A 56,487-nucleotide genomic window follows, 5' to 3' on the forward strand; every position below is an offset into this window, starting at 1 on the left:
CGGTGCGATCGGCGCCTATGTCGGTGCCGCTCTCCACCGTGCGGGCGCCGACGTCCATCTCGTCGCCCGTGGACCGCATCTGGCGGCCATGAGGCAGTACGGCGTCCAGGTCCTCAGCCCGCGCGGCGACTTCACCGCGCGCGCCCACGCCACCGACGACCCCACCGAGATCGGCCCGGTCGACTACGTCTTCCTGGGCCTCAAGGCCAACTCGTACGCGGCGTGCGGGCCGCTGATCGAGCCGCTGCTGCACGAACGGACGGCCGTGGTGGCGGCCCAGAACGGCATCCCGTGGTGGTACTTCCACCGGCACGGCGGACCCTACGACGGCCACCGTGTCGAGAGCGTGGACCCGGACGGCGCGGTCAGCGAGGTACTGGCGCCCGAACGGGCCATCGGCTGCGTGGTCTACGCGGCCACCGAGCTCGAAGGGCCGGGCGTCGTACGGCACTTGGAGGGCACCCGGTTCTCGATCGGCGAGCCGGACCGCAGTGTCTCCCCCCGCTGCACGGACTTCAGCGAGGCCATGCGGTCGGGCGGGCTGAAGTGCCCGGTCGAGCCCGACCTGCGCAACGACATCTGGCTGAAGCTGCTCGGCAACATCTCCTTCAACCCGATCAGCGCGCTGGCCCGGGCCACCATGCGGCAGATGTGTCTGCACGGCGGAACCCGCCAGGTCATCGAGATCATGATGCGCGAGACGCTCACGGTCGCGGAGGCCCTCGGCTGCGAGGTCGGCGTCTCCATAGAACGCCGCCTGGCGGGCGCGGAGAAGGTCGGCGACCACCGCACGTCCACGCTCCAGGACCTGGAGCGCGGCAAGCCGCTCGAACTCGACGTGCTCCTCGCCGCCGTCGTCGAACTGGCCGGGATCACCGGCGTGGAGGTGCCCACCCTGCGCACCGTGCACGCCATCTCGGACCTGCTCGCGCTGCGGAGCGCCGCGTGAGCCGACCGGCCACGAGTACTTCCACCCGCCCCACCCGTCCGCTGGTCCGGGACGCGCGCGACGCGCCGTTCCGGCCGGCGGCGCGGGTCGCGGCCCTGGACCCGGTGGCCACGGGATTCGCGCGCTCGCACGGGGCGTACGGCATGCGCGCCCGCCCCCGCGCCACCGACGGAACGACCTGTCTCGGGGCGCGGCTCCGGCACCCGGACCGCGGCGGCGTACGACGCCCCGCTGCCGGGATCCGCCTGCGTGTTCTGCGGGAACTGCGGCGAGGCGTGCCCGACGGGCGCGCTGTCGTTCCGGTCGGAGTTCACCCTGCGTGCGGCGGGTACGTGGCACGAGACGCGGCAGACCGCGGCGACGACGGTGCGCGGGCAGTGGACGGTGGGCTGCGGCGTCACGCTCCACGTGCAGGACAATGAGACCGTGAAGGTCACCTCCCCGCTCGACGATCCGGTGACCCACGGCAATCTCCGCATCAAGGGCCGATTCGGCCACCAGCACCAACAGAACCGGGGCTGATCAGGAATGGGACGAGTCACGGAACGACGCAAGGTGATCCGCATCCGGGACGGGGCGCTGAGCACCCGACCGGACACGCTGGTGGCCGAGGAACCCCTGGAGATCAGGCTCAACGGCAACCCCCTGGCCATCACGATGCGCACGCCGGGCGACGACTTCGCCCTGGCCGCCGGCTTCCTGGTGAGCGAGGGTGTGCTCGCCGAGTCCGGGGACCTGCAGAACATCGTCTACTGCGCGGGCGCCACCGTGGACGGCTCGAACACGTACAACGTGGTGGACGTGCGGACGGCACCGGGGGTGGTGATCCCCGACATCACGCTCGAGCGGAACGTGTACACGACATCGTCCTGCGGGCTGTGCGGCAAGGCGAGCCTGGACGCGGTCCGTACGACCGCCCGCTGGCCGATCGCCGACACTCCCCCGGTCCGGGTGGACACCAAGCTCCTCGCCGGCCTGCCCGACCGGCTGCGGGCGGCGCAGCGGGTGTTCGACCGGACCGGCGGTCTGCACGCGGCGGCCCTGTTCTCCGAGCACGGGGAGCTGCTGGACGTACGGGAGGACGTGGGCCGGCACAACGCGGTGGACAAGCTGGTCGGCCGTGCCCTGCAGAGCGGTGACCTGCCGCTGTCCCGCACGATCCTGCTGGTCTCGGGGCGGGCCTCCTTCGAGCTGGCGCAGAAGGCCGTGATGGCGGGCATCCCGGTGCTCGCGGCGGTCTCGGCGCCGTCGTCGCTGGCGGTGGACCTGGCCGCCGAGACCGGGCTGACGCTGGTGGGCTTCCTGCGGGGCAGCTCGATGAACGTGTACGCGGGCGAGGACCGCATCGCGCTGCACACGGCCGCCGCGCACGGCTGACGGGCGGCCCCTCAGCCCTGGTCCTGTGCGATCTTCGCGAACGCGGTGATCAGGGGTGAGCGGCGGCCCTCCTCCCAGGCGAGGAACACCTGGTCGGGCTCCGCGTCGGACACGGGCACGTAGGCGATGTCGGGGCGGGAGTACTGCTCGGCGATCGACGTCGGCACGAGCGTGATGCCCGTCCCCGCTGCCACGTGCTCGAACTTCTCCTCGATGGTGCGGATCGGCACGTCGTCGGGCCCCGGATCGGAGTAGCGCAGCCAGGCCTCGCCGTCGAGGTCCGACACGGCCAGCTCCTGCTTGCCCGCGAGCCGGTGGTCGGCAGGGAGCATCGCCACGCGGGCCTCGCTGAACAGCGGCAGCAGCCTGAGCCCGCGCTCGTCGATCGGCCGGCGCAGGTACGCGAGGTCTACGGTCCCGTCGAGGATCAGCCGCTCCTGGTCGTCCCACTCCACACGCCGGGCCTGGACGTCGACACCGGGGTGGGCGGCCTTGAAGGCGCGCAGGGTGTGCGTGACGACGCCTGCCCGGAAGCCCACGACGAACCGGCGCGGGCCGCGCGCGGCCCGGTGCACCCGGCGCCGGGTGGCGTCCGCGGAGGCGAGCAACTGACGGGCGTCGTCGAAAAGTTGACGCCCCGCGGACGTCAAGGTGACACCATGACTGTCGCGTTCGAAGAGCGTGGTGTCCAGGTCCTTCTCCAGCGCCCGGATCTGACGGCTCAGCACCGGCTGCGTGATGTGCAGACGCTCGGCGGCGCGGCCGAAGTGCAGCAGTTCGGCGACCGCCACGAAGTAGCGGACCTTCCGCAGGTCGAGGTCCATCCGAGCCCCTTCCGCCGACCGGTGGCGATGCCTTCAGGGTATCGCCACGGCCACAAGAGGTGTTGGACGGCGAGGTGCCCGCGGGCGCAGCCTGGACGACGCCGGACAGGGGGTCCGGCAACGATCGGAAGGCATGGACATGGGCCTGCGAGGACAGCGGATCGTGGTCGTCGGCGGTACGTCGGGCATCGGCCTGGCCGTCGCCGGGGCGGCCGCCCGGGAGGGCGCGGACGTCGTGGTCGCCTCCCGCCGCCGGGAGAGCGTGGACGCCGCGCTGAAACAGCTGCCGGAGGGCGCCGAGGGACTCACGCTCGACGCGACGGACGAGGACGAGGTGCGCGCCTTCTTCGAGCGGGTCGGCGCCTTCGACCATCTGGTGTACACGGCGGGCGAGTCGCTGCTGATGGAGAGCCTGGCGGAGTCGGACCTGGCCCGCTCGAAGCGGTTCCTGGACACCCGGCTGTGGGGCGCCTACTCGGCCGTCAAGCACGGCGCCCCCTTCATCCGCGAGGGCGGTTCCGTGGTGCTGACCACCGGCAGTGCGGGCCGGCGCCCACGGCCGGGCACGACCGTCGCGGCAAGCCTGTGCGGGGCGATGGAGTCGCTGACCAGGGCGCTCGCCCTGGAGCTGGCGCCGATCAGGGTCAACGTGGTCTCCCCCGGTGTGGTACGCACCGATCTGTGGCGGGCGCTGTCCGAGAAGGACCGCGGCGGCCTGTTCGAATCCACCGCCGCCGCACTGCCCGTGGGCCGGGTGGGCGCGCCGGAGGACGTGGCGGAGGCGTACCTGTACCTGATGCGTGGCGGCTACAGCACCGGTTCGGTGGTGGACGTGGACGGCGGCGGGCTGCTGGTCTGAACGGTCGGGGGCTCGCGAAGCACGCCCCGGCCGCGCTCACGCCGTTGATCCGTCAGGGCTTCGCGAACACCGCCTCCGCCGCACTCACGACCGTGCCCAGCCTGGGAAAGTCGAGCCGCACCGACGCGTCGTGCTCGGCGGCGGTGAGCGCGGCCATCGCGTCCTCGACGAAGACGAGGTCGTAGCCGAGGTCGCCGGCGGCGCGGGCGGTGGACTCCACGCGAGGTTGGTGGCGATGCCGCCGAACACCAGCCGGGTCACCCCGCGTTCGCGCAGCCGGGCGTCGAGGTCCGTGCCCTGGAAGGCGCCGATGGTCCGCTTGACGACCTCCACGTCCCCGTCCTTCAGCAGCCCCGCGACCAGCCCGCTGCCGGGCGGCTGTTCGGCGGCCCCGGGGCGCTCCCCGCGGACGAGCACGACGGGCGCGCCGGCGGAGCGGAACGCGACCGCCAACTCCTCGGCGGTGGTGAGGACTTCGGTGCCCTTTCGGGGCTCCAGGGGCAGCGCGACGATGCGGTCCATCAGGTCGACGAGAACGAGGGCGGTGTGCGCCGGATCGAGCGGGAGAGGTGCGGTCATGACGGAACGTTAGCCGCCGTCAATCGTCCGTACCGGAAATCCGGATCAACAGGCCCATGAACTGGTCGCGTTCGGCGGCCGACAGCGGGGCGAGCAGTTCGTCGTTGGCAGCGCGGGCCACCTTCTCGCAGCGCCTGAGCAGCCGCCCGCCCTCCGCGGTGAGCGAGACCGCGTTCTTGCGGCGGTCCCCGGGGTCCGGTGCGCGGACGACGAGGCCGGAGGCCTGGAGGTCGTTGAGGACGCCGACCAGGTCCTTGGGGTCGAGTCCGATGCCACGGCCGAGGTCGGCCTGGGCGACGGGCGCGAGATCGCGGACGGCGGAGAGCACCACGTGGTGCCACGTCTTCAGCCCCTCCGCGGCGAGTGCCCGTCCCACCAGACCCCGGCCGCGTGCGGCCGCCCTGCTCAGCAGCCAGCTGGGCAGTGAGCGGATCGCCAGGAGGGGTGCTTCGGCCATGGACACACCCTAACGAAGGAGTCGTTGGACTTCCCCACGACCTCCGATACCGTTGGAGCTCCCAATGATTTCTGGAGGTGCGATGCGCCGCGTCCGGTACGAGTCCGTCGACGGCCCCCTGTTCCTGGGGGAGTCCCCCCTCCCCGAACCGTCGCGGCGCCGGCACCGGGCGGGCGGCTGGTGGCGTACAGCTCGGGCGGCGGGACCGTCTCGGCGTACGACCTGCTCGTGGGCGCCAAGTCGGTGATCGGGTTCGGAATGGCCCGGATAGCGCACGGAAAGCCGGAGTCGTACGAGCGGCAGCGGCAGGAACTGTGGCGGCTGTTCGCCGACGGGGCCCCGCGACCCGCCGTGCACGACGAGTTCGCGCCGACGGATACGGCGAAGGCGCACGAGGTGATCGGATCGCCGCGCGACCTCGGCAGAGTGGCGCTTCGCCCCTGAAGTCCCCGCACGCTTCTTGTGGGGTGACTGTGACCCAACTAACGTCTGTGAAGCGCACGTTGGACATGGGATGTCCAGATGTCCTGACGCATGAAGGGCAGGTCGCACCATGCCGTCAAGTCTCAGCGCACGCCTGAGAACCACCTTGGCCGCCGTCCTCGTCACGGCGGCCGCACTGTTCGCACTGCCGCATCCGGCGCACGCCGCCGAGCCGGCCGCCGACAACCCCGACTTCTCCCAGCAGATCATCTTCAAGGCGTCCCAGGACCCCGGTTACGCCTGCTTCCGCATCCCGGCGATCGTCCGGACCACCGACGGCACGCTCCTGGCCTTCGCCGAGGGCCGGGTCCTCAACTGCGGCGACGCCGCCGACATAGACATCGTGCTCAAGCGCTCCACCGACGGTGGCCGCACCTGGGGCCCGCTCCAGGTGGTCAACAAGGGCGCGGGCGACACCCACGGCAACCCGGCGCCGATCGTGGACCGTGACACCGGCCGCATCGTGCTGGCGGAGACCTACAACACGGGCCGTACGGACAGCGCCAGTTGCCAGGTCCCCTGCGACCGCACCCCGCATCTGCAGTACAGCGACGACGACGGCCTGACCTGGTCCGCGCCGCGCGACCTGAGCCCCGAGATCCTGCCGCCGAACTGGAACTCCTGGTACGCGACCGGCCCGGTGCACGGGATCCAGCTCACCCGCGGCAGGTACGCCGGCCGACTGGTCTTCGGCGTCAACACCGAGACGTGGGACGGCACTCGGGTCAGCGCCAACCACGCGGCGCTGATCGTCAGCGACGACGGCGGCCACCACTGGCGGATCGGGGCCACGGACAGCTGGCCGATCGCCGCCGACGGCACCTTCCGGCAGAAGCCGTCCGAGCTGACGCTCACCGAGCGGGTCGACGGCTCGGTCCTGGTCAGCGGCCGCGAGCAGGACGGCACGGACCTCGGCCACCGAACCCAGGCCGTCAGCCGTGACGGCGGCACGAGCTTCACCGCGCCCTTCCGCGACCAGCCGGACCTCTACACGCCCCAGGTCCAGGGCTCGATGCTGCGGCTCGGCGGCCGCATCCTGCTGGCCTGCCCGGCGGACCCCGACCGCCGCCGCACCATGATGATCCGCTCCAGCTACGACGGCGGGCGCACCTGGGACAGCGTGGACCGCGGCACCGTCGTCACGACGGACTGGTCCGGCTATTCCGACATGGTGCGCACCGGGCCCGAGTCGGTGGGGCTGATCTACGAGGGCGGCGCGGTCGACGCACGTGACGAGATCCGCTTCGCCCGCTTCACCGAGGACTGGCTCCAGCCGCGCCGCGGCCCCGACCCCACCACCGCCGACCTGGCCCCGCACGCCCGTCGCGCGTCCGTCCTCGGCGGGGCCACCGAGACGCGGGGCGTGTCCGGCGGCGCCCTGCAGTTCGACGGTACCGACGACGCCGTACGCCTGCCGTACGACGACCGGCTGCCGCTCGGCACCAAGGACTTCACCGCGTCGCTGTGGTTCCGCTACTCGGCCACGACCGGCGAGCAGCCGCTGCTGTGGATGGGCGGCATCGGCACCACCCAGCCGCAGGTCTGGCTGCGCGGCGAGCCCGACAGCGACCGGGTGCGCGGACTGATCACCGTGCGGGACGGAAAGACCGACGTGCGGACGGTGGCCGTGAGCACCACGGGTGCCTACAACGACGGACAGTGGCACCACCTGGTGCTGCGCCGGGGCGGGGGGCAGTTGACGCTGTTCATCGACGGCACCGCCTCGTCCGTCGCCGACGTCACCGGCTCGGTCAGCCGCAACTCGCCGTTCGGCGTGCACATCGGCCAGCGCATGGACAGCCGCGCCTTCTTCACCGGCGCGATCGACGAAGTCCACGTCTGGGACCGGGCGTTGACCGACGCGGAGCTGTCCGATCCGCAGGCGCTGCGCGCCACGAGGAACAGCGTGCTGTGGCTGCCTCTGGACCGGGTGAGCGGCGGCCACTGACCCCGGCCCGCATGCACGACCGACCCCGGCCCTCGCCGCCGCACCGTTCACCGCCGTACGACTCACCGCCCTCCCGGCCGACCACGAGCGTGAGGGCGGTGAGCGCCCCGGTGCGATACGACTCGCACCGGGGCGCGCGGCATCAGGCATCCCCCGTCAGTACGCCCGCGCTGCCGAACCAGACACGGTCCACCCTGCCGGACGTACCCCGTCACCTCGGGCCAGGACACGTCCGCAAGGGCGGGATCCCCGCCCAGGTGCGGTCCGAGGCCGAGTTCGAGGCCCTCTTCGGCGGCCTCGAGCTGGTGGAACCGGGGATCACGCCCACGTACCGCCGGCACCCCGACGGCCCGCTCGAGGAGGACGAGACCGACGGGACGACGTCGATGTACGCGGGGGTCGCGGTCGAGAAGTGACGGTCGTCAAGAAGTGACGGCCCTCAGGACGTCACCTGTGCAGCGGCGTGACCTCGACCGGTCGGCACCCAGACCCGTCCGCGTCAGCGCGAGCGGTTCCCCGTGCCGACCGCCGTCCGTGAGCGGGCGACCGGCGCCGCCGGTGACGCCGTCGCCTCCGGGTCGTGGGAGCGGCGCTTGGCGATGACCGCGCAGACCATGAGCTGCATCTGGTGGAAGAGCATCAGCGGCAGCACGGCGAGGGAGGCGTGGGCGCCGAACAGGACGCTCGCCATGGGCAGTCCGGAGGCGAGGGACTTCTTCGAGCCGGCGAACTGGATGGCGATCCGGTCCGCCCGGCCGAAGCCCAGCACCTTGCCGCCGTACCAGGTCAGGGCGAGCATCAGGGCGAGCAGGGCGGCCTCGACGACGAGCAGTCCGCCCAGCCGTGCGGGGCTCACCTGGTGCCAGATGCCCTGGACCACGCCCTCGCTGAACGCGGTGTAGACGACGAGCAGGATCGAGCCGCGGTCGACCAGACCGAGCACCTTCCGGTGCCGGGCGACGAACGGGCCGACCCAGCGCCGCAGCAGCTGTCCGGCGACGAACGGCACCAGGAGCTGGAGCACGATCCTGATCAGCGAGTCGGCCGAGAAGCCGCCGCCGCTGTTGCCGAGCAGGGCGGCCGCGAGCAGCGGTGTGAGCACGATGCCGACCAGCGAGGAGAAGGAGCCTGCGCAGATCGCGGCGGGTACGTTGCCACGGGCGATCGAGGTGAACGCGATCGACGACTGGATCGTGGACGGCACGAGGGTGAGGAACAGCAGCCCCTGGTAGAGGGGGTGGGTCAGGAACACCGGGACGAGTCCGCGGGCGGCCAGACCGAGCAGCGGGAACACCACGAAGGTGGCGGCTAGGACGGTGACGTGCAGGCGCCAGTGCTTGAGACCTTCCAGCGCCTCTCGGGTGGACAGACGGACACCGTAGAGGAAGAACAGGAGGGCGATGGCGGCGGTGGACGCGCCGGAGGCGACATCCGCGGCGGTGCCCCGGGCGGGCAGGAGCGCGGCCAGACCCACCGTCCCGAGCAGCAGCAGGATGTACGGGTCGACCGGCATCCAACGCGGCCAGTGCAGGCGTTTCACGGTGCTCCACTTGCTGTTCGTCACGAGTGTCGTATCCAGGTCGTTCCGGGGCCCGGACGGCCCCTCCCCATCGTCCTCCTCGGACGCGCGATCGGGAATCCGTCATACCACTCTGACTGTTATCGCGTTCTGCGATAACCTATGGCCGTGTACGACCCCACGCACCTGCGGACGTTCCTCTCGGTCGCCCAGACGCTCAGCTTCACGCAGGCCGCCAAGCGGCTCGGGCTGCGCCAGTCCACCGTCAGCCAGCACGTACGGCGGCTGGAGGACACCGCCGGGCGGCAGCTGTTCTCGCGCGACACCCACTCCGTGGAGCTGACCGAGGACGGGGAGGCCATGCTCGGCTTCGCCCGCCGGATCCTGGAGGTCCACGAGCAGGCGACGGCGTTCTTCACCGGCACCCGGGTGCGCGGCCGGCTGCGGTTCGGCGCCTCGGAGGACTTCGTGCTGACCCGGCTGCCGGAGATCCTGGAGGGCTTCCGGTACGACCATCCCGAGGTCGACCTGGAGCTGACGGTCGAGCTGTCCGGCACCCTGCACGAGCAACTGGCCGCCGGGAAGCTGGACCTGGTCCTGGCCAAGCGCCGCCCGGAGGATCCGCGCGGTGAGCTGGTCTGGCACGACCGGCTGGTGTGGATCGGCGCGGAGCGACTGCGCGTGGACCCCGACCGCCCGGTGCCGCTCATCGTGTTCCCGCCGCCGGGCATCACCCGCGCGCTGGCCCTGGAGGCGCTGGAGCGGCAGGGCCGGGAGTGGCGCATCGTGTGCACGAGCGGCAGCCTCAACGGGCTGATCGCGGCGGCCCGGGCGGGCCTCGGCGTGATGGCGCACTCGCGCGGCCTGGTGCCGCCCGGCCTCGCCCCGGTGCCCGAGCGGACGGGGCTGCCGGAACTGGGCGCGGTGGACTTCGTCCTGGTGCACGGGCACCGCCGCACGTCCGCGCAGGAGGCGGCGGGCGCCCTGGCGGCGGCGATCCTCGCGGGCGGCAACCGGCTGAAGACCATCGGCCGGTCCCCCGGCATCCGCTGAAGCGCGCCGTCCGCCCCCGTCAGCGCGGCCGCTGGTACGTCAGCTGCTTGACCCGGCGCAGGAACGGCATCGACTCCACGTGCTGGACGCCCTCCAGCCGGCCCAGCGGCCCGCTCAGGTAGGCGTACAGGCCCGCCGTGTCCGGGAACACGGCGGTGACGACGATGTGCGACGGCCCGGCCGTGGCGGCGGCGAAGGCGACCTCCTGGTGCGTGGCCAGCGCCTCGCCGACGGAGTGCACCGCCGCGGGCGAGGTGGTGATCCACAGCAGGGCGGCGACGGGGTGGCCGAGGACCTCGGAGTGGTACTCGACGTCGATGTAGACCGCGCCGGAGGCCAGCAGGGCCGCGAGGCGGCGCTTGACGGCCGACTCGGACCGGCCGGTGGCGCGCTGGAGTTCGGGGTAGCTCGCGCGGCCGTCGCGCTCCAGAGCGGCGAGCAGCGGCTCGTCCTCCGGTTCGAGGCGGGCCGGACCGGCCGGCGGCCAGGTGCCGGGGCGCAGGGCCGCCTCCTGCTCCGCGGTCAGCGCCCCGAACTTGCGGGACCAGCCGGTCGGACCGCCGTAGAAGCGGTGCAGGAGCTGCTGGGCGCGGATCTCCACGACGCTCGGGGTGCGCGGCAGCTTCCCGAGCAGGAGGTCGTCGTGCTCTCCGGGGCTGCGCGGCCGGGTCATGCAGGCGATCTCGGTGCCGCCCGAGGCGAGCCCTATCCACTGGGTGTCGGGGCGCTTGGCGAGGGCGTCGGCGATGACGGTGGCGCTGTCGGGTGTGCAGCGCAGCCTGAGCATCCACTGGTCCCGGCCGAGCGCCGCCGCGTCGCGCACCGCGACGACCCGCAGCCCGGCCTCGGCGCTCAGCCGGCGGAAGCGCCGGGCCACCGTCTGGTCGGAGACACCGAGCACCTGCCCGATGCGGCTGAAGGAGGCCCGGCCGTCGATCTCGAGCGCGCACAGCACCTGCAGATCCAGTTCGTCCAGCGTGTCGGATTTCAGCACCGGCATGGTTCCTCCCGTCGGATTCCGGCGCACGGGGGGGTCCGTACCACCCCGATCCGCCGTGCCGTACGCATCGTACGGAGCGATACGCATCCGTCGTACAGGGAGTTGAGGACATGCGTACATGGGGGCCGCTCACGGCGGTGTGTCTGGGCACGTTCATGTTGTTGCTGGACGTGACGATCGTGGTGGTGGCGCTGCCGGACATCGCGGCGGCGCTGCACGCGTCGATGAGCGATCTGCAATGGGTGGTGGACGGGTACGCGCTCGCGCTGGCCGCGCTGCTGCTGGGGGCCGGGGCCGCGGCCGACGTCCTGGGGCGGCGCACGGTGCACGTCGTGGGGATCGTGTTGTTCGCGGTGGCGAGTCTGCTGTGCGGCGTCGCGTCCGGGCCCGGCATGCTGGTGGCCGCCCGGGCGCTGCAGGGGATCGGCGCGGCCGGGATGTTCGCGACGACACTGCCGCTGCTGGCCTCGGCCTACCAGGGGCGGCAGCGGTCGGCGGCGCTCGGTGTGTGGGGCGCGGTGGGCGGCGCTGCGGCGGCGGTCGGCCCGGTCGTCGGCGGGCTGCTGACGGGAGGGCCGGGCTGGCGGTGGATCTTCTTCGTGAACCTGCCGGTGAGCGTGGCCGCGGTGTGGCTGACGCTGCGGGCGGTGCCGGAGACGCGGGGGCCGGCCGGGATGCACGTCGATTGGGCGGGCACGGTGACGTTCGCCGCCTTCGCGGGCGGGGCGACGTACGCGGTGGTGCGGGCCGGTGAGGAGGGCTGGGGCGAGACCTGGACGCTGGGCTCGTTCGCCCTCGCCGCGCTGGCCCTGGTGTGCTTCGTGCTGGTGGAGCGGCGGACGGCGCATCCGCTGTTCGACCTGGCGCTGCTGCGGTCGCGCGCGTTCGTCGGCGTGATGGTGGGCTCGCTGGCGTTCAGCGGGGTGGCGTTCGGCGTACTGACGTACGAGTCGATCTGGATGCAGACGCTGCTGGAGATGAGCCCGGTGCGCGCGGGCCTGACGCTGCTGCCGCTGACGGGTGCCTCGATGGTGGTCTCGGTCCTGGTCGGGCGGCTGCTGCACGGCGTGCCGGCGCGGCTGACCGTGGGCGGCGGGCTGCTGCTGGTCGGCTCGGGCAACCTCTGCCAGTCCGTGCTCGACGCGGGCTCCGGCTGGACGGCGCTCACGCCGGGACTGGTCCTGGTGGGCATCGGCACCGGTTTCGTGGCGCCGACGGTCGCCGGTGCGGCGCTGGCGGCGGTGGCGCCGGAGCGGTCCGGGATGGCGGGCGGCGCGGTCAACACCCTGCGGCAGCTGGGGTACGCGCTCGGGGTCGCCGTATTCGGCACCGTCCTCACGTCCCGCATGGCCGAGACGCTCCCGCACGACGCGGCGCACACGCTCGCGGGCGGCGGCGCGGGAGCGCTGCGCAGGGCGTTCCCCGGGCACGCCCTGCGCGAGGCCTTCGCCTCGGGCCTCGACTCGGCCCTGGTGGTCGCCGGTCTGACGGGCCTCGTCGCGGGCGGCGCGGTGCTCGTCCTGGTCCGCAGCCCGAAGGCCGGCACGGAGGCCGAGCCGGAAGTGGTCGGGAAGACGGTGGCGTCGCGCGGTTGACCGGCGACGATGCGGGGAAGAGTCGGCTCCGGGGCGTCCTGCGCGCTCCGGAGCCGCGCACTTTCCGCCGTAAATACGCTGCGCGACGTATTGGCGGCGGGTCCGGCCTCGCGCAAAATGAGCGGTCCGAATACCGATGGCACGGACGGTCGAGGCCGTAATCGCCGCGTACAGATTCGGTGGAGATTGCGGCGCAGAAACCTACGGAACCGTAAGGATTCTGACCGACCCTTCCCCATCTACGGGCATTTTCCGGGCGCTGACCAGTGGAGATCCCGGATGTGCCCGAATTCCGGCCCCCTCCCGCCCGGTGTCCGGGTGGGGTAGCTTTCACGGCGCTGTGAGGAGCGCCACTGAAGAGCGCCACTGGAGAGCAAGGAGCGGGGAGCGGGGATTGCGCGAGTTCACCAACCCTCCGTTGGCGTCGGCACCGCCGGTGGGCGGACTGGCCGATGCCGTCTACGAGCATGCCCTCCAAGACCCTCTCCGCGTCGCGTTCGGACGCAAGGACGAAATCGGACAGTGGCGGGACGTGACCTCCGCCGAGTTCCGTGACGAGGTCCTCGCCCTCGCCAAGGGGCTGCTCGCCCGCGGCGTACGGTTCGGCGACCGGGTCGCCATCATGTCCCGCACGCGCTACGAGTGGACCCTGTTCGACTTCGCGCTGTGGTCCATCGGTGCCCAGGTCGTGCCGGTCTACCCCACGTCGTCGGCCGAGCAGTGCTTCTGGATGCTGTACGACGCGGAGGTCTCGGCGGCGGTCGTGGAGCACGAGGACCACGCGATGACGATCGCCACCGTCATCGACCGGCTCCCGAACCTGCGCGAGCTGTGGCAGCTCGACTCCGGCGCCGTGCAGGAGCTGTACGACGCGGGGGCGCACCTGGACGACGACGTCGTCCACCGGCACCGGCAGGCGGTCACCCCGGACTCGATCGCCACGATCATCTACACCTCGGGCACCACCGGCCGGCCCAAGGGCTGTGTCATCTCGCACGGGAACTTCATGTTCGAGGCGGACACGGTCGTCCAGCGCTGGGAGCCGGTGTTCCGCTCGAAGAAGGGCGACGAGGCGGCCACCCTGCTGTTCCTGCCGCTGGCGCACGTCTTCGGGCGCATGGTGGAGGTCGCCGCGTTCCGCGGCCGGGTCCGCTTCGGGCACCAGCCGCAGCTGAACGCGGCCGCCCTGATGCCCGACCTGCTGGCCTTCAAGCCGACGTTCATCCTGGCCGTGCCGTACATCTTCGAGAAGGTGTTCAACGGGGCCCGGCGCAAGGCCGAGAAGGAGGGCAAGGCCGGGCCGTTCGAGAAGGCCGTCGACATCGCGGTGAAGTACGCGGACGCGGTCGAGGCGAAGGCCTGGGGCATCGGGCCGGGCCCGTCGGCGGGGCTGCGCATGCAGCACCAGTTGTTCGACAAACTGGTCTACAACAAGGTCCGCGCGGCGATGGGCGGCCGCATCCGCAACGCAATGTCCGGCGGCTCGGGCATGGACCGCCGGCTCGGCCTGTTCTTCGCGGGCGCGGGCGTGCCGATCTACGAGGGGTACGGCCTCACCGAGACGACGGCGGCGGCCACGGCCAACCCGCCCGAGCGCACCCGGTACGGCTCGGTGGGCCAGGCCATCCCGGGCGTCACCGTGCACATCGCGGACGACGGCGAGATCTGGCTGTACGGCGACAACGTCTTCCAGGGCTATCTCAACAACCAGAAGGCCACCGACGAGACCCTGCACGACGGCTGGCTGGCCACCGGTGACCTGGGCTCCCTGGACGAGGACGGCTATCTGACCATCACGGGCCGCAAGAAGGAGATCCTGGTGACCTCCGGCGGCAAGAGCGTCTCCCCCGGGATTCTGGAGGAGCGCGTCCGGGACCATCCCCTGATCAACCAGTGCATCGTCGTCGGCAACGACCGGCCGTACGTCGCCGCCCTGGTCACGCTCGACCTGGAGGCCGTGGAGCACTGGCTGCAGATGCGCGGCAAGCCGCAGCTGTCCCCGGCGCAGCTGGTCCGCGACCCCGATCTGGAGACCGAGGTGCGGCGCGCGGTGGTCGCCGCGAACACGCTGGTCTCGCAGGCCGAGTCGATCCGTACCTTCCGGATACTGGCGCAGCCGTTCACCGAGGAACACGGCCTGCTGACACCGTCGTTGAAGCTGAAGCGCAAGGCGATCGAGAAGGCGTACGAGAACGAGGTCGAGGCGCTGTACCGGGCGTGACGCCGGTGAATTCCGCGGTCAGGAATGCACAATGGCTCGTGATCGTTGACGATTGGGGTAATAACACCTGTCGACAACCGAAGGATCAAGAGCTCGTGAGCAGCACGGTCCCCCCGAAAATCCTCAACAACGGCGTCGAGATGCCCCAGCTGGGCTTCGGCGTCTGGCAGGTGCCGGACGACGAGGCCGAGCGGGCGGTGGCCACGGCGCTCGAGACCGGTTACCGCAGCATCGACACCGCGGCGATCTACGGCAACGAAGAGGGCACCGGCCGGGCCATCGCCGCCTCCGGTGTCGCCCGCGAGGACCTCTTCGTCACCACCAAGCTCTGGAACGGCGACCAGGGGTACGACGCGACGCTGCGCGCGTTCGACGAGTCCCTGGCGAAGCTGGGCCTGGACTACCTCGACCTGTACCTGATCCACTGGCCGCTGCCGGCCCGCGGCAAGTACGTCGACACGTACAAGGCGTTCGAGAAGCTGCACGCCGACGGCCGCATCCGCGCCATCGGCACCTCCAACTTCCTTCCCGAGCACCTGCAGCGACTGATCGCGGGGACCTCGGTCATCCCGGCGGTCAACCAGATCGAGCTGCACCCGCACCTGCAGCAGCACGCGGCGCGCGAGTACCACGCCGAGCAGGGCATCGCCACCGAGGCCTGGTCACCGCTCGGCCAGGGCAAGGGCCTGCTCGAGGTCCCGGCGATCATCGCCATCGGCCAGAAGCACAACCGCACCCCGGCCCAGGTCGTGCTGCGCTGGCACATCCAGCTCGGCAACATCGTGATCCCGAAGTCCGTGACGCCGTCGCGGATCCGGGAGAACATCGAGGTCTTCGACTTCATCCTGGACACCGAGGACCTCGCGGCGATCAGCGCCCTGAACGAGGGCCGTCGGATCGGCCCCGACCCGGCGACGTTCGACGTCGGCTGACACCCGCCCCGACAGGGTCGTACGCCCCGTCGGAAGTTCCGTACGACGGGGCGCAGGTATGAGGAAGAGCCGCCGACTCCCCTGTGGACGACCTCAGTAGGGGTGCACGTCCGCGTGCACGACCTCGAACTCCTCCAGCCCGACGACGGCTACGTGCGCCTTGGCGGCGCCCTCGTGACGCGCCGCCGCCTGGATGGCGCGGGACGCGGCGAGCGAGTCGCGGTCGACGAACAGGGAGCAGACCATGCCGCTCCCGCGTTCCCGGTCCACGAACAGGGACGCGCGGGCCAGTCCCCGCAGGGGGTCGAGGCGGGGCACCACGGTCGCCCGGAACGTGTCGGCGAGCAGATCCGTGTCGGCGGGGTCGAACTCCAGTCTGCTGACGCGCAGTCCACCGCCCGCACGCGGCTGCTGGACCGGATGGAAGACCGCCACCTCGTAGTTGTGGACGGACACGGTGCCCGCGAACGGCTCGAGGAGACCCGCGCGCCGTTCGCGCATCACTTCGTCACTGTTGCGCCTGCCCTCCTCGGTCTCCCACCAGCTGACCGCGAGGAGCTTCCCGAGATCCCGGTCCACGAAGACGCCGGAACCGCGGTAGCCGGGGCGGTCCTCCAACAGGTCCCGGCCTTCCGTGTTCAGGGCACGGACGGCGGTGTCGATCTTCGCGGGATCGCCGGTCGCGTAGACGGTTCGAACGAACATGGCGCCTCGCCTCCCCGGGGGCTGCGTGACTGACCGTAAGGGCTAATTCGAGTTGAATTTTCATAATGTCCGATATTTCCTAGTGTTCTCTCCGCCGTGAACCGTCGCAAACGCCGCGGAGGAATCCCGTTCGCGGCAGGGGCCTTGACGGGGCCATGTAAAGAACGACACCTTGTACCGCACCGGTAAGGAAACTTTCCTAACAGAAGGGTCCCCCACAGTGCGCATGCGACCACTGACCCTCGCCGCGGCCTCCGGGGCCGCACTGCTCGCCGCCGGAGTACTCCCCGCGACCGCCTCCGGCGCCTCCACGACTCCCACATCCACCCAGGAGGGCACGGTCAGCGCGGCCGACCTGCTCGCCAAGGTGACGTCCTGCCAGCAGATCTCGAACGGCAAGTACCGCACCGACGAGGAGACCTCGGCCACGATCCCGGTCTGCGGCAAGAACGGCGCGGTGTTCTGGAAGGCCGACATGGACATCGACTGCGACGGCCGGCGCACCTCGAACTGCAACGAGGACACCGACCCCTGGTACCAGGACGACACGGCGTTCCACCAGTCCGACGGCCAGCCGCTGCGCGCCGACACACTGCCGTACGTCGTGGTCCCCAGCTCCAGCGGCATATGGAACTACTCCGACGCCGGCATAAAGGGCGGCGGGGTCGTCGCCGTCATCTACAACAACAAGGTCGAGTACGCGGTCGTCGGCGACACCGGTCCCACGCAGATCGTCGGCGAGGCCTCGTACGCCACGGCCCAGGCCCTGGGCATCGACCCCGACCCGGAGACGGGCGGCGCGGAGTCGGGCGTGACCTACATCCTGTTCAAGAACTCGAAGGTGTCGCCGATCGAGAGCCACAGCGCGGCGGTGACTCTGGGCGACCAGCTGGCGAAGCAGTTCCTGCAGAGCAACTGAGCGGACGGCACGGCAGGGCCCGGTACCGAGCGCGGCACGCTACCGGGCCTTGCGCGCGGGTCAGTTGGGCTGCCCGATGGGCCGTACGACGACGGTGTTGACGTCGACGCCGTCGGGCTGCCGGACGGCCCAGACGACCGAGTCGGCGATCTGGTCGGCGGTGAGGAGATGACCGGGCGGCAGACTCCCGTAGCTGTCCCAGAAGGGAGTCTCCACACGCCCGGGCGCGATCAGCGTGACGCCGACACCGAACTCGGTGACCTGACGCCGGGTGTTCTCGGCGAGCCCGGTGACGGCCCACTTGGTGGCGCCGTAGATGTTCCCGGGCGTGTTCACGAACCCGGCGACGCTGCCCACGAGCACGATCCGCCCCCGTGTCTCCTTGAGGGCGTCGATGGAGGCACGGATGAGCAGCGCCGGCCCGAGGACGTTGGTGAGCACCATCTCGGTCCACCCGGCCGGGTCACCCTCGGCGACCGAATCGTGGGTGGCGAACCCGGCGTTGGCTACGACGGTGTCCAGTCGGCCGTAGGCCTTGAGCGTGGTCTCGACGGCGGCGCGTACGTCGTCGTACTCGGCGGTGTTGCCGGTGACGGTCAACAGCCCGTCGGGATTGCCGAGTCGGTCGGCGAAGTCCCGAAGCCGCGCCTCTCCGCGACCGGTTACGGTGACCCGGTGCCCGGCGTCGAGCAGTTGCCGCGCGACGGCGGCGCCGATCCCGCTGCCGCCGCCGGTGATGAGCGCGACCGGTGAGTCGGTCATGGTGGATGCCCCCTGCGTTCGTTCGGTGAACGACCGTGAGTCCATCATTTCGAGCGCTCTCGAAGTCAAGTCCGTGGTCGGTCGCGGCGTAGGCGATGAAGGCGGTCCATCGGCTTGGGGGGAAGGTGAGTTGGGGGCCGTGGTGGTGCTTCGAGTCGCCTCTGTGGACGGTGGGGTGGTGGCGACCTCTACGCAGGCAGCGCCGTCGGGGGTGCTGAGGATAGAGTCGGGCCATGCCCGAGCTGAAGCGGCTGCATGCCGGCCTCGCCCCGGCGGTCCTCGCTTTCGAGTTGGCGAACCGCGCCTACTTCGCGGCCTCGGTCTCCGATCGCGGCGACGACTTCTTCGACCGATTCACGGATCGGTACAACGCGTTGCTGGCTGAACAGGAGGCCGGCATCTGCGCGTTCCACGTGCTCGTCGCGGAGGACGGCTCGGTCCTGGGCAGGTTCAACCTGGTCGACATCGAGGACGGCACCGCGGAACTCGGCTACCGGGTCGCGCAGCACGTCGCCGGCCGCGGCGTGGCGACCGCGACCGTCCGGGAGGTGTGCCGCCTGGCGGCGGCGCGGCACGGGCTGTCCACGCTGCGGGCGGCCACCGCACTCGAGAATGCCGCGTCCCAGAGGGTGCTGACCAAAGCCGGGTTCGTCCCGATCGGCCCGGCTGACCCGGCCCACCTCGGCGGCAAGCCGGGCACCTGGTACCAGCGCGACCTGATCCGGCCCGAGGCACGTCCCCGGATCGCCACCGGGTGACCGACGGCACCCAGAGCTACACGGGCCGTACCGCCGTGTGCACCGTGTACGCCGACAGCACGAACAGGTCCGGGCGGTGGTGCACGCTCGCCGGGTCGTCCGGGTCGAGGAGACGGTCCACCGTGGCGCGGTCCTCGGCGTCCAGGCTCTCGGTGAAGCTGTCGCGGACGCGGGTGTAGGACGCGGCCACATAGGCGCGGACCCGGTCGGAGGGCGGTGCGGGCAGGTCGAGGAGGAAGCTGCGGGTGCGGGTGTATTTGAGACCCGCGGCCGTCAGCAGCGCCGGCCAGTCCTCCGTCACCGCGACGCTGTCGGGCAGGTCGGCCCGCATACGGGCGAACCACTCCTCCTGCACCGTGTCGATGCGCGCCTCCAGACCCGGCCGGCCGATCCCGATGTCCCGGGGCAGGAAGCGGTGGGGCAGGCCGCCCTCCAGGAGGGCCAGGGTGCCACCGGGCGCCAGCCGCCGGCCGAAGGCGGCAAGCGCGGCCCGCTGGTCGCCGAGGTGGTGGAGGCTGCGGCTCGCCCAGAGCAGGTCGGCCGGGTACTCCAACTCGTCCAGAACACCCGGGAGTTCTCCCGCCAGCGTGCCGAAGCGGTCCGCGACGCCCCGGCGCGCGGCACGGGCCCGGGCCCGCTCGAGCAGCGGCTCGCTGCCGTCCACCGCCATGACCCGCGCGCCCGGGAACGTCTCGGCGAACAGGCATGACACGACGCCCGGCCCGCTGCCCGCGTCGACGATCAGCCCCGGCTCGGTCACCTCCTTCGCCAGCCAGGCCAGGGCCTGCTCGTACATGGGCAGGCCCAGCTCGGCTTGCGCCTCCAGCAGCTGGGCCATCTCTGCCCAGTCGATGTCGGTCGTGTCGCCGTCGTGATCGTGGCGATGGTGGTGAGGGTGGTGCGCCATGGGGTCAGCCTCTCGTCCGTGTGCCGCCAGCCTGCGACGGCACACCGGCTGCGGGCCAGTCCTGTTGCGGGGGCGGCAAAAAGCGGATGCGGTCCGGACCGCTCATCGCCCACGATGGCTCGATGAACGACGGACTGGTGGAGCGTTTCCTCGACGACGGGTTCGTGAAGATCGAGGGCGCCTTTCCGCCGCGCGTCGCCGAGGACTGCGCGCGGCTGCTGTGGCGCGAGACGGGGTACGACCCGGACGATCCCGGCACGTGGAAGGACCCTGTCGTGTGGGTGGGTGACATGGCGCAGGGGCCGTTCGCCGCCGCCGTCAACTCCCCTGTTCTTCACCAGGCGTTCGAGCTGCTCGTGGGGCCGGGGCGGTGGGTTCCGCGCTACTCGCTGGGCAGTTTTCCGCTACGGTTCCCGCACCCGGACGAGCCGGACGACGCCGGGTGGCACATCGAGGGGAGCTATCTGCCCGAGAGTTCCGAGGGTGCCGAAGGCGTAACGCTCTGGCACGCGAACCTATGGTCCCGGGACCGCGCCCTGCTGATGCTGTTCCTCTTCAGCGAGGTCACGGAAGCCGACGCCCCGACCCGTATCCGCGTCGGCTCGCATCTCGACGTCCCGCCGGTGCTGGAGCCGTACGGCGAGGAAGGGGCCTCGTTCCTGGAACTCGGTCCGAAGGTGGCGGCGGCCTCCGCCGGACGGCGCCTGGCATGGGCCACCGGTCGCCCCGGTGACGTCTACCTCTGTCACCCCTTCCTCGTCCACGCCGCCCAGCCCCACCACGGCACCCGGCCCCGCTTCATGGCGCAGCCGGCGCTGCTTCCGGCGGTCCCGTACGAACTGGATCGGCCCGACCTGACGTACTCGCCGGTCGAGGCGGCGATCCGCCGAGGTCTGTCCCCCAGTGACTGACCCCCCGGGAACCGCCCGTCAGGCCTGACCGCCGTACCTCCCGGCCGGCTCCGTCACTGTTCGCTTGATCCTTTCTCGAAGTTCGGGCGGCGCGAGGACCTCGATGTCCGTGCCCAGGCGCAGGAATTCGGCGTAGGCGTGGTCGAGGGACTCGACGGGGACCGTGGCCCGGGTCCAGCCGGCTTCGTCCGCCGGCCCCGTCCGTACCTCCCGGGCGAGCGTCACGCCCGGGGCCAGTCGCACCAATGCCTCGCCGCGATACGGACGGTCGTGGAAGTCACGCTGGTACGTCTCCCGGCACGCGGCCAGGTCGAACCCTTCGGGCCGGGTGAACCCCTCGGGCGAGGCGGTGAGTTCCAGGATCTTGTCGACGCGACAGGTGCGCGGTCCCGGGCCCGCCACGACGTACCAGCGGTTCGACCGGGAGACCGCGCTGTGGTCGCTGAACCGGTCGTTCAGCCGCAGCGGCAAGCTGTTCCCGCCGGTCGTCGGCCGCCTCGTGGGCGTCCGGGGCGTGCTCCACGGCGACGAAACCCCGACGGCGAGGACGTCCGGGTCCGGTTCGTCCGGACCGGGGTCTCGTCCCGCGGGGCCCACTGGGAGCAGGCCTTCTCCGTCGACGGCGGGCGGACCTGGGTGACCAACTGGATCATGGACTTCAGCCGGCCTCCGGCCTCCTGAAGCACCGCAGGGTGAAGCGGGGGTCGGGCCGGGGGCGGTCCTGGTCGGGGAGGGTGGCCAGGCGGTCGGCGTAGGTCTCCGTGCGGGGGTCGCCGGGCGGTAGCACGGTGAACCAGCCGCGGCGCAGGTCAGCGATCGTGCGCCGGGGGCTGCGGCCCTGGCCGAGGCCGACGAAGGACGCCCGGCCGGCGGGCAGCAGGCCGTGTTCGGCGGCGTGTGCGGCCACGGTCGCGCAGGCGTCACGGGCCGGGCGGCGTGGCCGTGGGGCCATGACGGAGTCTATGTCGCTGCCCACGTCGTGCGCGGCGGCCTTGTCGACCGTGGTGACGTACACACCGCCCGGCCGCAGCACCCGCGCGCACTCGGCGACGACCGCGCGGACCTCGGCGGGGTCCTCCAGCAGATGCAGCAGCCAGATGCTGGTCACCGCGTCGAACGTGCCATCGGAAAAGGGCAGTCGACGGCTGTCCGCCAGCAGGATCGCGCCGGGCAGGCGGGCCGCCGCCATCCGCGCCATGCCGGCTGTGAGGTCGCACCCCGTGACCTGCAGGCCGGGGCGGTCCGCCGCCAGCCGGCGGGTCACGATTCCAGTGCCGCATGCGACGTCCAGGAGGCGGCTCGCGTCGGCCGGGACCAGGCCGAGGGCGGCGTCGGCGGCCGCCCCGGCCCGCGCCTCGCCGCCGCGCGTCGCGTCGTACGCCTCGGCTTCCTTGCCGTAGTCCAGCACGGGCGTCAGCGCGCGCCGTGGCCCGGGGCGAGGTCCTCCACCCGGCGGGCCAGCTCGAAGTCCTTCTCGGTGACGGCACCGCCCACGCTGTGGGTGTTCACGGTCAGCGACACCGTGTTGTAGCCGAGGGTGAGGTCGGAGTGGTGGTCCAGCTCGTCCTGGACCTGGGCGATGTGCACAACCAGCGCCGCGGCCGCGAAGTGCGAGCCCAGCCGGTACGTGCGGGCGATACGGTCCCCGTCGAGCGACCAGCCCGGCAGCTCGGCCAGCCGGTCCTCGATCTCCTTCTGCGACAGCGGTGCGACGGTCATGGCCCGGCTCCCTTCAGGGGGTCGCGTATCTGTTCAGCCTGCCACAGGAGGCCCTCGGAGTGCCTGGCCGGAGTCCGGTGGTGGGGCATGCGCGGGGCGCGCGGGCGCACGGCCCGGCTCCCGGGCCTGATTTTACGGTCGTACCCGCGCACGCTTCTCGACTACGGTCGAAAGCATGACCATCGTCGCGTCCGCCACCGCCGGCCAGGGCGTCGGCCCGCTGCTGCGGGCCTGGCGGGAGCGGCGCCGGATCAGCCAGCTGAAGCTGGCCCTGCGCGCCGACTCCTCCGCCCGGCACATCAGCTTCGTCGAGACGGGCCGCTCCCGGCCGAGCGAGGAGATGGTGCTGCGGCTGGCGGACCACCTGGACGTCCCGGTACGCGAACGCAACGCGCTGCTGCTGGCGGCCGGTTACGCCCCGCACTACCCGGAGACCCCGCTCGCCGACCCGGCGCTGGACGCGCTGCGCGACGGCATGGAGCGGCTGATCCAGGGCTACGAGCCGTATCCGGCGCTGGTCGTGGACGCCACGTACACGGTCGTCGCCGCCAACCGGGGCATCATCATGCTGCTGGAGGGCGTACCCGATTCGCTGCTGACGCCCGCCCCGAACGCGATGCGGCTGACGCTGCACCCCGACGGTCTCGCGCCGCGCATCCGCAACCTGCGCGAATGGCGCGGGCATCTCCTCGCGCAGATGGAACGGCAGATCGCCCTGCACCGCTCGGACGCGCTGCGCGCCCTGTACGAGGAGGTGGCGGCCTATCCGGTGCCCGAGGACCGGCCGGAGGCCGAACCCGCCGAGCCCGCCGTGTACTTCGCGCTGCCGCTGCGGATCGAGCACGAGGGCCGCGTACTGTCCTTCGTGTCGTCGATCTCCACCTTCAACACGCCCATGGACGTGACCGTGGCCGAGCTGGCGATCGAGACGTTCCTGCCCGCGGACCCCGCGACTGCCAAGTACCTTCAGTCCCAGGTGGGTTGAGCCGAGCCTTGAAGCGCGAATTCCGCGGCGGACAGGTGTGCGAGACGGCATCGCGTGCCAGACTGCTCGCGTACTTCGGCGCGTAGGGGAGGCGTGGCGTGAGTGAGCGGCGGGCTGCGCCCACCGTGGGCCAAGTGGTGCTCGGGAAGCGGCTGCAGGAGCTGCGCGAGGCCGCCGGCCTGGGGCGCGACGAGGCGGCCCGGGTGCTGCGGGTGGCGTCGGCGACCGTACGGCGGATGGAGATGGCCGAGGTCGCCCTGAAGATCCCTTATGTCCAGGTGCTGTTGACGACGTACGGCGTGCCCGACGAGGAGGCCGAAGCGTTCGTCCGGCTCGCGGAGGAGGCCAACCAGCCGGGCTGGTGGCAGCGGTTCCACGACGTGCTGCCCGACTGGTTCAGCCTGTACGTGAGCCTGGAGGGCGCCGCCCGGATCATCCGCTCCTACGAACCGCACTTCCTGCCGGGCTTGTTGCAGACCGAACCGTACGCGCGTGCCGTGATGGAGGCCGGGACGATAGGGCAGATGGACCCGGCCCTGGTCGAGCGCCACGTCTCCCTGCGGATGGAGCGCCAGCGGCTCCTGGAGCGGGACGACCCGCCCCACCTGTGGGTGATCACGGACGAGACGGCGCTGCTCCGCCCGGTGAGCGGCCGTGCCGAAGTCATGCGCGACCAGTTGGACAAGCTCCTCGAGTACGCCGAGCGGGACCGGATCACGCTCCAGATCGCGGAGTTCGCGGACGGCCCGCACCCGGGGACGTACGCGCCCTTCACGCTGTTCCGGTTCGCCGAGCCCGAGCTGCCCGACATGGTCTTCACCGAGTATCTGACCGGTGCCCTCTACCTGGACTCCCGCAAGGAGGTCTCCACGCACCTTGAGGTCCTCGACCACATGACGGCGCAGGCCGCATCCGCGCAGCGGACCAGGAAGATCCTTCGGGTGTACCGCGAGAACCTCTGAGACACCGTCCCGACTCTGCCCGTACGGCCCCGAACTCCTAGGAGAGCACCCCGCATGACCGGATCCGAAGCCGCGTCCATCCGCATCGACACCAGTCGGCCGCATCCGGCACGGGTCTACGACTGGTGGCTGGGCGGCAAGGACAACTACCCGGTGGACGAGGAACTGGCCCGCAAGATCCTCGCCGCCGACGGCACCGTGGTGCGCGGCGCGCGGGCCAACCGCCGGTTCATGCAGCGGGCGACCCGCACCGCCGCACAGGCCGGGATCCGGCAGTTCCTCGACATCGGCACGGGCATCCCCACCGAGCCCAATCTGCACCAGGTGGCCCAGGGCGTCGCCCCGGAGTCGAGGGTCGTGTACGTGGACAACGACCCGATCGTCCTGAGGCACGCGCAGGCGCTGCTGCACGGTTCCGCCGAGGGCAGCACCGACTACGTCCACGCCGACGTCCGCGACCCCGGCACGATCCTGCGGCTGGCCGGCGAGACCCTGGACTTCTCGCAGCCGGTCTCGCTGTCGCTGGTCGCGCTCACGCACTATCTGGACGACGCCGCCGACGGCGACGACGTGTACGGCCTGATCGCGCGGTACGTCGACGCGCTCGCCCCGGGCAGCCATCTGGTGCTCTCCCAGGTCACCGCCGATCTCGCCCCCGAGGGCGTGGCGCAGGCGGCCGAGCAGTTCCGGCGCAGCGGCACCCCGTTCCACCCGCGCTCGCTGGCCGACTTCTCGCGCTTCTTCGACGGTCTGGAACTGCTGGGTCCGGGCGCGATCGCCGTGTCCGGCTGGCGTCCGGAGCCGGCGGACGTTGCGGCGCAGACGGAGGGCGTCGTGCCGGTCTACGGGGCCGTCGCCCGCAAGGTCTGACCCGTACGGCTGGCCTGAACGGGTGCGCTCCCGCGCCCGCCCCTAGGTTCTAACCGAGGGGTGAGCTAGGGAGCGCACGTGACCGAGACACGGACACCGCCGAGGGAGCCGGGCGCGGCGCTGCTGAGCGCCGGGAGGTTCTTCCGGCCCGGCACGCCCTCCCCCGACCTGCACAGTGTGCGGCTGACCGGAGGCCGGGAGGGTGACGTCTTCTACCGGGACCGCTGGAGCCACGACAAGGTGGTGCGCTCCACCCACGGCGTGAACTGCACCGGTTCGTGCCGCTGGAAGGTGTACGTCAAGGACGGGATCATCACCTGGGAGACCCAGGAGACGGACTACCCCTCGGTGGGTCCGGACCGCCCCGAGTACGAGCCCCGCGGCTGCCCGCGCGGCGCCGCCTTCTCCTGGTACACCTACTCCCCCACCCGGGTGCGCTACCCGTACGTCCGCGGTGTCCTGCTGGAGATGTACCGGGAGGCGAAGCAGCGGCTGTCCGATCCGGTGCTGGCCTGGGCGGACCTCCAGGACGATCCCGAGCGGCGCCGGCGCTACCAGCGAGCCCGCGGCAAGGGCGGACTGGTGCGGGCCACGTGGGACGAGGCGGTGGAGATCGTCGCCGCGGCACACGTCCACACCATCAAGACGTACGGCCCGGACCGCATCGCCGGCTTCTCCCCGATTCCCGCGATGTCGATGGTGTCGCACGCGGCCGGGGCCCGCTTCCACTCGCTGATCGGCGCCCCGATGCTGTCCTTCTACGACTGGTACGCCGACCTTCCGGTGGCCTCGCCGCAGGTCTTCGGCGACCAGACGGACGTACCGGAGTCGGGCGACTGGTGGGACGCCGCCTACCTGATGATGTGGGGCTCCAACGTCCCGGTGACCCGGACCCCGGACGCGCACTGGATGGCCGAGGCGCGCTACCGCGGTCAGAAGGTCGTGGTGGTGTCCCCGGACTACGCGGACAACACCAAGTTCGCCGACGAGTGGCTGCACCCGCACCCCGGCACGGACGGGGCGCTCGCGCTGGCGATGGGGCACGTGGTCCTGAAGGAGTTCTTCGTCGACCGCGAGACGCCGTTCTTCGCGGACTACGTACGGCGGTTCACCGACCTGCCGTTCCTGGTGACGCTGACCGGGCGGGACGGAGCGTACGTACCGGGGAAGTTCCTGCGCGCCGCCGACCTCGGGCAGAAGAGCGAGGGCGCTCAGTGGAAGACAGTCGTGCTGGACGACGTGACCGGCCGCGCGGTCGTGCCGAACGGCTCGCTGGGCTTCCGCTGGACCGAGTCGGGCAAGGGGAAATGGAACCTCGAACTCGGCGATGTGCGACCACGGTTGAGCCTCTACGGCAGTGAGGTCGCGGCCGGTGTGGAGGTGCTGCTGCCGCGCTTCGACACCGAGGGCGGTCAGCACGGGCAGGGGCGCGGGGAGGTGCTGCGGCGCGGGGTGCCGGCCACCCGGCTCGGCGGCCCCGAGGGCCCGCTCGTGACGACCGTGTTCGATCTGCTGCTCGCACAGTACGGCGTGCTCCGGCACGGCCTGCCGGGCGCATGGCCGGCCTCGTACGACGACGCCCGCACCCCGGGCACCCCCGCCTGGCAGGAGGTGCACACATCCGTCCCCGCGGCCAAGTGCGTGAAGATCGCCCGGGAGTTCGCGCGCACCGCCGAGCGGTCGCAGGGCCGCTGCATGATCCTGATGGGCGCGGGCACCAACCACTGGTTCCACTCCGAGACGATCTACCGTGCCTTCCTCGCACTGCTCCAGCTGACGGGCTGCCAGGGCCGCAACGGCGGCGGCTGGGCGCACTACGTCGGCCAGGAGAAGTGCCGCCCGGTCACCGGCTGGGCGACGCTGGCCGCCGCCTCCGACTGGTCACGGCCGCCCCGGCAGATGATCGGCACCGCGTACTGGTTCCTCAACACCGACCAGTGGCGCTACGACCGGTTCGGCGCCGACGTGCTCGCCTCGCCGCTGGGTGAGGGCCGGTTCGCGGGGATGACCGGTGCGGACTGCCTCGCCCTGTCGGCGCGGGCGGGCTGGATGCCGTCGTACCCGACCTTCGACCGCAATCCGCTGGAGCTGGGCGAGGTCTTCGGCGACCCGGTGGCCAAGGCGGTGGCCGAACTGCGCACGGCCACACTGAAGTTCGCCTGCGAGGACCCGGACGCGCCGGAGAACTGGCCGCGGATCGTGACGCTGTGGCGGGCCAATCTCCTCGGCTCGTCGGCGAAGGGCACCGAGTACTTCACCAAGCATCTGCTGGGCACGCAGTCCTCGCTGCGGGCCGAGGAGGCGGCGCCGGACGAGCGGCCGCGCGACGTGACCTGGCGGGCCGAGGCCCCCGAGGGCAAGCTCGACCTGCTGCTGTCCCTCGACTTCCGGCAGACCTCCTCCACGCTGCTGTCGGACGTCGTGCTGCCCGCGGCGACCTGGTACGAGAAGCACGACCTGTCGTCCACCGACATGCATCCCTACGTGCACTCCTTCTCCCCCGCCGTGGATCCGCCGTGGCAGGCCCGGACCGACTTCGACGCGTTCAAGGCGCTCGCCGAGAAACTGAGCGAGCTGGCCGCCGGTCATCTGGGCGTGCGCAGGGACCTGGTCGCCTCGCCGCTCCAGCACGACACCCCGGGAGAGATCGCCCAGCCGGGCGGGGTCGCGCTGGACTGGCGGCGCGGCGAGTGCGATCCCGAGCCCGGCCGGACCATGCCGAACCTGACAGTGGTCGAGCGGGACTACACCGCGATCGGCGCCAAGTTCGCCGCCCTCGGCCCGCTGGTTGAGGAACTGGGCCTGCCCGCCAAGGGGATCGCACTGCGGCCGGACGAAGAGGTCCAGCAGCTGCGGCAGTCGAACGGCGTCGGTTACGAGGGCCGCCCGTCCCTGGACACGGCGGTGAAGGCGTGCGACACCATCCTGAGCCTGTCCGGCACCACCAACGGCCGCCTCGCCACCCAGGGTTTCCACACCCTGGAACAGCGCACCGGCCAGGAGATGGCACACCTCGCCGCCGAGCACGAGGGCAAGCGGATCACCTACGCCGACACCCAGGCGGCACCCGTACCGGTGATCACCTCGCCGGAATGGTCCGGCAGCGAGTCCGGCGGGCGCCGCTACACGGCGTTCACACTGAACACCGAGCATCTCAAGCCCTGGCACACGCTCACCGGGCGCCAGCACTTCTTCCTCGACCACGACTGGATCCACGAACTGGGCGAGGCGCTCCCGGTGTACCGGCCGCCGCTCGACATGAACCGCCTGTTCGGCGAACCCCGGCTCGGCCCGGACGGGCAGCAGGAGGTGACGGTCCGTTACCTCACCCCGCACAACAAGTGGTCCATCCACTCCGAGTACCAGGACAACCTGTTCATGCTGGCCCTCTCCCGCGGCGGCCAGAACATCTGGATGTCCCCCGAGGACGCGGACGCGATCGGTGTCGCGGACGACGACTGGATCGAGGCCGTGAACCGCAACGGCGTGGTGGTGGCCCGCGCGGTCGTCTCGCACCGGATGCCGCCCGGCACGGTCTACATGCACCACGCGCAGGAGCGCACGGTGAACGTCCCCAAGGCCGAGACCACCGGCCGACGCGGCGGCATCCACAACTCGCTCACCCGTCTCGTCCTCAAGCCGTCCCACCTCATCGGCGGCTACGCCCAGTTGTCCTGGGCGTTCAACTACCTGGGCCCGACGGGGAACCAGCGCGACGAGGTGACGGTGATCCGGCGCCGCGCCCAGGAGGTCGAGTACTGATGCGCCCGATGGCCCAGATCGCGATGGTCATGAACCTCGACAAGTGCATCGGCTGCCACACCTGCTCGGTCACCTGCAAACAGGCGTGGACCAACAGGCGGGGCATGGAGTACGTCTGGTTCAACAACGTGGAGACCCGCCCGGGGCAGGGTTATCCGCGCCGCTACGAGGACCAGGAGACGTGGCGCGGCGGCTGGCAGCTGAACCGGCGCGGCGCCCTCAAGCTCAGGGCGGGCGGACGCCTGCACAAGCTCGCCGGGATCTTCTCGAACCCGAAACTCCCGGAGATCAAGGACTACTACGAGCCCTGGACGTACGACTACAAGAACCTCACCGACGCACCGCTCGGCGACGACTACCCGGTGGCCCGGCCGGTCTCGCAGCTCGACGGCAAGCCGATGAAGATCGAGTGGTCGGCGAACTGGGACGACGACCTGGCGGGCGCCCCGGCGTACGGGGACCTGGACCCGATGGTGGAGCGGACGCGCAGGCAGGCCTCGGACAAGGTGAAGTTCGAGTACGAGCAGACGTTCATGTTCTATCTGCCGCGCATCTGCGAGCACTGTCTCAACCCGTCCTGCGTGGCGTCCTGTCCGTCCGGCGCGATGTACAAGCGGGCGGAGGACGGCATCGTCCTGGTCGACCAGGACCGCTGCCGGGGCTGGCGGATGTGCGTGACCGGATGCCCGTACAAGAAGGTGTACTTCAACCACCGCACCGGCAAGGCCGAGAAGTGCACCCTGTGCTACCCGCGTATCGAGGTCGGCCTGCCGACGGTGTGCTCGGAGACGTGCGTGGGCCGGCTGCGCTATCTCGGGGTGGTCCTCTACGACGCCGACAAGGTGACCGCTGCCGCCTCCGTCCACGACGAAAAGCAGCTGTACGAGGCCCAGTTGGGGGTGTTCCTCGACCCGGAGGACCCGGAGGTGCGGCGGGCCTGCGAGGAGGCGGGGATCCCGTACGACTGGCTGGAGGCGGCACGCCGCTCCCCCGTCCGTGCGCTGATCAGCACGTATCGGGTGGCGCTGCCGCTGCATCCGGAGTACCGCACGATGCCGATGGTCTGGTACATCCCGCCGCTGTCGCCGGTGGTGGACGCGCTTGCGGAGACCGGGCACGACGGCGAGGACGCGGCGAACCTGTTCGGCGCGATCGACACGCTGCGCATTCCGCTGGAGTACCTGGCGGAGCTGTTCACGGCGGGCGACACCGGGCCGGTGCGGGCGGCGCTGGAGCGGCTCGCCGCGATGCGCTCCCACATGCGGGCGCTCAACCTCGGCGAGGAGCCGGACCGCGGGGTCGCCGCGGCCGTCGGCATGGAGCCGGACGGGGTCGAGGCGATGTACCGGCTGCTGGCGATCGCCAAGTACGAGGAGCGGTACGTCATTCCGACCGCCGCCGTCGGCGACGCGCGCCGGCTCGAGGAGTCGGCACTGCCCGAGGGATGCAGCCTCGACTACGAGGGCGGGCCCGGCATGGGCGGCGAGGGACGCGACGGGCCGTTCGGCCGGGACTCCGGGCACAGAAGGCTGCCGCTGGTGACGCTGGAGAGCTTCCACGCCCTGCGCCGACGGCAGACCTCCGACGACGGCCGGGAGGCCTGATGCCCGCGGACGCGGTGTTCTACCAGGCGGCGGCGCTCTGTCTGACGTACCCGGACGAGGACTTCGTCGCCCGGCTCCCTCTGCTGCGCGAAGCCGCCCCGCAGCTGCGGGAGTTCACCGACCACGCTGCGGTGACCCCGCTCGGTGACCTGGCGGCGCACTACGTCCAGGTCTTCGACTTCAAGAACCGGCACAGCCTGTATCTGAGCTGGTGGCGCGACGGCGACACCCGGCGGCGCGGGATGTCGCTGGTCCGCTTCAAGGACCTCTACCGGGCGCACGGACTGGAGTTCAGCGGCGAGGAACTGCCCGACTTCCTGCCCGCGGTCCTGGAGTTCACGGCCCGGACCGGCAACACGGACCCGCTCACCGAGCACCACGAAGCCCTGGAGCAACTGCGCTCCCGGCTCACCGACTTCGGCACGCCGTACGCGTCCGTCCTGGACGCGGTCTGCGCGACGCTGCCGCCCGCACCACCCTCCGGGAGGCGTCCATGACCACACTGCTGTGGGGCGCCCTGCCCTACATCGCCTTCGCCCTCCTCGTCGCCGGTCTGATCTGGCGCCACCGCTACGACAAGTTCGGCTGGACGTCCCGCTCGTCCCAGATCTACGAGTCGAAACTCCTGAACATCGCCTCACCCGTGTTCCACTACGGCATCCTGTTCGTGCTGGCCGGACACCTGATCGGGCTGTTCGTCCCGGAATCCTGGACGAACGCGACGGGTATCGGCGAACACACCTACCACCTCTTCTCCCTGTACGGCGGCACGTTCGCGGGCGTCCTCACGGTGTGCGGGATCGCCCTGCTCATCTACCGGCGCCGCACCCGCGCGCCGGTCCTCCGCGCGACCACCGTCAACGACAAGGTCATGTACGTCGTCCTCGTCGCCGCGATCGTCCTGGGCATGACCGCCAAGCTGACGCACGTCTCCGACGACGGCTACAACTACCGTGCGACGATCGCGCCTTGGGCACGCAGCCTGTTCACGCTCAGCCCGAGGACGGACCTGATGACGAACGTGCCGGTCCTCTACCAGATCCACGCGGTGATCGGCATGCTCCTGATCGCCTTCGTCCCGTACAGCCGCCTGGTCCATATGTTCAGCGCGCCTTTGCAGTACCTGTTCCGCCCGTACGTGGTCTACCGGACACGGGACCCCCGGCAACTGGGCCCGCGCCCGGAGCGGCGGGGCTGGGAGCGGGCGGGATCCTAAGAGCCATCACGTAATGCAGGCGGAGACGCACCTCACCACGGGGGCTGCTCCGTTTACCGGACGTCGAGCTTGAGGTTGTCGAGTGCGGCGACCCCGGCTACGGCGTGGTTGATCGCGTGGCCGCGGCGTCGGCATGGACGCAGGACCTGGTGGTCTTTGAGTCGGGCGATGGTGTGCTCGGCGACGGCCCGGCTTTTTCGGAACCGGCGGTAGTTGCGGTCTTTGATGATGCGACCGTCGGGGCCGCGGCATGGCGTTCGGACGCGGTCGACGCCACGGTAGCCGCCGTCGCCGGACAGGCGGGGATGGTCGGGCAAGGTAGCTTCCAGAGTTTCCCGGAAGACGACGACATCGTTGCGGTTGCCCGGCCACGCCTCTCCCACAGCGACCACGCGGCGGTCCCTTGCCCGGCAGAGACTCACCGATCCGGATGACCCCAGCACGGCGCGCCTGGACATCGTCCAGGCGCGCCACACACAGATCCTCTTCGAACCAGGGCTGCAAGAGGCCCTGTCGAGTCAACCGCAGCGCGGTGCCCGCCCCCGCACGGGGCCGCACCCACGCGGCAGCCCACAGGCCGGAATCTTCCGGCCGCCGCGGGCCTCTGCTCGACAAAACACACCGACCGGTACCGGACAACCCCCGAATGAGACCCCACCCGCGAACGCGCGGCACAAGGCCCACGTCGGAACAGCCGGCCACACGGACAACACGCCACCCAGGCGCGCCCGCTCCGTACAGAGACCGGACGGACATCACAGCATTACGTGATGACTCTTAGGCCGCGCCGCCGCGTGTGTCGCGTTCGTCGTCCACGATCTCCGCGTCGACCACGCCTTCCTCCTCGGGGGAGGCGTGCTCGGTGCTCTGCTGCGTCGAGGACTCCTGGCCGGCACTGGCGTACATCGCCTGGCCCATCTTCTGGCTGACCGTGGCGAGTTTCTCGACTCCCGTGCGCAGGGCGGACGTTTCCGCGTTCTGGTCGAGGAGTTGCTTCAGGTCCGTGATCGCCGACTCCACCTCCGACTTCGTGTCCGCGGGGATCCGGTCGCTGTTGTCGCCGATGAACTTCTCGGTCTGGTAGACGAGTTGCTCGGCCTGGTTGCGGGTCTCCGCCGCCTCGCGGCGGTTGCGGTCCTCCTCCGCGTACTGCTCGGCCTCCCGCATCATGCGGTCGATGTCGTCCTTCGGGAGCGCCGATCCGCCCGTCACCGTCATCTTCTGCTCGCGGCCCGTGGCCAGGTCCTTGGCCGAGACGTGCATGATTCCGTTGGCGTCGATGTCGAACGCCACCTCGATCTGCGGCACGCCCCGCGGGGCGGGGGGCAGCCCGGTCAGGTCGAAGACGCCGAGCTTCTTGTTGTACGCGGCGATCTCGCGTTCGCCCTGGTAGACCTGGATGCCGACCGAGGGCTGGTTGTCGGTGGCGGTGGTGAAGATCTCCGAACGGCGGGTCGGGATCGTCGTGTTGCGCTCGATCAGCTTGGTCATGATGCCGCCCTTGGTCTCGATGCCCAGGGACAGCGGGGTGACGTCGAGGAGGAGGACGTCCTTCACATCGCCCCGGATCACGCCCGCCTGCAGCGCCGCGCCGACCGCGACCACCTCGTCGGGGTTGACGCCCTTGTGCGGGTCCTTTCCGGTCAGCTCCTTGACCAGGTCGGTGACCGCGGGCATCCGGGTGGAGCCGCCGACCAGGATCACGTGGTCGACGGCGGACAGCTGCACGTTCGCGTCCTTGACCGCCTGGTGGAAGGGGGTCTTGCACCGGTCGAGGAGGTCGGCGGTCAGCTCCTGGAACTGGGCGCGGGTCAGCTTCTCCTCGAGGTGCAGTGGGCCCTCGGCGGAGGCGGTGATGTAGGGCAGGTTGATGGACGTCTCGGACGAGGACGACAGCTCGATCTTCGCCTTCTCGGCGCCCTCCCGCAGCCGCTGCACCGCCATCTTGTCGCCCGCGAGGTCGATGCCGTACTGCCCCTTGAACTTCTTGACCAGGTGCTCGACGATCCGCTGGTCCCAGTCGTCGCCGCCGAGATGCGTGTCGCCGTTGGTCGCCTTGACCTCGATGACGCCGTCGCCGATCTCCAGCAGGGAGACGTCGAAGGTGCCGCCGCCGAGGTCGAAGACCAGGACGGTCTGCTCCTCGCCGCGGTCGAGGCCGTAGGCGAGCGCCGCGGCCGTCGGTTCGTTGATGATCCTGAGCACCTTCAGGCCGGCGATCTCCCCGGCCTCCTTGGTGGCCTGCCGCTGGGAGTCGTCGAAGTACGCGGGGACGGTGATCACCGCGTCGGTGACGTCCTCGCCCAGATAGGCCTCCGCGTCCCGCTTCAGCTTCTGCAGCACCCGCGCCGACAGTTCCTGCGCCCGGTAGCGGGTGCCGTCGACCGAGCCGCTGTCCGGGAAGCGCCACGCCCCGTCGCCCATGTGCCGCTTCACCGAGCGCGCGGTGCGCTCCACGTTGGTCACGGCCTGCCGCTTGGCGACCTCGCCGACCAGCACCTCGCCGTTCTTGGCGAAGGCCACGACCGACGGTGTGGTCCTCGCTCCCTCGGCATTGGCGACGACGGTGGGCTCACCGCCTTCCAGGACGGCCACCACCGAGTTCGTCGTCCCGAGATCGATCCCGACCGCACGTGCCATCTCCGTCCCCTTCCGCGAGGGCGTTTCCTCGACTCCAGCACAAAACTTGAGTGCGCTGTTGTCAATGCCGAGTACCCCGTTCAGGGGTGGAAACGACGATGCCGCGCCCCGGCGGGACGCGGCATCCGGGGCGCGGGGATGTCAGGCGAGCTTCGCCGACAGGGTGATGGTCGTGCCGGCCAGAGCCTGGCTGACCGGGCAGTTCTTCTTGGCGTCCTCGGCGGCGACGACGAACGCGTCGTTGTCGAGGCCGGGGACGGTGCCCTCGACCGTCAGGTGGATGCCGGTGATGCCCTCACCCGGCTGGAACGTGACGTCGGCCGAGGTGACGAGCTTGGTGGGCGGGGTGCCGGCGCCGGCCAGGCCGTGCGACAGGGCCATGGAGAAGCAGCTGGAGTGGGCGGCGGCGATCAGCTCCTCGGGGCTGGTCTTGCCGTTCGCCTGCTCGGCGCGCGACGGCCACGACACCGGCTGCGGGCCGATACCGGAGGAGTCGAAGGTGACGACGCCGTTGCCCTCGAGCAGGTTGCCTTCCCAGACGGTGTGTGCGGTGCGCGTGGTTGCCACGGCTGTTCCTTTCACTGTGGTCCGGTTTCCGGATTCCGTACCCCCATCCGATCACATTCGGACTCACTGCACCCTGAAGACCGGGCCACGCGGGGTGAACGGCAGACGAGCACCCGGCGGAAGCAGATAGGCGTGCTCGCGCCGCACCCGCAGCACGTCGCACCAGCCGTCGGTGATGACCAGCACCGGCGCGCCCGGCGGAAAGTCGTCCGCCCGGTGCAGCAGGTCGATGCCGGGCTGCAGGACCGTGCCGCCGCGCCCGTGCACCCGCACCCGCCCGGCGATCTCCGTGGCCGGCAGATAGCCGGCGTCGTGCGGTGCCGCGTCGCAGAAGACGACCCGGGCGGCCGGTACGTCACGGGCCTCGGCGTACGAGGCGATCGCGCCCAGCGCCTTGCCGAGCAGGACGCGGTCCATGGAGCCGGAGGTGTCGAGAACCACGCCGAAGGTGCAGCGGGCGATCTCCTCGGGCGGGAAGTATCGGCCCGCGCGCGGGATGCCGGGGGTGGAGGACTGGCGGCGCGAGGGGCGGGCGTACGACCGTACCGCCTCGGGGCGGGGCACGAATTCGTCGAACCAGCGGGCCAGTCGAGCGTCCCACGGCAGCGGCGGATGGCTGAGGGCGCGGATCTCCTCGACCAGGCCGCCCGGCAGGAAGCCGCGCTCCTGCGCCTGGTGCAGGTCCAGGCCCCGGCACAGGCCGCGGCGGTAGAACTCGTCCAGGTCGACGTAGTCGCCGGGCGGCCCCAGCGGAGCGCCGAGCATGTCGCCGAGCCCTTTGCCGCGCAGGGTCGCCAGGCGCCGCATCCGGCGCAGGTCGCCCGCGATACGGTCGTAGACCTCCTCGGCGGACAGGCCGGCCAACTCCGGGTCGTGCAGCAGCCCTTCGGGCATCGACCCGACCTGCATCCCGCACAGCCAGCCGTTGATGACGTAGTCGCAGGCGACGTTGAAGAGGTAGGGGTCGCGGGTGCCGCGGCGGTCGCCGTGGCGCAGGGCAGCGTGCAGCATCTCGTGGGCGAGGACGAACCGCCATTCCTCGTCGTCGAACTCGCGCAACGGGTTGACATAGATCTCGGCCGCCTCGGCGTTCACCGCGGCGACGGAGATGTCGTGGGCGCGGGCGAGTTCGGCGTCGGCGACCACCGTGATGCCGGCCGCGATACCGCCGAGCAGCGGGTAGGAGGAGACGAACCAGCTCAGCGCCCGCTCCCAGGGCTGCAGCCGGGTGGGGCCGCCGCGCATCGAGGCACGGCGGCCGCCGGCCACGTCCATCGCCGTGGCCACCGTACGGGTCAGGGCATGCGCGAACGCCAGTTGCCAGTCGGGTGCCGTGCCGCCCTTCCAGGTGTCCCACGGCACCAGCAGCTGGTCCGGCTCGCCGCCCGCCGTACCGCAGCGTTCGTACGCGGCCGGGATGCCGCTCCGGCGCCAGCGGGCGGCGAGCTGTTCCTCGTCGCCGTCCGGGTACGACGGCGGCAGCTCGTCCGGGGTGCGGCCGACGGGGAAGCCGAGCAGGAAGCGGTTGACCACGGCGCAGCGGGCGGCGAGGTCGTACCGGTCCGGCTGGGTGCGCCGGCCGGTCGCCGCCGGGACGTGACCGAAGCCCAGGTGGATGACGCCGTGCGCGACGGCCCAGGCCCACTCGGCGGGTTCGGCCCGGCGGGCGGGGTGGACGTGCAGCACACCGTCGGAGTCGACGCGGACGAGACCGGCCCGGGGCGCGGACGCGCAGTCGTCCTGGCGGCAGGTGCTGAACCCGATGGCCGCGAGCGCCCGGTTGGCCCGCACCAGCCGCATGCCTTCGGCGAACGCCTCCGCCGCCGGGTCCTGCTCCGGCTTCTCGCGGCCACGCGCACGGGTCACCGGCGCGCCTCCACGAGCCGGGGCATGTCCCGGGCCGCCTCGACCAGGAACCAGGCGGGCAGGACGGGGTTGCCGTCGGTGTCCGGGGCGATGACGCTCTGCGCGACCTCCACCGATATCTCGGCGAGCTGCACGAGCAGCGACTTGGCGCGGTACGCGGTCTGCCGCCCGCTCGCCGAGAGGTGGTCCTTGCTCGCGGGCAGCTCCTTGACGAGCCGGCCGCGGAACGACTCGGCGAGGTAGTAGAGCAGGTCGCGGTCCTCGAGCCGGTGCGGCCAGCGGGCGTCGCCCTTGATGACGGCCTCGATGCCGTACCGGCTGCGCACGATCTTGACGTAGCCGCAGAACGCGGTCGCGTGCGCGGGCGTCAGCGTGCCGTGCGCGAGGACCTTCAGGGTCTCCTCGTCGAGGTCCTGCCCGAAGGAGTGCAGGGCGTCGGAGAGCATGTGCCAGGAGCGGGGCGTGGAGAACGGCTCCTCGGTCTTCGGCGGCTTGGACCACAGGTGGTCGGGGCGGTCGGTGAGGTGGTCCAGGATCCACGGATGGATGGCGTTGTTCGCGGCCCAGACGAGCCAGTCCTTGGCGGAGGCCTCCAGGTGGACGTGGGCGAGGCGGTTGACGAGGGCGGAGGCGATGGGGCGGGCCAGCGCGTTGTCGGTGGCCCGGTTGCCCGCGCCGATCACGATGGACCCCTTGGGCAGCTCGTAGGTGCCGATACGGCGGTCCAGGATCAGCGAGTAGAACGCCTTCTGCACATCCGGGGTGGCCGCGTTCAGCTCGTCCAGGAACAGGCAGTACGGCTCGTCCCGGGCGATCGCCTCCGGCGGGCAGAACACCGACCGTCCGTCCCGGATCTGCGGGACACCGATGAGATCCTCGGGCGCGAGCTGAGTACCAAGGAGGCTCACGCACTCCAGCCCCAACGACTCGGCGAACTCCCTGACCAGGGACGATTTTCCGATGCCGGGGGCGCCCCAGAGGAACACGGGCCGCACGGTGGCCAGACCGAGCAGGAGTTCGGGGATGCGGACGGGAGTGACGGTGACGGCAGCCTGCAATGCAAAGGCTCCTCGGGAATGTTCGAGAGACGTACGACGCGCACCAGTGTGGGCGTACGGACGTGTGGGCGCAGCCGAATTTCAGGCGGCCCGGCGGTCCTGTTCCGCCTCCGCGAGCGGCACCTGGGGCCCGTTCGACTCGCTCAGCCAGCGGCGCAGGACGCGGTGCACGTGCTCGGCGCCGGCCAGTTCCTCCCCGTCGCCGGCCGGCGCGGGCAGCTCGAGGGGCGACAGCAGGAAGGGGCGGGCCTGGGCGCCGCCGAGGCCGCCGTGCGAGCCGATCTGCTCCTCGAAGGCGAGGACTTCGCCCTCGGCCGGTTCGTACCAGGAGTTGACCATGATGTCGGCGGTGTGCGGGAAGGCGTGCGTGCGACGGACGGCGTCGGCGGCGCCGGGCCCGAACACGGTCAGCGGGCCGGGCTGTTCGTCGAGCCGGTCCAGCGGGATCTCCGCACCGTACGCCCCGAGGACCACCCCGCCGTGCTCCTCGCTGCGCACCAGCAGGAACCCGATGCCGGGGTGGTTGGCGAGGGTGGGGAGCAGCGCGGGGTGCCGGGCGTCGATCTCCTCCTTGGTCATACGGTGCGGCACATCCGGGAAGGAGATCAGGCCGAGGTTGCCCGAGGCCAGCACGATCGGCTCCGAGCGGCGGCGGGAGGGGCGGTGGTGCTCGCCGCGTTCCTCGACCGGCCTGCGCAGCGCCGCCCGTACGGCCGCCCGCGCCTCCGTGCCGCTGTGGGTGCGCTCGGCCTTTCTCGGTACGGGCAGTCCGCAGCCGGCGCGGACGAGCTGGCCGAGGGTGAGGCCGTAGCGGGCGCGGAAGGTCTCACCGGGGCTCTGGCCGTGGTCGGAGAGGACCACGATCCGGTACGGCCGCGGGGCGTGCTCGGCGACCTTCTCGATCAGGGCGAGCGACCGGTCGAGGCGCTGGAGCACCTTCTCGGTGTCGCGGCTGCGCGGCCCGGAGTGGTGGGCGACCTCGTCGTAGGCGACCAGGTCGGCGTAGACGGCGGTGCGCCCCGCGAGCAGGTCGCCCATCACGGCCGCGACGACGACGTCCCGCTCGACGACGGTGGCGAAGGCGCGCACGAACGGGTAGAGACCGCCGCGGCCGACACGCGGGCGCTGCTTGCGGGCGCGGGCCCGGGTGGACTGGGCGATCTCGCGGCCGACCTCGGCGCAGAAGGACAAGGCGGTGCGGACGGCGTTGGCGGGGTCGGAGAAGTAGGCGAAGTAGCCCGCGCGGGAGCGGTTCTCACGGCCCCGGCGGCGGGCGGCGATGGACAGGACGAGGGCCTGTTCGTCGGCGCCGCCGCTGAACAGGTTGCCGCGACTGGCACCGTCCACCGTGAGCAGTCCGCCGTCGCCGGTGCGCTCGACGGCACGGCGCTGGAGTTCGGCGGCGCTGGTCGGGCGGTTGCAGACCATCACCTCGCGGTGCTCCTTCTCGTACCAACGGAACGCGGGCACGTCGAAGGTGCTGCCGTGCAGGATGCCGAGCTGGCTGGCGCCGGTCTGGCTGGACCAGTCGGTGCGCCAGGGGGTGAGCCGGTGGGTGGGGCGCCGGCCGTCGCCGGCGGCCAGCCAGCGGCCGACGGTCGGCATGAGTCCCTTGCGGACGGCGTCGGTGATTACGTCGTGGCCGACGCCGTCGAGCTGGACGACGACGGTGCCGGGGGCGGACGGGCACGGCGGGTGGGCTCCGCGGCGGCGGTCGGCGAGCCGGTAGAGACGGCGGCGGTAGGCGTCGTCGTCGCGCACGGCGAGGGCACCGCCGGTGGCGGAGGCGACGGCGGACATCACGGCAGCGACCATGACGGCGGTCTCGGGGGCGACCTCGCTCTGGCCGGACGGGTTGATGCGCAGGGCGACCAGCAGCAGCGAGCCGTTGAGGAAGAACACGAGCAGGCCGAGCACCAGGGCGGGCACGAGCAGCAGCAGCCGTACGAGAAGCGGCCAGACGACGGCCGAGAGCACACCGAAGGCGCCGGCGCCGAGCGCGGCGGTGATGGCGATGCGGGTGGCGCTGTCGCCGTGGGCGGACTGGAGCTGGAAGTCGGGCAGGATCCCGGCGAGCACGAGCATGGTGACGGTCGAGCCCGCCCACACGGTCACACTCCGCCCGACCTGCCGCGCGACCCGCCGCCACCGCCCGCCAAGCACGCCCCGACCACCTCACATCCCGTCCCCACGCCGACGGGGACCTGGGCTCCACCTTGTCACAGGGCGTTGCCCGGATTTCGGGGAGTCCGCCACCGGCGGTCCGTCCGAGCACGACCGCCGCACGCCGGGCATCGCACCGCCCCCTGAAACCGCCGCGGCGGCGGGCCACCACGGCGGCGGAGCCCAGCGGTGCCGAACCGGCCGTGACAGACGACACGGGCCCGGCCCGCACACGGCGAGCACCCGGCGACGCGGCCGGCACAGACCCCCGCCGAGCCCGCGGCAGCGGCTACCGCCCGTCGTACCCCGCCGTCGGCATCGACAGGCGGCGGTGTACCCGGGCCTTCATCTGGGCGTCGTACAGCGGTTCCGCGTGGCCGACCGTCTCGACCCGCACCCCGCGCCGCGCGCACTCCGCGGTGAACTCGTCCACGGACGACAGCGCGCTCTCCAGAACCCGGCGACTGGGCGCCACGAACACGTCCGTCCCGGGCCGCACCCCGTCCCACAGCACGCAGTGGTCCGCACGCAGCCCCCGGACGAGCAGCTCGCGCACGACGACGTAGCCGCGCTCGACGGCCCAGCGGGCGCACATCGCGTGCTGACTGCGCGAGTCCACGAGGAAGGGATCCGCTTCCAGCTCCTCGAGCGGCGTCAGACTCGCGATCGCCGTGACGCGGACCGGTCCCATGGCGTCCCCCTCACCTCCGGGTTTCGCCGCCGACCCTACTCCTGCCCGTAGGCTTCGGGGGAGTCGCGCGAAGGGGGCAAAGAAGGTGCCGGTGGAGATCACGTGGTGGGGTCACGCCACCTGCACGGTGGCGGACTCGGACGTACGCGTGCTCACCGATCCCCTGTTCGCCCGCCGGCTCGCGCATCTCCGCCGCCGCCGCGGCGGGACTCCCCCGCCGGACGCCGCCCGCGCGGACGTCGTGCTCGTCTCGCATCTGCACGCCGACCACCTGCACGTTCCCTCGCTGGCCCGGCTCGCCCCGGGCACGCGCCTGCTCGTACCCCGGGGCGCACCACGGGCGGTGCCCGGGTTGCGCCGGCTCGGTCAGCTGCGGATCACGGAGATGGCGCCGGGCGACACCGCCACGGTCGGGGACCTCGTCGTACGGGCCGTGCCCGCGCGGCACGACGGACGGCGGCTGCCGGTCGGCCCGCACCGCGCCCCCGCGCTCGGGTACGTCGTCGAGGGCGAGGCCAAGACCTACTTCGCCGGGGACACCGGGCTGTTCGACTCCATGCCCGCCGAGGTCGGGCCGGTGGACGTGGCGCTGCTCCCGGTCGGCGGGTGGGGGCCGTACCTCGGCGAGGAACACCTGGACGCGCGCCGGGCGGCGCAGGCGCTGGCCCGGCTCGCGCCCCGCAGTGCGGTGCCGGTGCACTACGGCACGTACTGGCCGATCGGCATGGACGCCGTGCGCCCCCATGAATTCCATGCGCCGGGCGACGAGTTCGTGCGGCAGGCCGCCGAGTACGCGCCCCAGGTGGCGGTGCACAAACTCGGACACGGCGAGGGTGTGCGCCTGGAGGTCGCGCGGTGAGCTGGTTCGCCGCGGCCTCGACGGCCGTGCCGCCGGAGTCGACCCAGCAGGCGATCGGCTATCCGTCGCTGTTCCTGCTGGTGCTGATCGGCGCGTTGGTGCCGGTGGTGCCGACCGGGGCGCTGGTGAGTTCGGCGGCGGTGGTGGCGTTCCACCAGACGGCGCCGTTCGCGCTGGGGCTCGTGTTCGTGACGGCGTCGCTGGCCGCGTTCCTCGGTGACGCGGCGCTGTACTGGCTGGGGCGGCGCGGGATGGGCTCGAGGAACGGCTCACGCTGGCTGGAGGCGATACGGGCGCGGGCTCCGGAGGAACGGCTCGCCCAGGCCCAGGACCAGCTCGCCGAGCACGGGGTGACGGTGCTGGTGCTGTCCCGGCTGGTTCCGGCGGGCCGTATACCGGTGATGCTGGCCTGTCTGATGGCCGACTGGCCGCTTCGCCGCTTCACCCGCGGCAACCTCCCGGCGTGCCTGGCCTGGGCGGTGACGTACCAGGTGATCGGCATCCTGGGCGGCTCCCTGTTCAGCGAGCCGTGGGAGGGCGTGGTGGCGGCGGTCGCGCTGACGGTGCTCATCAGCGCGACGCCCGGTGTGTGGCGGAGGATACGCAGGACGGCGCAAGCCTAAGAGACCCCACCCGCGAACGAGCGGCACAAGGCCCACGTCGGAACAGCCGGCCGCACGGACCACACGCCACCCAGGCGCGCCCGCTCCGTACACAGACCGGACGGACATCACAGCATTACGTGATGACTCTTAGGCCTGCACCGCGAGCCGGCGCAACGGCGCACCTCCACCCGTCACATGTGGTCAGATGGGCTGGAGCCGGGTGTGCAGGAGGCAGAATTCGTTGCCTTCCGGGTCGGCCAGTACGTGCCAGCTCTCGGTGCCGGTCTGGCCGACGTCGGCGGGCCTGGCGCCCAGAGCGAGCAGCCGCTCCAGCTCGGCGTCCTGGTCGCGGTCGGTGGCGTTGACGTCGATGTGCAGTGGGAGCTTCCCGGTCCGCGGGTCGTTGCTGGGGCTGAGGACGAGGGTGGGCTGCGGGCCACCGAAGCCGGTGTCGGGCGGCCCGATCTGGATGCTTCCGTCGTCCTCCCGGCCGAGCTCGACGTAGCCGAGGACTTCGCTCCAGAAGGCGGCGAGCCGCTCGGGGTCGGCGCAGTCGAGGACCAGTTCACTGATGCGGCATGCCATGGCCGTCAGTGTACGTAGAGGTGATCCGGTAGAAACGTCCTGATCCTCAGTCCAGCACCCTGGAACCCCCCACCGGCAGGTCCCACAGGTCATCGCGGTTCAGGCCCGCCTTCTCCCACGCCGCCCTGACCCGGGTGAGCGGTTCGAGGACGGGCTCGGCCGAGAGGACGAACGTGCCCCAGTGCATGGGGGCCATGCGGCGGGCGCCCAGGTCGTGGTGGGCCCGGACCGCCTCCTCCGGGTCGCAGTGCACGTCGGAGAGCCACCAGCGCGGGTCGTACGCGCCGATGGGGAGCAGGGCCAGGTCGATTCCGGGGTAGCGGCGGCCGATACGGGAGAACCAGTGGCCATATCCCGTGTCGCCCGCGAAGTAGACGCGCCGACCGTCCGGCGCCGTGAGCACCCAGCCGCCCCACAGGCTGTGGCAGGTGTCCCGGAGAGTGCGCTTGGACCAGTGGTGCGCGGGCACGAAGTCGAAGCGGACACCGGACAGTTCGGACGCCTCCCACCAGTCCAGCTCGGTGACGGTGGTGAACCGGCGGCGCCGGAACCAGCGGCCGAGCCCGGCGGGCACGAACACCGGGGTGTCGCGCGGGAGTCGGCGCAGGGTCGGGGCGTCCAGGTGGTCGTAGTGGTTGTGGCTGATGACGACCGCGTCGACACGCGGCAGGGCGCCCCAGGCGACGCCGACGGGGGTGATACGGGCCGGGGTGCCGAGGATGCGGCGGGACCAGACCGGGTCGGTCAGGACGGTGAGCCCGCCGATCCGCACGACCCAACTGGCGTGCCCCGCCCAGCCGACGGCGACCGTGCGGGCGTCGACGCGGGGCAGCGGGCCGGGTTCGAAGGGGAGCCACGGGATGTCCTTGAGGCCCTCCTGTCCCGGCCTTACGGAGCCCTCGCGGGCGAACCGGGCCAGGGCCTTGAGGCCGGGCAGGGGGGCGGTGAGCCGGTCGTGGAACGTCCTTGGCCAGGACCGGACTTCGCCCAGCGGACGGGGTTCGGCGAGGGGCGGGAACGGGGGTGCGAAGGGGGTCGGAGCCGCGGGCACGGCGGCTCTTTCGAGCGTCGTGGTCGGCGTGATCGGCGTGATCGGCGTGACGGGGGTGGTGGTCGTGGACGTCGTCGTCGTGGACGTGATGGCTGACCCGGACTGCGGCGTCTGCTGCGTCATCGAGGAGGCTCCCATCGCTGAGCGTCGTCGCGGAGATCGTCGAGGACCGACCTCAAGGAGATCAACGCGCGTTGCACATGTGGCAGTTCCAACGGTGAGGGTGACGTGAGGCATTCCGTGCGTTCCTCGTCCGTGCCGCCCAGCAGCGGCCCCGTGGACAGCCGCACGCGCAGCGCCCCCAGGTCGTCGCCGAAGCGGTGGCCACCAGGCGCGGGCATCCCGAGCCGGGCGGTGAGGAAGTCCTCCAACTCCTGTGCGTCGCCGACGCCGTGCGCGCCCAGCGCGGAGCGCAGCTCATCGAGGTCGACGTAGAGATGGCGGCCGGCCTGCGGCGGCCGGGACAGCGCGCCCGCGGCCACGACGGCGGCGTGCACGGCGGCGGCAACGCGTGCGTGCAGGCGTACGGCGCTGTCGCGGCGTACGGTGACCGGCCTGGGTTCGTCGAGCGCGTAGCCGGCGGCGGCCGCGACCGGGCCCGCGACCGTCGCCCCCATCGCGGTGAGCACGTCGAGCACGCGAGCGTGGAGCCCCTCCCCCTCCGCTCCCTGGGGGAAGCGCGCGACGGCGGCGGGCCAGCCGGGCGGCAACAGCGCACCGGCCAGATCGGTGACGACGGTGACCCGGTCGGACAGCATCTCGGCGGGGCTGAGCAGCACCGTGTCGTGCGGGGCGTGCAGGGTGTCGCGCCAGGTCTCGTCGCTGACCAGGTGCAGACCCTCGCCCTGGGCGGCCTCGACGGTCTCGTGCAGCGCCTCGGGCGGGGCGACCGTGGCGGTCGGGTCGTCGGCGACGGAGAGCACCAGCAGCCGCGGGTCGCCGCCCTCGGCACGGACCCGGCGCACGGTCTCCAGGAGCGCGTACGGGTCCGGGACGCCGCCGCTCTCGGCGGGCGTCGGCACATGGAACACCGGCCTGCCCAGCAGCCGTGCGTACGGCGCCCACCATGCGGCACAGGGCCGGGGCACCAGGACGTCGCCGCCGAGCGCCGCGGTCAGCGCGAGCAGCAGGGACGGGGCACCGGGGCCGGCGGCCACGTGGGAGGCCTCGGTGGGCAGTCCGCGGCGGGACCAGTAGCCGCAGGCCGCGTCGAGTACGCCGGGACCACCGCCGATCGGCTGTGCCGCGGTCCGGTACGCGGCCGCGGTGAGCACGTCGGCGAGTTCGGGCAGGACGGGCAGTCCGTCGCCGGGCAGGGACGGCCCGTAACGGACGGGGCCGTGGCCTTCGGGGTCCGTCCGCCGCATGTCCGCCTCCACGCAGTCCGTGATGCCGTGTCGTGTCCCCGGGGCCCGCGCCACGTGCCGTACGGCGTCCGGGGTTCAGCCGTCCGTGTCCGGCCTGCGCCGCCACAGCCGGTGGGCGGCGGCCGCGAACGCGCCCGCGATCAGCGCACCGCCTGCCACCAGCGTGGGAACGGACCCGTTGAAGGAGCCCCCCTCACCGGCCTCCACGCCGAGCCGCCCCCCGTCGGGGCTACAGGTATTGGCGCCGGCACAGGTGTGGTTGTCGCCGCCGTCACCACCGATGCCCCCGTAACTACCGATGCCCCCGTCACCACCGATGCCGCCGACGCCGCCGTCACCACCGATGCCGCCGCTCCCGTGGCTTTCGGTGTCGCCGCCGATACCGCCGGTGCCCCCGCCTTGGAGGTCACCTCCGGCACCCCCGCCACCGATGCCCAGGTTCCCGGTGTCGCCGCCCCCGCCCAGTTCCTCACGACCGGTCACGCCGCCCCCGCCCAGTTCCTCACGACCGGCCACGCCGCCCACGCCCAGTCCCTCACGACCGGCCACGCCGCCCCCGCCCAGTTCCTCACGACCGGTCACGCCACCCACGCCCAGTTGCTCACGACCGGTCACGCCACCCACGCCCAGTTCCTCACGACCGGTCTCGCCCAGCCCACCGGTCCCGGAGCCACCGCCGACCTCGCCATGTCCACCACCACCGTCACCAGCGAGGCCACCCTCGCCGGCCCCGAGATCCGGACCCGTCCTCTCGTCGTCGCCCCGGACGGCCCCGCGACCCCCATCCCCCGCCTCACGCGGCACCGTGAACGTCGCGCGCCAGGGCGCACCTGTCGCGCCGACCGCCGCCGGACACGTACCGCTGACGGCGCCCGCGCGGTCCTGCCCGGTGCCCGGCATGGCGGTGATCCGCGCGGTGCCGCGATAGGCGGTCCTGGACGTCTGTCCGCCGGTGTCCGGGACCCGGGTCAGCTGGACGCTTCTCCCCTCGAAGGCCGACGACGCGGCCGCCATGGTGGCGGGGACCGTCCCGCTGTTCGAGGCGCAGGTCACGGACACGGTGACGGTGCCGCCCGGCTGGACGGTGACCGGACTGACCTGCACGGCGGGATCCGCGGACGCGGCCGGCGCGGTGCCCACCACGGCACCGGCCAGGGAGGCTGCGACAAGGGCGGCACGGGCGGTGCGGCGCATGGGCGGGCTCCTTAGAACCGACGGCTGGAGGAGCACGGCGCTCGTGCCCCCGCTGCCATCACAGCCCGCCCGGCCGCTCCCCGCGCGCGGCCGGACGCCATTGGCGGGACACGGAACGGCCTATCGGGTGACCCCGCGGCTGCCCGGACGGGCAGCCGGCCGGACCCGTTCAGCCCTTGCCGCTCCCCGGAGCCGCCGCCCCGCCGCAGTTCCGCTCGCGGGCGCCCTCCCGGGTGCGGCCCGCGGCGATGAGCCGGCGCGGGTTGCGGCGCAGGTATTCGCCCTCGAGCTGGGCCATGCGCTCGTTGTGGGCCCGCAGTGCGTCGTTCGAGCCGTAGAGCAGCGTGTCGTGGCGCGTGCGGTGGATCGTCTCCAGCTCCTTCATGAGCTGCTGGTCGTCCAGACGGTCCGGGTCGACTCCAGTCATGGCGTGCCCCGCTCGTCGAGTCTCACGTTCCTTAAGGCCACTGTACGAACAGGTGGCCCCTACCGCGCCCGCTCCACCCGATGCTCGTCCCACACCGGCTCCGGTGTCTCCCGTACCCGGCCGTCGCTGCCGAAGACGAGGTAGCGGTCGAAGGAGCGGGCGAACCAGCGGTCGTGGGTCACCGCGAGGACCGTCCCGTCGAACGCCTCGAGACCCTCCTGCAACGCCTCCGCCGACTCCAGGTCGAGGTTGTCGGTCGGCTCGTCGAGCAGCAGCGCGGTGACGCCCTGAAGCTCCAGCAGAAGGATCTGGAAACGGGCCTGCTGGCCGCCGGAGAGCCGGTCGAAGGGTTGCTCGGCCTGGCCGGTCAGCTCGTAGCGGCGCAGCCGGGACATGGCCGCGCCCCGGTCCTGGGAGTGCTCCTTCCACAGGATGTCCAGAAGCGTACGGCCCATCAGTTCGGGGTGCGCGTGCGTCTGGGCGAAGTGCCCGGGCACCACGCGCGCACCGAGCTTCCACTGCCCGGTGTGCGCCACGTCGTCGCCGGCGAGCAGCCGCAGGAAGTGCGACTTGCCGGAGCCGTTGGAGCCGAGGACGGCGACTCGTTCGCCGTAGAACACCTCCAGGTCGAAGGGTTTCATCAGGCCGGTCAGCTCGAGTCCCGTACAGGTGACTGCCCTTACGCCCGTGCGGCCGCCCTTGAGGCGCATGGTGATGTCCTGCTCGCGCGGCGGCTCGGGCGGGGGTCCGGCCTCCTCGAACTTGCGCAGGCGGGTCTGCGCGGCCTGGTAGCGGGAGGCCAGTTCATGACTGATGCTGGCCGCCTGACGGAGGTTCAGGACGAGCTTCTTCAGCTGCGCGTGCTTCTCGTCCCAGCGTCGGCGCAACTCCTCGAAGCGGGCGAAGCGTTCGCGCCGGGCCTCGTGGTACGTGGCGAAGCCCCCACCGTGCACCCAGGCGTCGGCGCCGGCCGGTCCCGGCTCCACAGAGACGATCTTCTCAGCGGCGCGGGCGAGGAGTTCGCGGTCGTGGGAGACGAACAGGACCGTCTTGCGGGTCTCCCCCAGCCGCTCCTCCAGCCAGCGCTTGCCGGGCACATCGAGGTAGTTGTCGGGCTCGTCGAGCAGCAGCACCTCGTCGGTGCCGCGCAGCAGTGCCTCCAGGACCAGCCGCTTCTGCTCGCCGCCGGAGAGGGTGCGCACCTCGCGCCACTGGGCCCGCTCGTAAGGCATGCCGAGGGCGGCCGTGGTGCACATGTCCCACAGGGTCTCGGCCTCGTAGCCGCGCACCTCGGCCCAGTCGGCGAGGGCCTGCGCGTACTGCAGCTGAGCGGCCTCGTCGTCGACGGTCATGATGGCGTGCTCAGCCTTGTCGACGGCCCGCGCGGCCTCCTGGATTCGCGGCGGTGCGACGGACACCAGCAGGTCGCGTACGGTCGTCTCGTCCCGTACGGAACCGACGAACTGGCGCATCACGCCGAGGCCGCCGCTCACGGTGACCGTGCCGCCGTGCGGTTTCAGCTCGCCGGAGATCAGCCTCAGCAGGGTCGTCTTGCCCGCGCCGTTGGGGCCGACCAGGGCGACGGCGGCGCCTTCGCCGACCCGGAAGGACACGTCGCCGAGCAGCGCCCTCCCGTCGGGGAGGTAGTACTCGAGGTGTGCGGCTTCCAGATGTCCCATGGGCAGGAATTGTGCGGGGCGCCCCCGACCTGCGGCAAACCGTTATCCGGCCGTGTCCGGGCCGCTCCGGCTCACCGGCTGCGGTTCCCCGGCCGGGCCGCTCTCCCCGGCGGGTGCCACGACGGCGCCGGCCCAGGACAGGGCCTTCCAGCCGTCGGAGGGCGAGCCCTCCAGGACGACCACACCGGTGTTGTCCAGCGGGCGGGCGGCGGCGAAGGACACGTCGACGTTGTCGGCACGGGCGGACGTCCACATGCGGATCGCGGCGCCGTGGCTGACCATGGCGACGCTCCCGGCGCCGCTGCGCGCGGCCTCGGCGATCACGGCGTCGTACCGCGCGAGCGCCTCGATGCCGGTCTCGCCGCCCGGCATCCGCAGGCCGGTGTCACCGGAGGCCCAGGCGAACACGGTCCGCATGTACAGCTGACCGCGCTCCGAGTCGCCGGGCACCATCTCCAGGTCGCCCGCGGACAGCTCGCGCAGGCCGTCGCGGACGTGCACGTCGAGGCCCCGGGCAGTGGCCAGCGGGGCGGCGGTGAGCTGGGTGCGGATCAGGGTCGAGGCGTAGAGGGCCTCGATGTCCTCGTCGGCGAGCGCGGCGGGCAGGGCGGCGGCCTGCCGCTCCCCGAGGAGGGTCAGTCCGGGTCCGGGTACGGCGGTGTCGAGCAGGAAGTCGACGTTGGACGGCGTCTGACCGTGGCGGATGAGCAGCAGCCGCATACGGGGTTCCTCTCGCTCGTTCACACCACCGTCGCACGACAGTCGTCCGCACCACCGTCGCGCGACAGTGATGCGCGCCACCCCGGCACGACACTCCTGCGCACCATCGACGCACAACAAATGGCGGCTTCAGGGTACCCGGCCCGATATGAGCCCCGACGTCGACCTCACCGTCCCCCTGCCGGGCCGGCACGCGCTGCGCGCCCGGCTGCTCGGCCTCGACTCCCGGCTGTTCCGGATGGCCGCCGACCGACACTGGCCGGGTGCGGAGCCGGTGCTGCCGCGGCTGAGCCGGAGCGCGAACCACGGGCTGCTGTGGTTCGCGACAGCGGCGGCGCTGACCGCGAGCCGCACCCCGCACGCCCGCCGGGCCGCCGCCCGCGGTCTCGCCTCGCTGAGCCTGGCCTCCCTGACGATCAACACGCTCGGCAAGCGCTCGGTGCGCCGCCCGCGGCCCGCCCTGGACCCGGTCCCGAGGGTGCGGCAGCTGAAGCGGCAGCCGATCACCACGTCGTTCCCGTCCGGTCACGCGGCGTCGGCGGCCGCCTTCGCGACCGGGGTCGCCCTGGAGTCCCCGGCGTGGGGTGCGGCGCTGGCGCCGGTGGCCTTCTCGGTGGCGATGTCCCGTGTCTACACGGGCGTGCACTTCCCGAGCGACGTCCTGGCGGGTGCCGGGCTCGGCGCGATCGCCGCGTTCGCCGTACGTGGCCTGGTGCCCACACGGGCCGGGATCGGCCCACGGGCCAGGCCGCGCGCGGTGGCCCCGGCGGCGGCCGACGGCGAGGGGCTGATCGTCGTCATGAACCAGCGCGCGGGCGGCGCCGACCGTGTGCGCGCGCTGCGGGTCGAGCTGCCGGGGGCGGAGGTCGTCGCGTGCGAACCGGACGACGTGGAGACCGAGTTGGCGAAGGCGGCGACCCGGGCGCGGATCCTGGGCGTCTGCGGTGGCGACGGCACGGTGAACACGGCCGCCGCCACCGCCCTGCGCCAGGGACTGCCGCTCGCGGTCCTGCCCGGCGGGACGCTCAACCACTTCGCACACGACCTGGGCATCGTGGACGCGCGCGGCCTCGCGCGGGCGGTGCGGCGGGGCGCGGCGGTCCACGTGGACGTGGGGCGCTTTTCGTCCCGTGGCCGGGAGGGCGTCTTCCTCAACACCCTGAGCCTGGGCGTCTATCCGGAGCTGGTGCGCGAGCGGGAGCACTGGTCGCACCGGATCGGCGCCTGGCCGGCCGGCGTGCTCGGCGCACTGCGGGTGCTGCGCGCGCACCGCCATCCACTGAAGGTCGAACTCGGCGGCGCCAAGCGCCCGTTGTGGCTGCTGTTCGTCGGCAACTGCGTGTACCACCAGCTGGGGTTCAGCCCGGGGCGCCGGCTCGACCTGGCGGACGGACTGCTCGACGTACGGCTGGTGCACGGTGGCCGCAGGCCGGCGCTGGAGCTGCTGGCCGCCGCCCTCGCGGCCCCCCTGAGCCGTTCCCCGGCCCACGCGTCGGTCCGGGTGGACCGGTTGCGCCTGGCCGGCGTGACTCCTGGCACGCTCCTGGCGTACGACGGCGAAGTCACGGATGTGGGAGGCGAGTTGACACTGGAGAAGCTGCCGCGCGCCCTGACCGTCTACCGGCCTCTGCCCCGGATTCGATGACCCGTCAGTCCACATACCAAAACGCATGTCTCATTATTCGGCACTCGGACGTACGGTGGCGGAACACCGGAAACGACCGGAGAAGAAGGGGCAGTGCCATGCCGAAGTCGCAGGAGACCGCCGTCTACACGCACGGGCACCACGAGTCGGTGCTGCGTTCGCACACCTGGCGGACCGCCGCCAACTCCGCGGCCTATCTGCTCGGCTCGCTCAAACCGCACATGAAGATCCTGGACATCGGCTGCGGCCCCGGGACGATCACCGCCGACCTGGCGGCCCTGGTCCCCGACGGGCACGTCACCGGCGTCGACCACGCGCCGGGCATCCTGGACCAGGCCCGGGACACGGCCGGCGCGCGCGGCCTGACGAACGTCGACTTCGCGGTCGCCGACGTCCACGCCCTCGACTATCCCGACGACACGTTCTGCGTGGTCCATGCTCACCAGGTGCTCCAGCACGTGGGCGACCCGGTGCAGGCGCTGCGCGAGATGGTCCGGGTCACCAAGCCGGGCGGGTTCATCGCCGTCCGCGACTCCGACTACGCGGCGATGACCTGGTACCCCGAACTGCCCGTTCTGGATGACTGGTTGGACCTGTACCGGCGGGTGGCCCGCGCCAACGGGGGCGAGCCGGACGCCGGGCGGCGGCTGAAGTCGTGGGCGCTGGCCGCGGGGTTGACGGACATCACGGCCACGTCCGGCACATGGACGTTCGCCACGCCCGAGGAGCGTGCGTGGTGGAGCGGGCTGTGGGCGGACCGGACGGTGGCGTCGTCGTACGCCGAGCGGGCCGTCGACGGCGGGCATACGAGCGCCGAGGAGCTGACGGCCGTGGCGGAGGCCTGGCGGGAGTGGGGGAAGCGGGAGGACGGCTGGTTCGCCGTACTGCACGGCGAGATCCTCTGCCGCAAGGCGTGAACGCCACGCTCCCCGGCCCCGGGAGCCGACCTCGGCGCGAGAACCTCTGCCGCAGGGCGTGAACGGCGAGACCCTCGGCCGCAAGCCGTGACCTCAGCGTCGTCGGCCCTCGCGCAGCTCGTCCAGGCGGCGCCGGGCCGGCCCCAGTGACCGGCCCTTCGTCATCATCCCGGCCCAGGGGTCGGTGCGGGCCTGGTCGACGGCGTCGGCGATCGTCCAGCGGCGGGAGTCCAGGGTGGGGTCCTCGAGCTGGTTCCAGGAGACGGGGACGGCGACGGGGGCGCCGGGCTTGGCGCGTACCGAGTAGGGCGCGACCGCTGTCTGTGCGTAGGCGTTGCGCTGCACGTCGAGGTAGAGGCGGTCGCCGCGGTCCGCCTTGCGGGCGGCCGTGGTGAGCCGCCCGGGGTGGTCGCCGGCCAGCAGCTCGGCGACATCCCGGGCGAACTCACGTACCTCGTCGAACTCCTGATGTCGGGTCAGCGGAACGACGACATGCAGGCCGCGCGATCCGGTGGTCATCGGGGCCGACGGCAACCGTAGTTGGCCGAGCAGTTCACCGAGCCATCCCGCCGCCTCGCGCACCGCCGCGAAGTCGTCGGTGGACGGGTCGAGGTCGAAGACCATCCGGTCGGGCCAGTTGGGCCGATCGGCGCGGGAGAGCCAGCGGTGCATGGTGAGACAGGCCTGGTCGGCGAGGAAGACGAGGGTGGCGGTGTCGTCGCAGACGACATGGGTGACCGTGCCGCCCTCCTTGGCGACCTCGGCCCGGACGATCCACTCCGGATAGCTGTCGGGGACGTTCTTCTGCATGAACCGGGGACCGTGCAGGCCGTCCGGCCGGCGCTCCAGCATCAGCGGGCGGCCGCGCAGGTGCGGCAGCATGTAGCGGGCGACGGACCGGTAGTGCTCGACCAGGTCGGCCTTGGTGTACTCCTTCGCGCCCCCGTCGCCTGGGAAGAGCACCTTGTCCGGCCGGTGGACCGTCACCGTGCGGCGGCCCGCCCGCACCGTCCGCGTCTCGTCCGTCATCGCACGACCACCTCGCCCTTCACAGCGCGACCGCCTCCTCCACCAGCAGCCGCCCGGTCGCCGCGATCGCCATGGCGTCGATGCCCGCGGCGTGCAGCTGCTCGTCGGGCGCGGCGGAACCCGGCATCGTACGCACCGCGAGCCGCACCAGCCGGGGCACGGGCCTGCCGTCGAGGAACGCGTCCAGTACGGCGTCCCCGAGGCCGCCCTCCTGGCGGTGGTCCTCGACGGTGACCAGGGCGCCGGTCTCCTCGGCGGCCCGGCGCAGGGTGTGCCGGTCGACGGGCTTGACGGAGTAGAGGTCGATCACCCGGACCGGGATGTCCTCGCCCGCGAGCGTGTCGGCGGCGGCGAGCGCCTCGGGCACGGTGACCCCGGCCGCGACGACGGTCAGCCGGTCCTCCGGGGAGGAGCGCAGCACCTTGCTGCCGCCGACGGTGAACTCCTCGTCGGGGCCGTACAGGACGGGGCCGGCGCCGCGCGAGGTGCGCAGGTAGCGGATGCCGTCCAGGCCGGCCATGGCGGCGACGAGCTTGGCGGTCTGGTTGGGGTCGCACGGGTAGAGCACGGCCGAGCCGTACACCGCCCGGAACATGGCGAGGTCCTCCAGCCCCATCTGGGAGGGGCCGTCCTGGCCGATCGCGACGCCCGCGTGCGAGCCGACGAGGTTGATCCCGGCGCCGCCGATCGACGCCATGCGGATGAAATCGTGCGCGCGCGTGAGGAAGGCGGCGAACGTCGAGGCGTACGGCACCCAGCCGCGCGCCGCCATGCCGACGGCCGTGGCGACGAGCTGCTGCTCGGCGATGTAGCACTCGAAGAAGCGGTCCGGGTGCTCCTTGGCGAAGAACTCGGTCCGGGTGGAGTCGCCGACCTCGCCGTCCAGGGCGACGATGTCACCACGCGCGGTGCCGAGCGCGGCGAGGGCCCTGCCGAAGGCGTCCCGGGTGGCGGCCTTCTCGCCCTTGTCGTAGCGCGGGAGTTCCAGCGACTCGGTGGGCACGGAGTGCAGCATCCGGGAGGTGAACGGCTCCTGCACGCGCACCCGCAGATCGCGGACGCCGCCCAGCTCGGCGACGGCCTCCTCGGGGTCGGGCAACGGCTTGCCGTGCAGGCCCTCGCGGTCCTGGACGGAGGCGACGCCCTTGCCCTTGAGGGTACGGGCGAGGATCACCGTGGGCTGTCCGGTGGTGGACTCGGCCTCGCTGTAGGCGCGGTCGACGGCGTCCACGTCATGCCCGTCGACCTCCACCGGGTGCCAGCCGAAGGCGGCGAAGCGGCGGGCGTAGGCGTCCAGGTCGTGGCCGTGCCGGGTGGGGCCGCGCTGGCCGAGCCGGTTGACGTCCACGATCGCCGTGAGGTTGTCGAGGTGCTCGTACCCGGCGTGCTCGGCGGCCTCCCAGATCGAGCCCTCGGCCAGCTCGCTGTCCCCACACAGCACCCAGACGCGGAACACGGCGCGGTCCAGCCGCTTGCCGGCCAGCGCGATGCCGACGCCGACCGGCAGCCCCTGACCGAGCGAGCCGGTGGCGGTCTCCACCCAGGGCAGGCGACGGGGTGTCGGGTGTCCTTCGAGGTGGCTGCCGAGCCTGCGGAAGGTGAGCAGTTCGGCGTCGTCGACGGCGCCCGCGGCCTTGTAGGCGGCGTACAGCAGCGGTGAGGCGTGCCCCTTGGACAGGACGAAGCGGTCGTTGGCCGGGTGGGCGGGGCGCTCGAAGTCGTAGCGCAGATGGCGGTCGAGCAGCACCGCCATCAGCTCGGCGGCGGACATCGAGGACGTCGGGTGCCCGGACTCCGCCGCGGCGGCGGCCCGCACGCTGTCCACGCGCAACTGCTGGGCGAGTTCGACGAGTTCGGCGGTGTTCATGAGTCTCCTTCCGGTGGCATGTCGGCGCGCTTCACGGGGCCGGGTGAGAGGTGGTGCGCCGCGTGGTGCTCCGGGCCGACCCGGGCCAGTTCCGGTGAGGCCGTGTCCAGCGGGACCGACCAGGCGCGGACCAGCCCCAACTGGACGGCCTGGCGCGGCAGTACGGCGTCCAGGAGCCAGTCGGCGGCGACCCGGATCCGGTTGCCGGGCATCGCCGCGAGGTGGTAGCCGCGGGTGACCACCCCCGCCGGCAGCCCCTTGAGCGGTACCCCGAGCGGGTTGGCGGCAGCCTGCGCACCGCCCAGGTCGACCACGAAGCCCAGGTCGCGGTGGCGGTACGCGCGGCGCTCCCCGGCACCGAGCGAGGCGGCCACGTTTTCGGCGGCCACCCGGCCCTGCCGCCAGGCGTGCTGGGCCGTCATCGGCGTCAGCTCGCCGGGACGCTCGAGGTCGGGCACGGCGGCCGCGTCGCCGCACGCGAACACCTCGGGGTGACCGGGCACCTGGAGGTACGGGTCGACGACGAGCCGGCCGCGCTCCAGCGGCCGTCCGGTGTCCGCGACGAGCGGATCGGGCCGTACGCCGACGCACCACACGAGGGTCCGTGACTCGACGAACTCGCCGTCGGTGAGCAGCACGCCGTCGTGGGTGGCCTCTTTCACGGAGGTGCCCATACGGACGTCGACTCCGCGCTGCCGGAGCACTTCGTCGGCGGTACGCGAGAGCCGCTCGTCCATCTCGGGCAGCACGCGCGGCGCGACGTCGAGGAGCAGCCAGCGGGGCCGTACCCCGCCCGGCAGGGGCCGCCTGCGGGTCATCCGGTCGGTGTACATCTGCATCTGCGCGGCCACTTCGGTGCCGGTGTACCCGGCGCCGACCACGACGAAGGTGCAGCGCGCGGCGCACCCCTTGGTGTCGCCGGCCGCGGCGGCCAGCTCCATCTGGCGGGTCACGTGGTCGCGCAGGTACAGCGCCTCGGGCAGACCGCGGTAGCCGTGGGCGTGCTCGGCGACCCCCGGGATCGGCAACAGTTTGTTGACGCTGCCGACGGACAGCACGAGCCGGTCGTAGGCCAGGGTCCCGGTGCCGCCCTCGGGGTCCATGTAGTGCACGGTGCGCTCGTCGAAGTCGACGCGGTCCGCCTCGCCGAGCACCGGGCGCACCCCGCGCAGGGTGCCGGAGAGGGAGACGGTGACCCGGCGCGGTTCCAGGATCCCGGCGGAGACCTGGGGCAGCAGGGGCAGGTACAGGAAGTAGTCGGTCGGGTTCAGCAGGGTGACGTCGGCCCGGTGCCGGAGCTGCCGGGGCAGTCGGCGGGCCGTCCGGTACCCGGCGAACCCGGCGCCGACGATCACGATGCGGGGTCGGCTCACGGTGCGCCTCCGGCGGTGTGACGGGTCCGAGGCCTTTCGCGTAACCCTGCTCGGGGCGCTCAAACGGGCCGCGCCATACCGCTCACCGTCACGCTCTGTGGTGCGGTACGTCCGGATCCGTCCTGGGCCGGTCGGGCGGCGCGGGCGGATACGGCGGTATGCCCGGGTCGGCCCGCGGGCCGCCCGGCGCCCCGGCCGCCGTCCTCGGGCGGGCGGCGCCGCGCAGCAGGTAGGCCGCGGTACCCAGAAGCGCCGCGGTGATCAGCGCGGCGGCCCAGCCCGGCAGGGCTACCGCCAGCGCCAGTCCC

Annotated in this window: 51 protein-coding genes and 4 pseudogenes (2 of these 55 running past the window's edge); 25 read left to right on the forward strand and 30 right to left on the reverse strand. The window is 72.1% G+C overall.

Annotated elements, in window-relative coordinates:
* The 3 genes and pseudogenes from IEZ19_RS24635 to fdhD form a co-directional block, all read left to right on the forward strand.
* A protein-coding gene (locus IEZ19_RS24635) for a 2-dehydropantoate 2-reductase (RefSeq protein ID WP_189313467.1) crosses the window boundary here: on the forward strand, positions 1-949 show its 3' portion. The gene continues 23 nt to the left of window position 1, outside the view; the window shows 949 of its 972 coding nt (coding positions 24-972); its start codon lies off the left edge, out of view; its stop codon occupies positions 947-949.
* Between the two features lie 180 nt (positions 950-1,129).
* A pseudogene (locus IEZ19_RS24640) lies at positions 1,130-1,471 on the forward strand (4Fe-4S binding protein); the annotation flags it as partial.
* A 6-nt stretch (positions 1,472-1,477) separates the two neighbouring features.
* Positions 1,478-2,326, forward strand: a complete 849-nt coding sequence (gene fdhD, locus IEZ19_RS24645; RefSeq protein WP_189313468.1) for a formate dehydrogenase accessory sulfurtransferase FdhD — start codon at positions 1,478-1,480, stop codon at positions 2,324-2,326.
* Between the two features lie 11 nt (positions 2,327-2,337).
* Here the strand turns inward: fdhD and IEZ19_RS24650 are convergent, their stop codons facing one another.
* Positions 2,338-3,150, reverse strand: a complete 813-nt coding sequence (locus tag IEZ19_RS24650; protein WP_189313469.1) for a LysR family transcriptional regulator — start codon at positions 3,148-3,150, stop codon at positions 2,338-2,340.
* 133 nt (positions 3,151-3,283) lie between these two features.
* Here IEZ19_RS24650 and IEZ19_RS24655 point away from each other — a divergent pair, with 133 nt between their 5' ends.
* Complete coding sequence (locus IEZ19_RS24655) at positions 3,284-4,009, forward strand: SDR family oxidoreductase (protein WP_229840690.1); 726 nt, start codon at positions 3,284-3,286, stop codon at positions 4,007-4,009.
* Between the two features lie 52 nt (positions 4,010-4,061).
* On the opposite strand, the pseudogene IEZ19_RS24660 reads toward IEZ19_RS24655, so the two are convergent.
* Both IEZ19_RS24660 and IEZ19_RS24665 read right to left on the reverse strand, forming a co-directional pair.
* A pseudogene (locus IEZ19_RS24660) lies at positions 4,062-4,588 on the reverse strand (isochorismatase family protein).
* A gap of 19 nt (positions 4,589-4,607) precedes the next feature.
* The gene (locus IEZ19_RS24665) at positions 4,608-5,045 is read right to left on the reverse strand and encodes a MarR family winged helix-turn-helix transcriptional regulator (RefSeq protein WP_189313470.1); all 438 of its coding nucleotides are present in this window, start codon (positions 5,043-5,045) and stop codon (positions 4,608-4,610) included.
* 150 nt (positions 5,046-5,195) lie between these two features.
* On the opposite strand from IEZ19_RS24665, the pseudogene IEZ19_RS24670 reads away from it, so the two are divergent.
* From IEZ19_RS24670 to IEZ19_RS24680, 3 genes and pseudogenes are all read left to right on the forward strand, one after another.
* A pseudogene (locus IEZ19_RS24670) lies at positions 5,196-5,489 on the forward strand (quinone oxidoreductase family protein); the annotation flags it as partial.
* A gap of 109 nt (positions 5,490-5,598) precedes the next feature.
* Positions 5,599-7,476, forward strand: a complete 1,878-nt coding sequence (locus tag IEZ19_RS24675; protein ID WP_189313471.1) for a sialidase family protein — start codon at positions 5,599-5,601, stop codon at positions 7,474-7,476.
* A 98-nt stretch (positions 7,477-7,574) separates the two neighbouring features.
* A complete protein-coding gene (locus IEZ19_RS24680) occupies positions 7,575-7,892 on the forward strand; it encodes an SAM-dependent methyltransferase (RefSeq protein ID WP_229840697.1) in 318 nt (105 codons plus the stop codon).
* Positions 7,893-7,975: 83 nt separating this feature from the next.
* Here the strand turns inward: IEZ19_RS24680 and IEZ19_RS24685 are convergent, their stop codons facing one another.
* The gene (locus tag IEZ19_RS24685) at positions 7,976-8,989 is read right to left on the reverse strand and encodes a bile acid:sodium symporter family protein (protein WP_189313555.1); all 1,014 of its coding nucleotides are present in this window, start codon (positions 8,987-8,989) and stop codon (positions 7,976-7,978) included.
* 174 nt (positions 8,990-9,163) lie between these two features.
* Between IEZ19_RS24685 and IEZ19_RS24690 the strand changes: the two genes are divergently transcribed.
* Positions 9,164-10,048, forward strand: a complete 885-nt coding sequence (locus IEZ19_RS24690; protein ID WP_189313473.1) for a LysR substrate-binding domain-containing protein — start codon at positions 9,164-9,166, stop codon at positions 10,046-10,048.
* Between the two features lie 19 nt (positions 10,049-10,067).
* Here IEZ19_RS24690 and IEZ19_RS24695 read toward each other — a convergent pair whose 3' ends face one another.
* Positions 10,068-11,048 carry an Lrp/AsnC family transcriptional regulator gene (locus tag IEZ19_RS24695; protein WP_189313474.1) on the reverse strand — a complete coding sequence of 327 codons (981 nt, stop codon included), beginning with the start codon at positions 11,046-11,048 and terminating at the stop codon, positions 10,068-10,070.
* A 110-nt stretch (positions 11,049-11,158) separates the two neighbouring features.
* Between IEZ19_RS24695 and IEZ19_RS24700 the strand changes: the two genes are divergently transcribed.
* The 3 genes from IEZ19_RS24700 (at position 11,159) to IEZ19_RS24710 (ending at position 15,796) form a co-directional block, all read left to right on the forward strand.
* A complete protein-coding gene (locus tag IEZ19_RS24700) occupies positions 11,159-12,643 on the forward strand; it encodes an MFS transporter (protein WP_189313475.1) in 1,485 nt (494 codons plus the stop codon).
* Positions 12,644-13,037: 394 nt separating this feature from the next.
* Positions 13,038-14,864: an AMP-dependent synthetase/ligase gene (locus IEZ19_RS24705; protein WP_189313476.1), complete on the forward strand. Its 1,827-nt coding sequence runs from the start codon at positions 13,038-13,040 to the stop codon at positions 14,862-14,864.
* A gap of 95 nt (positions 14,865-14,959) precedes the next feature.
* Entirely contained in the window at positions 14,960-15,796 is an 837-nt protein-coding gene (locus IEZ19_RS24710) for an aldo/keto reductase (protein ID WP_308428996.1), read from the forward strand.
* Between the two features lie 93 nt (positions 15,797-15,889).
* Here IEZ19_RS24710 and IEZ19_RS24715 read toward each other — a convergent pair whose 3' ends face one another.
* Positions 15,890-16,501, reverse strand: coding sequence for a hypothetical protein (locus IEZ19_RS24715; RefSeq protein WP_189313477.1), 612 nt, complete (start codon positions 16,499-16,501; stop codon positions 15,890-15,892).
* A 220-nt stretch (positions 16,502-16,721) separates the two neighbouring features.
* On the opposite strand from IEZ19_RS24715, the gene IEZ19_RS24720 reads away from it, so the two are divergent.
* Positions 16,722-17,420 carry a glycoside hydrolase family 75 protein gene (locus IEZ19_RS24720; RefSeq protein WP_189313478.1) on the forward strand — a complete coding sequence of 233 codons (699 nt, stop codon included), beginning with the start codon at positions 16,722-16,724 and terminating at the stop codon, positions 17,418-17,420.
* Between the two features lie 60 nt (positions 17,421-17,480).
* Here the strand turns inward: IEZ19_RS24720 and IEZ19_RS24725 are convergent, their stop codons facing one another.
* Positions 17,481-18,182, reverse strand: coding sequence for an SDR family oxidoreductase (locus tag IEZ19_RS24725; RefSeq protein ID WP_189313479.1), 702 nt, complete (start codon positions 18,180-18,182; stop codon positions 17,481-17,483).
* Between the two features lie 97 nt (positions 18,183-18,279).
* Positions 18,280-18,417: pseudogene (locus IEZ19_RS53550) on the reverse strand (DUF397 domain-containing protein); the annotation flags it as partial.
* Between IEZ19_RS53550 and IEZ19_RS24735 the strand changes: the two are divergent.
* Entirely contained in the window at positions 18,416-18,940 is a 525-nt protein-coding gene (locus IEZ19_RS24735) for a GNAT family N-acetyltransferase (RefSeq protein ID WP_189313480.1), read from the forward strand. The pseudogene IEZ19_RS53550 and the gene IEZ19_RS24735 sit on opposite strands and share 2 nt — an antisense overlap.
* A gap of 16 nt (positions 18,941-18,956) precedes the next feature.
* Here IEZ19_RS24735 and IEZ19_RS24740 read toward each other — a convergent pair whose 3' ends face one another.
* Entirely contained in the window at positions 18,957-19,847 is an 891-nt protein-coding gene (locus IEZ19_RS24740; RefSeq protein ID WP_189313481.1) for a class I SAM-dependent methyltransferase, read from the reverse strand.
* 122 nt (positions 19,848-19,969) lie between these two features.
* Here IEZ19_RS24740 and IEZ19_RS24745 point away from each other — a divergent pair, with 122 nt between their 5' ends.
* A complete protein-coding gene (locus IEZ19_RS24745) occupies positions 19,970-20,758 on the forward strand; it encodes a phytanoyl-CoA dioxygenase family protein (RefSeq protein ID WP_189313482.1) in 789 nt (262 codons plus the stop codon).
* Positions 20,759-20,776: 18 nt separating this feature from the next.
* On the opposite strand, the gene IEZ19_RS24750 is transcribed toward IEZ19_RS24745, so the two are convergent.
* From IEZ19_RS24750 to IEZ19_RS24760, 3 genes are all read right to left on the reverse strand, one after another.
* Entirely contained in the window at positions 20,777-21,229 is a 453-nt protein-coding gene (locus tag IEZ19_RS24750; RefSeq protein ID WP_308428997.1) for a helix-turn-helix transcriptional regulator, read from the reverse strand.
* A 187-nt stretch (positions 21,230-21,416) separates the two neighbouring features.
* The gene (locus IEZ19_RS24755) at positions 21,417-22,166 is read right to left on the reverse strand and encodes a class I SAM-dependent methyltransferase (protein WP_189313483.1); all 750 of its coding nucleotides are present in this window, start codon (positions 22,164-22,166) and stop codon (positions 21,417-21,419) included.
* A gap of 5 nt (positions 22,167-22,171) precedes the next feature.
* Positions 22,172-22,477 (reverse strand): 4a-hydroxytetrahydrobiopterin dehydratase, encoded by a 306-nt coding sequence (locus IEZ19_RS24760; protein ID WP_189313484.1) that lies wholly within the window; start codon positions 22,475-22,477, stop codon positions 22,172-22,174.
* 175 nt (positions 22,478-22,652) lie between these two features.
* Here IEZ19_RS24760 and IEZ19_RS24765 point away from each other — a divergent pair, with 175 nt between their 5' ends.
* The 7 genes from IEZ19_RS24765 (at position 22,653) to narI (ending at position 31,876) form a co-directional block, all read left to right on the forward strand.
* Positions 22,653-23,462 (forward strand): helix-turn-helix domain-containing protein, encoded by an 810-nt coding sequence (locus tag IEZ19_RS24765; RefSeq protein ID WP_189313485.1) that lies wholly within the window; start codon positions 22,653-22,655, stop codon positions 23,460-23,462.
* A gap of 98 nt (positions 23,463-23,560) precedes the next feature.
* Positions 23,561-24,424: a Sco1979 family transcriptional regulator gene (locus tag IEZ19_RS24770; protein WP_189313486.1), complete on the forward strand. Its 864-nt coding sequence runs from the start codon at positions 23,561-23,563 to the stop codon at positions 24,422-24,424.
* Between the two features lie 54 nt (positions 24,425-24,478).
* The gene (locus IEZ19_RS24775; protein WP_189313487.1) at positions 24,479-25,294 is read left to right on the forward strand and encodes an SAM-dependent methyltransferase; all 816 of its coding nucleotides are present in this window, start codon (positions 24,479-24,481) and stop codon (positions 25,292-25,294) included.
* A 78-nt stretch (positions 25,295-25,372) separates the two neighbouring features.
* Positions 25,373-29,056, forward strand: a complete 3,684-nt coding sequence (locus IEZ19_RS24780; RefSeq protein WP_189313488.1) for a nitrate reductase subunit alpha — start codon at positions 25,373-25,375, stop codon at positions 29,054-29,056.
* Entirely contained in the window at positions 29,056-30,660 is a 1,605-nt protein-coding gene (gene narH, locus IEZ19_RS24785; protein WP_189313489.1) for a nitrate reductase subunit beta, read from the forward strand. The genes IEZ19_RS24780 and narH overlap by 1 nt, the downstream gene beginning before the upstream one ends.
* On the forward strand, positions 30,660-31,157 hold the full coding sequence (gene narJ / locus IEZ19_RS24790) for a nitrate reductase molybdenum cofactor assembly chaperone (RefSeq protein ID WP_189313490.1): 498 nt from the start codon (positions 30,660-30,662) through the stop codon (positions 31,155-31,157). Before narH ends, narJ begins: the two co-directional genes overlap by 1 nt.
* On the forward strand, positions 31,154-31,876 hold the full coding sequence (gene narI / locus IEZ19_RS24795; protein ID WP_189313491.1) for a respiratory nitrate reductase subunit gamma: 723 nt from the start codon (positions 31,154-31,156) through the stop codon (positions 31,874-31,876). Before narJ ends, narI begins: the two co-directional genes overlap by 4 nt.
* Before the next feature lie 53 nt (positions 31,877-31,929).
* On the opposite strand, the gene IEZ19_RS24800 is transcribed toward narI, so the two are convergent.
* From IEZ19_RS24800 to IEZ19_RS24830, 7 genes are all read right to left on the reverse strand, one after another.
* Positions 31,930-32,334 (reverse strand): transposase, encoded by a 405-nt coding sequence (locus tag IEZ19_RS24800; protein WP_268248666.1) that lies wholly within the window; start codon positions 32,332-32,334, stop codon positions 31,930-31,932.
* A gap of 319 nt (positions 32,335-32,653) precedes the next feature.
* A complete protein-coding gene (gene dnaK / locus IEZ19_RS24805) occupies positions 32,654-34,516 on the reverse strand; it encodes a molecular chaperone DnaK (protein WP_189313492.1) in 1,863 nt (620 codons plus the stop codon).
* Between the two features lie 141 nt (positions 34,517-34,657).
* Positions 34,658-35,083 carry an OsmC family protein gene (locus IEZ19_RS24810; RefSeq protein ID WP_189313493.1) on the reverse strand — a complete coding sequence of 142 codons (426 nt, stop codon included), beginning with the start codon at positions 35,081-35,083 and terminating at the stop codon, positions 34,658-34,660.
* Positions 35,084-35,146: 63 nt separating this feature from the next.
* Positions 35,147-36,883 (reverse strand): vWA domain-containing protein, encoded by a 1,737-nt coding sequence (locus IEZ19_RS24815; protein WP_373297043.1) that lies wholly within the window; start codon positions 36,881-36,883, stop codon positions 35,147-35,149.
* Between the two features lie 62 nt (positions 36,884-36,945).
* Positions 36,946-38,007: an ATP-binding protein gene (locus IEZ19_RS24820; protein WP_189313495.1), complete on the reverse strand. Its 1,062-nt coding sequence runs from the start codon at positions 38,005-38,007 to the stop codon at positions 36,946-36,948.
* An 81-nt stretch (positions 38,008-38,088) separates the two neighbouring features.
* A complete protein-coding gene (locus IEZ19_RS24825; protein WP_229840712.1) occupies positions 38,089-40,116 on the reverse strand; it encodes a phage holin family protein in 2,028 nt (675 codons plus the stop codon).
* 343 nt (positions 40,117-40,459) lie between these two features.
* Positions 40,460-40,861, reverse strand: coding sequence for a hypothetical protein (locus IEZ19_RS24830; RefSeq protein ID WP_189313497.1), 402 nt, complete (start codon positions 40,859-40,861; stop codon positions 40,460-40,462).
* Between the two features lie 85 nt (positions 40,862-40,946).
* Here IEZ19_RS24830 and IEZ19_RS24835 point away from each other — a divergent pair, with 85 nt between their 5' ends.
* Positions 40,947-41,720, forward strand: a complete 774-nt coding sequence (locus IEZ19_RS24835; protein ID WP_189313498.1) for an MBL fold metallo-hydrolase — start codon at positions 40,947-40,949, stop codon at positions 41,718-41,720.
* A complete protein-coding gene (locus IEZ19_RS24840; RefSeq protein WP_189313499.1) occupies positions 41,717-42,343 on the forward strand; it encodes a DedA family protein in 627 nt (208 codons plus the stop codon). Before IEZ19_RS24835 ends, IEZ19_RS24840 begins: the two co-directional genes overlap by 4 nt.
* A gap of 183 nt (positions 42,344-42,526) precedes the next feature.
* On the opposite strand, the gene IEZ19_RS24845 is transcribed toward IEZ19_RS24840, so the two are convergent.
* The 7 genes from IEZ19_RS24845 to IEZ19_RS24875 form a co-directional block, all read right to left on the reverse strand.
* Positions 42,527-42,910: a VOC family protein gene (locus IEZ19_RS24845; protein WP_189313500.1), complete on the reverse strand. Its 384-nt coding sequence runs from the start codon at positions 42,908-42,910 to the stop codon at positions 42,527-42,529.
* 46 nt (positions 42,911-42,956) lie between these two features.
* Complete coding sequence (locus IEZ19_RS24850; protein WP_189313501.1) at positions 42,957-44,084, reverse strand: MBL fold metallo-hydrolase; 1,128 nt, start codon at positions 44,082-44,084, stop codon at positions 42,957-42,959.
* Positions 44,081-45,328 (reverse strand): aminotransferase class I/II-fold pyridoxal phosphate-dependent enzyme, encoded by a 1,248-nt coding sequence (locus IEZ19_RS24855; RefSeq protein WP_189313502.1) that lies wholly within the window; start codon positions 45,326-45,328, stop codon positions 44,081-44,083. Before IEZ19_RS24855 ends, IEZ19_RS24850 begins: the two co-directional genes overlap by 4 nt.
* A 75-nt stretch (positions 45,329-45,403) precedes the next feature.
* Positions 45,404-46,522: a DUF4148 domain-containing protein gene (locus IEZ19_RS52640; protein WP_189313503.1), complete on the reverse strand. Its 1,119-nt coding sequence runs from the start codon at positions 46,520-46,522 to the stop codon at positions 45,404-45,406.
* A 169-nt stretch (positions 46,523-46,691) separates the two neighbouring features.
* Complete coding sequence (locus IEZ19_RS24865) at positions 46,692-46,949, reverse strand: DUF6158 family protein (protein WP_189313504.1); 258 nt, start codon at positions 46,947-46,949, stop codon at positions 46,692-46,694.
* A gap of 59 nt (positions 46,950-47,008) precedes the next feature.
* The gene (locus IEZ19_RS24870) at positions 47,009-48,628 is read right to left on the reverse strand and encodes an ABC-F family ATP-binding cassette domain-containing protein (RefSeq protein WP_189313505.1); all 1,620 of its coding nucleotides are present in this window, start codon (positions 48,626-48,628) and stop codon (positions 47,009-47,011) included.
* 42 nt (positions 48,629-48,670) lie between these two features.
* A complete protein-coding gene (locus IEZ19_RS24875; RefSeq protein WP_189313506.1) occupies positions 48,671-49,348 on the reverse strand; it encodes a histidine phosphatase family protein in 678 nt (225 codons plus the stop codon).
* A gap of 148 nt (positions 49,349-49,496) precedes the next feature.
* Here IEZ19_RS24875 and IEZ19_RS24880 point away from each other — a divergent pair, with 148 nt between their 5' ends.
* Both IEZ19_RS24880 and IEZ19_RS24885 read left to right on the forward strand, forming a co-directional pair.
* Positions 49,497-50,993 carry a bifunctional phosphatase PAP2/diacylglycerol kinase family protein gene (locus IEZ19_RS24880; RefSeq protein ID WP_189313507.1) on the forward strand — a complete coding sequence of 499 codons (1,497 nt, stop codon included), beginning with the start codon at positions 49,497-49,499 and terminating at the stop codon, positions 50,991-50,993.
* Positions 50,994-51,091: 98 nt separating this feature from the next.
* On the forward strand, positions 51,092-51,910 hold the full coding sequence (locus IEZ19_RS24885) for a class I SAM-dependent methyltransferase (protein WP_189313508.1): 819 nt from the start codon (positions 51,092-51,094) through the stop codon (positions 51,908-51,910).
* Positions 51,911-52,003: 93 nt separating this feature from the next.
* Here the strand turns inward: IEZ19_RS24885 and ligD are convergent, their stop codons facing one another.
* From ligD to IEZ19_RS24905, 4 genes are all read right to left on the reverse strand, one after another.
* Positions 52,004-52,939 (reverse strand): non-homologous end-joining DNA ligase, encoded by a 936-nt coding sequence (gene ligD / locus IEZ19_RS24890; RefSeq protein ID WP_189313509.1) that lies wholly within the window; start codon positions 52,937-52,939, stop codon positions 52,004-52,006.
* Positions 52,940-52,958: 19 nt separating this feature from the next.
* Positions 52,959-54,806, reverse strand: a complete 1,848-nt coding sequence (locus tag IEZ19_RS24895; RefSeq protein ID WP_189313510.1) for a transketolase — start codon at positions 54,804-54,806, stop codon at positions 52,959-52,961.
* Positions 54,803-56,179, reverse strand: coding sequence for an NAD(P)/FAD-dependent oxidoreductase (locus tag IEZ19_RS24900; RefSeq protein ID WP_189313511.1), 1,377 nt, complete (start codon positions 56,177-56,179; stop codon positions 54,803-54,805). The genes IEZ19_RS24895 and IEZ19_RS24900 overlap by 4 nt, the downstream gene beginning before the upstream one ends.
* Before the next feature lie 88 nt (positions 56,180-56,267).
* On the reverse strand, positions 56,268-56,487 hold the 3' portion of the coding sequence (locus IEZ19_RS24905; protein WP_189313512.1) for a phage holin family protein. The gene runs 185 nt beyond the window's last position; only the last 220 of its 405 coding nucleotides appear in the window; its start codon lies beyond the right edge, outside the window; it ends in the stop codon at positions 56,268-56,270.

Origin of the sequence: Streptomyces brasiliensis (assembly GCF_014647875.1) — a bacterium.
Classification (GTDB): domain Bacteria; phylum Actinomycetota; class Actinomycetes; order Streptomycetales; family Streptomycetaceae; genus Streptomyces; species Streptomyces brasiliensis.

Coding starts and splice junctions, on each gene's coding strand:
- fdhD (WP_189313468.1), top strand. CDS start 1,478: ATGGGACGAGTCACGGAACGACGCAAGGTGATCCGCATCCGGGACGGG.
- IEZ19_RS24650 (WP_189313469.1), bottom strand. CDS start 3,150: ATGGACCTCGACCTGCGGAAGGTCCGCTACTTCGTGGCGGTCGCCGAA.
- IEZ19_RS24655 (WP_229840690.1), top strand. CDS start 3,284: ATGGACATGGGCCTGCGAGGACAGCGGATCGTGGTCGTCGGCGGTACG.
- IEZ19_RS24665 (WP_189313470.1), bottom strand. CDS start 5,045: ATGGCCGAAGCACCCCTCCTGGCGATCCGCTCACTGCCCAGCTGGCTG.
- IEZ19_RS24675 (WP_189313471.1), top strand. CDS start 5,599: ATGCCGTCAAGTCTCAGCGCACGCCTGAGAACCACCTTGGCCGCCGTC.
- IEZ19_RS24685 (WP_189313555.1), bottom strand. CDS start 8,989: ATGCCGGTCGACCCGTACATCCTGCTGCTGCTCGGGACGGTGGGTCTG.
- IEZ19_RS24695 (WP_189313474.1), bottom strand. CDS start 11,048: ATGCCGGTGCTGAAATCCGACACGCTGGACGAACTGGATCTGCAGGTG.
- IEZ19_RS24700 (WP_189313475.1), top strand. CDS start 11,159: ATGCGTACATGGGGGCCGCTCACGGCGGTGTGTCTGGGCACGTTCATG.
- IEZ19_RS24715 (WP_189313477.1), bottom strand. CDS start 16,501: ATGTTCGTTCGAACCGTCTACGCGACCGGCGATCCCGCGAAGATCGAC.
- IEZ19_RS24725 (WP_189313479.1), bottom strand. CDS start 18,182: ATGACCGACTCACCGGTCGCGCTCATCACCGGCGGCGGCAGCGGGATC.
- IEZ19_RS24735 (WP_189313480.1), top strand. CDS start 18,416: ATGCCCGAGCTGAAGCGGCTGCATGCCGGCCTCGCCCCGGCGGTCCTC.
- IEZ19_RS24740 (WP_189313481.1), bottom strand. CDS start 19,847: ATGGCGCACCACCCTCACCACCATCGCCACGATCACGACGGCGACACG.
- IEZ19_RS24745 (WP_189313482.1), top strand. CDS start 19,970: ATGAACGACGGACTGGTGGAGCGTTTCCTCGACGACGGGTTCGTGAAG.
- IEZ19_RS24760 (WP_189313484.1), bottom strand. CDS start 22,477: ATGACCGTCGCACCGCTGTCGCAGAAGGAGATCGAGGACCGGCTGGCC.
- IEZ19_RS24765 (WP_189313485.1), top strand. CDS start 22,653: ATGACCATCGTCGCGTCCGCCACCGCCGGCCAGGGCGTCGGCCCGCTG.
- IEZ19_RS24775 (WP_189313487.1), top strand. CDS start 24,479: ATGACCGGATCCGAAGCCGCGTCCATCCGCATCGACACCAGTCGGCCG.
- narH (WP_189313489.1), top strand. CDS start 29,056: ATGCGCCCGATGGCCCAGATCGCGATGGTCATGAACCTCGACAAGTGC.
- narJ (WP_189313490.1), top strand. CDS start 30,660: ATGCCCGCGGACGCGGTGTTCTACCAGGCGGCGGCGCTCTGTCTGACG.
- narI (WP_189313491.1), top strand. CDS start 31,154: ATGACCACACTGCTGTGGGGCGCCCTGCCCTACATCGCCTTCGCCCTC.
- IEZ19_RS24800 (WP_268248666.1), bottom strand. CDS start 32,334: ATGTCCAGGCGCGCCGTGCTGGGGTCATCCGGATCGGTGAGTCTCTGC.
- dnaK (WP_189313492.1), bottom strand. CDS start 34,516: ATGGCACGTGCGGTCGGGATCGATCTCGGGACGACGAACTCGGTGGTG.
- IEZ19_RS24815 (WP_373297043.1), bottom strand. CDS start 36,883: ATGCGGCTGGTGCGGGCCAACCGGGCGCTCGCGGCCATCGGGTTCAGC.
- IEZ19_RS24830 (WP_189313497.1), bottom strand. CDS start 40,861: ATGGGACCGGTCCGCGTCACGGCGATCGCGAGTCTGACGCCGCTCGAG.
- IEZ19_RS24845 (WP_189313500.1), bottom strand. CDS start 42,910: ATGGCATGCCGCATCAGTGAACTGGTCCTCGACTGCGCCGACCCCGAG.
- IEZ19_RS24850 (WP_189313501.1), bottom strand. CDS start 44,084: ATGACGCAGCAGACGCCGCAGTCCGGGTCAGCCATCACGTCCACGACG.
- IEZ19_RS24855 (WP_189313502.1), bottom strand. CDS start 45,328: ATGCGGCGGACGGACCCCGAAGGCCACGGCCCCGTCCGTTACGGGCCG.
- IEZ19_RS52640 (WP_189313503.1), bottom strand. CDS start 46,522: ATGCGCCGCACCGCCCGTGCCGCCCTTGTCGCAGCCTCCCTGGCCGGT.
- IEZ19_RS24865 (WP_189313504.1), bottom strand. CDS start 46,949: ATGACTGGAGTCGACCCGGACCGTCTGGACGACCAGCAGCTCATGAAG.
- IEZ19_RS24870 (WP_189313505.1), bottom strand. CDS start 48,628: ATGGGACATCTGGAAGCCGCACACCTCGAGTACTACCTCCCCGACGGG.
- IEZ19_RS24875 (WP_189313506.1), bottom strand. CDS start 49,348: ATGCGGCTGCTGCTCATCCGCCACGGTCAGACGCCGTCCAACGTCGAC.
- IEZ19_RS24880 (WP_189313507.1), top strand. CDS start 49,497: ATGAGCCCCGACGTCGACCTCACCGTCCCCCTGCCGGGCCGGCACGCG.
- IEZ19_RS24885 (WP_189313508.1), top strand. CDS start 51,092: ATGCCGAAGTCGCAGGAGACCGCCGTCTACACGCACGGGCACCACGAG.
- ligD (WP_189313509.1), bottom strand. CDS start 52,939: ATGACGGACGAGACGCGGACGGTGCGGGCGGGCCGCCGCACGGTGACG.
- IEZ19_RS24895 (WP_189313510.1), bottom strand. CDS start 54,806: ATGAACACCGCCGAACTCGTCGAACTCGCCCAGCAGTTGCGCGTGGAC.